We start from the raw sequence: 57671 nt of genomic DNA, 5'->3' as shown, positions 1-57671 counted from the left end.
TGGGCGAACAGCTGGCTGATCAAATCCTCTTTACTGCTAAAAGTCATGCCGGAAATCTGTTGGAAGCGCTCGACCATATTTTCAATCGCTGCCATTAATCGCAGATCTTCCGTTGAGTCATTGCTGTGGTAGCTGTGATTTTTCAGCATGGTAAACATCAGCACCAGAAAATCGTTTTCGCTGGTTTCGGGTGGCAGGGCAAATAACTGATTCAATGATTGATGCAGCAAGGCGGTCGCCTGATGTTCCGGCTTCTGATGCAGCCAGTCGCGCTGTGCGGGGCTGAATGTCGGGTGCCGCCGGCGCTGGTTCTCCCATGCGCAGTAGCGCAGGTAGTGTTGCAGAAACTGACGATCGCGTCGATCAAAGCTGCGGTTGACCAGCGCTTCATACTCGCTGATGCACTGTTCCAGCTGCGGTGTCAGATCGGTGCTTTGCCCCAGAGCTTGCTGTAACCAGCGGGAAAAATGTTGATCGATAAATTCCGGGCTACAGCGCAGGGCTCTGCGCAGCCAGTGGAGCAGGCAGAGGCGTTGGTTGAGTGCGCTGCCCCTGATCCGGTAACCCTCGTCGGGGTTACCGTCGATCTCCAGATGGTGGAAACGCTGGATTTCACTGGCAACCTCGGCTATATCTTGCCGGGTAATCGGGGGGGAAACGCCATTAATTTGGCTGATAGTCTCCAGTTGTACTGCGGGCACCGGCGCATACAACATCAATAACAGATGGCAGCGTCGTTGTTGACCGGAGAGCTCAGGCACGGGGGCAGTGTCCAGGCTCATATCACCTTCGGGCAGGTAACGTTTAAATTATGAATAAGCATAGCAAAAGGTGATGCGCGGCGCGGCAACGGCACCCGGTTTTACTTCGGCTTACAACTTTCGTCACAAATATTGGGCGAGATCGCGGCGGTTGAAGAACGGTTTATGTTACTTTATAACAATAATGAGTATCTTTTGATGATGAAGTTACGCTTTGTTTTGGCCGGTTTTCTAATGCTATTGAGCGCCGGCGCTGTGGCTCACCCGCACAGCTTTATTGATATGAACACCACCTTTGTGGCGAAGGATCAACAGCTGGTTGGCTTGAAAATGGTTTGGGTTATGGATGAAATCACCTCGGCAGATCTGCTGTACGATGCACAAAATGCCAAAAAAGACTCGGAAATATGGAAAAAGCTGGCGGCGGAAGTGATGGCCAATGTTCTGGGGCAACACTATTTTACGGATGTCTATCGCGACGGCAAGCCGGTGAAATACCTGAATCTGCCAACGGAATACCACCTGTCACGCCAGGGGCACCAGGCGGTACTGGAGTTTGTACTGCCGCTGGCCGAACCGCAGCCGCTGGCGGGTAAGCCGTTTGAGATCTCCACCTACGATCCCACCTATTTTGTCGATATGACTTATAAAGATAAAACGGCATTGCATTTGCCGCCGGAGATGGCTTCGCAGTGCAAATTCAAACTGATGACGCCCAAACCGGACTCCTCTTTACAGGCTTACGCATTGTCCCTCGATAAAAACGATTCACCCGGCGAAGATATGGCGCTGGGGCAACAGTTCGCCCAGCGGGTTAGCCTGCAATGTCAATAAATCTCAGCCAGCACCGGGCGCGTAAGCGACACTGGGCTTTCAGCCTGTGGCCGCTGCTGCTGTTTGCCGTGTTGCTGATGCTGGGCGCGCAGTTGGCGTGGCACTATTGGCCGCAATTACTGATGCAAAGCGTGGTGTGGCAGAAAGGGCTGCACCTGCAATTGGCGGGTTTGTTGCAGCAGGTAAAAGCGGCACCGCAACAGGCCGGACTGGCGCTGATGTTGTTCAGCCTGAGTTATGGCGTGCTGCACGCCCTTGGCCCCGGCCACGGTAAAGTGGTGATTGCCACCTACCTGGCTACCCATCCGGCGCGGTTGAAAAGCAGCCTGAAACTGACCTTTGCCGCGTCGTTGGTGCAGGGACTGGTGGCGATCGCGCTGGTGACGTTGATGCTGGTGGTACTGCAACTGTCGTCCCGGCAACTGCACCAGAGCAGTTTCTGGCTCGAGAAAGGCAGTTTTATTCTGGTGATGCTGCTCGGGGTGTTGCTGAGCTGGCGAGCGTTGAAGCGTTTGTATTATGCGGTTAAAGCCATGCGTCCGTCGCCAACGCTGCGAATCAACAGCCTGCAACCGCTGCCGGCGGACCACGTTCACAGTGAGCATTGCGGCTGCGGTCACCGCCATATGCCGAGCGACAGCGAACTGCAGGCGGGTAGCGACTGGCGTACGCAGACCGCCATCGTGTTGGCGATGGGAATGCGGCCGTGCTCGGGCGCAATACTGGTGTTGCTGTTTTCCAAGGTGATTGGCGTGTTTGTCTGGGGCGTTTTCTCGGCGTTGGCCATGGCGCTGGGCACCTCACTGACCATCTCATTATTGGCCTTGTTGGTGCATTACAGTCGCCGATTGGCGGTACGTCTCAGCCAATCGCGTGCACCTGCGGCCTGGAGTGCGGTGGCCTGGGGTTCGCTGGCGCTGGCCGGTGGCCTGATTTTGCTGTTCGCCGGGCTGTTGCTGTATCTCACTGCCCAGTCGGAGTTTATCGGCGGCATCCGGCCTTTCTCCCGCTGACGGGCATAAAAAAAGCGCTGCAATAAATTGCAGCGCTTTTTCTTTATTCATTCACTTCGCGATATTAACGCTTCAGCGCTTCGCTCAGTTCTTCACGCATGGTGGAAAGCATGGCTTTCACTACGCGCGGGTTGCCGGCTACCACGTTGCCGGAGCTGAAGTGGTTGTGGCCGCCAACAAAGTCGGTCACCAGGCCGCCGGATTCACGTACCAGCAGTTCACCTGCGGCGAAATCCCATGGCTTCAGGCCAATTTCGAAGAAACCGTCAACGCGACCGGCGGCCACATAGGCCAGATCCAGCGCGGCAGAACCGGTACGACGGAAGTCGGCACACTGAGTGAACAATTTGCCAACCACATTAATGTATGGAGTTGCGTGCTGCTTAACCTTGAACGGGAAGCCGGTCGCCAGAATGGTGCCATCGAGATCTTTGGCATTGGTGCCGCGCAGACGGTAACCGTTGAGCTGTGCGCCCTGACCGCGGGTGGCGGTGAACAGTTCGTTACGCATTGGATCGTAAACCACAGCCACTTCAGTACGGCCTTTAATGCGTACGGCGATGGAAACTGAGAAGTGTGGGAAACGTTTGATGAAGTTTGATGTGCCATCCAGTGGATCGATCACCCATTGTACGTCTTTATCTTCGCCGACCAATTCGCCGCGTTCTTCGGTAACAATAGTATGTTGCGGATAGGACTTGCGAATGACGTCGATGATCAGATGCTCTGCATCGCGATCGACGTTAGTGACAAAGTCATTGGTCCCTTTCTGGCTCGCTTCTACAGCGTCCGGGGTTTCGTAGTTTTTGGCAATCAGGTTACCGGCCTTGCGCGCAGCGCGCACGGCGATCGTCAGCATCGGATGCATGGGTATCTTCCAACTAGGATGTTAAAGAACAGGAAACGGCGCGAAGTATAGCAGGTGTTCGGCAAAATGCCTACGGCTGTGTTAAGCTGCTGTGATTTTCCGCTACGCTCAGAGTTTGTATGCTGCATAACATCCGCATTGTTCTGGTAGAAACCTCTCATACCGGTAACATGGGCTCGACCGCCAGAGCCATGAAAACCATGGGATTAACCAACCTTTATTTGGTTAATCCGCTGATAAAACCTGATTCTCAGGCGATCGCCCTGGCCGCTGGTGCCAGCGACGTGATCGGCAACGCCACTATTGTTGACACTCTGGATGACGCCATTGCCGGCTGCAGTCTGGTCGTGGGCACCAGTGCGCGTTCGCGCACCTTGCCGTGGCCGATGCTGGAACCGCGCGAATGCGGCATCCGCGCCGTGCACGAAGGTGAACATGCGCCGGTAGCGCTGGTGTTCGGCCGTGAACGTGTCGGCCTGACCAATGATGAGCTGCAAAAATGCCATTATCATGTCGCCATCCCTGCCAACCCGGATTACAGCTCGTTGAATCTGGCGATGGCGGTGCAAATTCTGGCCTATGAAGTGCGTGTGGCTTACCTCGATCGTCAACAGGCAGGCGCGCCACAACTGGAAGAAACGCCGTATCCGTTGGTCGATGACCTGGAACGCTTCTATCAGCATCTGGAACAAACGCTGCAGCATAGTGGCTTTATCCGTCCCTCTCATCCGGGGCAGGTCATGAGCCGTTTGCGTCGTTTATTCACCCGTGCGCGGCCGGAAGCTCAAGAGCTGAATATCCTGCGCGGTATGCTGACGTCGATCGAGAAACAGGACAAACATCAAGGTAATTAATTTGATGTGAAATGACGGCTTGCGGTAATAGTATTAGTTATCTAACGGTTATAATGTGTATTTTATATGCATATTATCTGGCTTAGTCCAAAACGTGCTAATACTTGAGTAAATTACTAGGTTAAATAGTTGACTGATTTACTCAGGAATGTCAGACTTTCGGCCATGTTTGACCAACAGGTAACCACTTAGCTATGAGACTGACATCCAAAGGCCGTTATGCCGTAACCGCTATGCTTGACGTGGCATTGCACTCCCAGGAAGGGCCCGTTCCTCTGGCGGATATTTCTGAGCGCCAGGGTATCTCGCTCTCTTATCTGGAACAATTATTCTCCCGTCTGCGCAAGAATGGCCTGGTGGCCAGCGTACGTGGACCGGGCGGTGGTTATCTGCTGGGCAAAGACGCGAGTGAGATTGCCGTAGGTGCAGTCATCACTGCTGTCGATGAATCGGTAGACGCAACCCGTTGCCAGGGTAAAGAAGGCTGTCAGGGTGGCGATCGCTGCCTGACCCATACCCTGTGGCGTGATCTGAGCGAGCGCATCAGCGGGTTCCTGAACAACATTACGCTGGCTGAACTGGTGAACAACCAGGACGTGCTGGTGGTGGCGGACCGTCAAAACAACGATACCCGTCGCACGGCCAACGGTCGTCCGCAAGAAACTATCAACGTTAATCTGCGCGCATAAGCAGCTGGCGATATTTTTTTAGTTTTTGGAAGTGATGTACGGAGCACAAGAGCAATGAAATTACCGATTTATCTGGATTACTCAGCAACGACGCCGGTTGATCCGCGCGTTGCTGAGAAAATGATGCAATTTTTGACTCTGGACGGGACTTTTGGTAACCCGGCTTCCCGTTCCCACCGTTTCGGTTGGCAGGCGGAAGAGGCGGTAGATATCGCCCGTAACCAAATTGCTGAACTGGTTGGCGCTGACCCGCGCGAAATCGTGTTCACTTCCGGAGCCACCGAGTCCGACAACCTGGCGATCAAAGGCGCTGCCAATTTCTATCAAAAGAAAGGCAAGCACATTATCACCAGCAAAACCGAACACAAAGCCGTGCTGGACACCTGTCGCCAGCTCGAGCGTGAAGGCTTTGAAGTGACCTATCTGGCACCTCAGAGCAACGGTATTATCAGCCTGCAGGCCCTCGAAGCCGCGATGCGTGAGGACACCATTCTGGTTTCTATCATGCACGTGAACAACGAAATCGGCGTGGTGCAGGATATCGAAGCTATCGGCGAAATGTGTCGTGCGCGCGGTATCATTTATCACGTTGATGCTACCCAGAGCGTGGGCAAATTGCCTATCGACCTGAGCAAGCTGAAAGTTGATCTGATGTCTTTCTCCGGCCACAAAATTTATGGCCCGAAAGGCATTGGTGCACTGTACGTGCGTCGTAAGCCACGTATCCGTATCGAAGCCCAGATCCACGGCGGTGGTCATGAGCGCGGTATGCGTTCCGGTACCCTGCCAGTACACCAGATCGCCGGTATGGGCGAAGCCTACCGTATCGCCAAAGAAGAAATGGCGTCGGAAATGGCACGTCTGCGCACGCTGCGCGATCGTCTGTGGAACGGCGTGAAAGATATGGAAGAAGTGTATCTGAACGGCTCTCTGGAGAACGGGGTGCCTAACATCCTGAACGTCAGCTTCAACTATGTTGAAGGCGAGTCGCTGATCATGGCGCTGAAAGACCTGGCCGTATCCTCGGGTTCTGCCTGTACCTCCGCCAGCCTTGAGCCATCCTACGTGCTGCGCGCGTTGGGCATGACTGACGAATTGGCGCATAGCTCGATCCGTTTCTCTCTGGGGCGTTTCACCACAGAAGAAGAGATCGATTACACCATTCAACTGGTGCGTAAATCCATCGGCCGTCTGCGTGACCTGTCTCCACTGTGGGACATGTTCAAACAGGGCGTGGATATCAACAGCATCGAATGGGCACATCATTAATTCTCAGGATTCAGGAGCAAGGTCATGGCTTACAGCGAAAAAGTAATCGATCACTATGAAAACCCGCGTAACGTGGGTTCTTTCGACAACGAAGATCCTAGCGTTGGCAGCGGCATGGTGGGTGCACCGGCCTGTGGCGACGTGATGAAGTTGCAGATCAAAGTCAACAATGAAGGTATCATTGAAGACGCCCGTTTCAAGACTTACGGCTGCGGTTCCGCCATCGCCTCCAGCTCGCTGGTGACCGAATGGATGAAAGGCAAGTCTCTTGATCAGGCCGAAGCGATCAAAAACACGCAGATCGCCGAAGAACTGGAATTACCGCCGGTAAAAATTCACTGCTCAATCCTGGCCGAAGACGCCATTAAAGCAGCGATTGCCGACTACAAGAGCAAACACAGCGCCAAGTAATTATTTCTGAGTCATTTAGCCCGGCCTTGGTTGGGCTTTGAAGTGTGAGGTTGTGATGTCAATTACCATGAGCGACAGCGCTGCACAGCGCGTTCAGGCATTTATGAATAACCGTGGCAAAGGCCTTGGCCTGCGTCTGGGGGTGAGAACCTCTGGCTGCTCCGGGATGGCGTATGTGCTGGAATTTGTTGACGATATGAACGATGACGACATCGTTTTTGAAAACAAAGGCGTTAAGGTGATCATTGACGGCAAGAGCCTGGTCTACCTTGACGGCACCGAGCTTGATTTCGTTAAGGAAGGCCTGAACGAAGGCTTCAAGTTCAACAACCCCAATGTCTCAAGCGAGTGTGGCTGCGGCGAAAGTTTCAACGTCTGACAGTCCATCGTGCTCCCCCGCCAGGTGCGGGGGAACTTCATCCGATAACGCCCAGAGCACGCTATGGATTACTTTACTTTATTCGGGCTGCCAGTTCGCTATCCCGTGGACGGCAGCCTGCTTGCCTCTCGCTATCAGGATCTGCAGCGCCAATTCCATCCCGATCGTTTTGCAAGTCAGCCAGAACGCGAACGCCTGATGGCGTTACAACAGGCAGCGACTATCAATGAAGCCTACCAAACGCTGAAGCACCCATTAAAACGCGCGGAGTATATGCTATCTTTGCACGGCTTTGATTTGGGCAACGAGCAGCACACTATGCGTGATACCGCGTTCCTGATGGAACAGTTGGAACTGCGCGAGGAGCTCGAACGCTATTGAGCGCAAAGCAGATGCACAAACCCAGTTGGCCAGCTTTGGCGCGCGGGTGAACGAGACGGTCAAACAACGCAGCGCTCTGATGATTCAGCAACTCGATAGCCAGCAGTGGATGGATGCCGCTGACACCGTGCGTAAGCTGCGTTTTTTGGACAAACTCCAGCAACAGGTTGAACAACTCGAAGAAAAACTGCTGGGTTTTGAGTAACACATTTTTGCTTGTGGAAGCTTCAATATGGCCTTATTACAAATTAGTGAGCCCGGCCTCAGCGCTGCGCCGCACCAGCGCCGTCTGGCTGCCGGTATTGATTTAGGCACCACCAACTCTCTGGTCGCCACGGTGCGCAGTGGGCAGGCGGAAACGCTGGCCGATGCCGAGGGCCGCGATTTACTGCCCTCGGTAGTGCATTACCAGGCTGACACTCTGCGTGTCGGTTGGGATGCGCGCCAACAGGCAGCGCAGGATCCTGCCAATACCATCAGCTCAGTCAAACGTATGATGGGCCGCTCATTGGCCGACGTACTGGCGCGTTACCCGAACCTGCCGTATCAGTTTCAGGCCAGCGACAACGGCTTGCCGATGATGCTGACCGCTGCCGGTGCGGTTAACCCGGTAGGGGTTTCTGCCGATATCCTCAGAGCCCTTGCCGAGCGTGCAAAAACTGCGCTGGAAGGGGATCTGGACGGCGTGGTGATCACCGTTCCTGCTTATTTTGATGATGCACAGCGCCAGGGCACCAAAGACGCTGCGCGTCTGGCCGGGCTGCACGTGCTGCGTCTGCTGAACGAACCGACGGCGGCGGCGATTGCCTATGGCCTGGATTCCGGGCAGGAAGGCATTATCGCGGTGTACGATCTGGGCGGCGGTACCTTTGATATTTCCATTCTGCGGCTGAGCCGTGGGGTGTTTGAAGTGTTGGCTACCGGCGGGGATTCCGCGCTGGGGGGCGACGACTTTGACCATCTGCTGGCTGACTGGCTGCGTGAACAGGCCGGTGTGGCTGACCGTAGCGATCACGGTGTACAGCGCCAACTGCTGGATGCGGCCATCGCGGCCAAAGTTGCACTGAGCGATGCCGACAGTACTGTCGTTGAGATTGCCGGCTGGCAGGGCGAAGTGACCCGAGCACAGTTTGATGCGCTGATCGCCACTCTGGTGAAACGTACCCTGATGGCCTGCCGCCGTGCGCTGAAAGACGCGGGCGTGAGTGCCGAAGAAGTGCTGGAAGTGGTCATGGTTGGCGGTTCCACCCGCGTGCCTCTGGTGCGTGAGCAGGTGGGCACGTTCTTCGGCCGCACGCCGTTAACTTCGATCGATCCGGATAAAGTCGTCGCTATTGGTGCGGCGATCCAGGCGGACATTTTAGTGGGTAACAAACCTGACAGCGACATGCTGCTGCTGGATGTAATCCCACTTTCGCTAGGCCTGGAAACCATGGGCGGTCTGGTAGAAAAAGTGATCCCGCGTAACACCACCATTCCGGTGGCGCGTGCGCAAGAGTTCACCACTTTTAAAGACGGCCAAAGCGCGATGATGATCCATGTGCTGCAGGGCGAGCGCGAATTGGTGCAGGATTGCCGCTCGCTGGCGCGCTTCTCGCTGCGTGGCTTACCGCCTCTGCCTGCCGGCGGCGCCCATATTCGCGTTACCTTCCAGGTGGATGCTGATGGCCTGTTAAGCGTCACCGCGATGGAGAAATCCACCGGCGTTGAGGCTTCAATTCAGGTTAAACCGTCGTATGGTCTGTCCGACGCCGAAATTGCCGGCATGATCAAAGATTCGATGGCCAATGCGCAGAGCGATGTCGGCGCGCGCATGCTGGCGGAACAGCGGGTTGAGGCGTCACGGGTGCTGGAAAGCCTGCAGGGCGCACTGGCCAGTGACGCCGCATTGCTGAGCGAAGCAGAAAGCACGGCGATCCCCGCGGCGGTAGAAGCTTTGCAACAGGCGACGCAGGGCACCGATCCTGCCGCTATTGAAGCCGCAATAAAAACATTAGATGCACAAACGCAAGACTTTGCCGCGCGCCGCATGGATGCTTCCATTCGCCGTGCGCTGGCTGGCCATTCTGTGGATGAGGTTTAATCATGCCTAAAATTGTTTTCCTGCCCCATCAAGATTTATGCCCGGAGGGGGCAGTACTGGAAGCCGAACAAGGGGAGTCAATCCTCAACGTTGCGCTGCGCAACGGTATCGAGATTGAGCATGCCTGTGAGAAATCCTGTGCCTGCACCACCTGTCATTGCATCGTGCGCGAAGGTTTCGACTCTCTCGAAGAGAGCACTGAACTGGAAGATGACATGCTGGACAAGGCCTGGGGTCTGGAGCCGGAAAGCCGTCTGAGCTGTCAGGCACTGGTGGCCGACGAAGATTTGGTGGTTGAAATGCCGCGTTATACCGTTAACCACGCGCGTGAAGGGTGAGAGGACAGTAGAAATGGGACTGAAGTGGACCGACAGCCGTGAAATCGGCGAAGCCCTGTACGACCAATACCCGGATACCGATCCGAAAACCGTACGTTTTACCGACATGCATCAGTGGATTTGCGATCTGGAAGATTTTGACGACGATCCACAGGCTTCCAACGAAAAAATACTGGAAGCTGTTCTGCTGGTCTGGTTAGATGAAGCGGAGTAAATAGCGTAACGGGCTGCCATAGGCGGCCCGTTTATTTTGTATCCGACATACCCGTCGCCTTTCAAGCTGCAGCGTTGTTGCCTGCACTCACTCCCCCCAGTTACTTACTCAAGTAAGCGCCTGGGGATGAGCGAGCTGGCCGCCTAGCTGCAACTTGAAACTCATAGGGTATACAATAAAAATCCCCAATAGATTTTGCGCGTGGCGTGAAAATGAAGGGGAAATCCGGAGTAAGGCTATGACAACTGAATTTATGCTGGTAACGCTGTCGAACCAATCTGCTGACGCTCGCTGGGGCGAGAAAGCGCTGCTGAGCACCGGTGCAGAAGGGATGACCATCCACCTGACCGGCAAAGATAAACTGGGCAGCATTCAACGTGCGGCCCGTAAGATTGACGGCCAGGGCATCAAGAATGTCAAACTGGCCGGTGACGGCTGGGATCTGGAAAACAGCTGGGCATTCTGGCAGGGCTTCCGTGGGCCGAAAGGCAAACGCAGTGTCGAATGGGCACAATTGCCGGCAGCGGAAAGCAAAGAGCTGGAACAGCGCCTGAAGATTGTTGACTGGGTGCGTGACACCATCAACATGTCGGCGGAAGAGTTGGGGCCGGAGCAGTTGGCTACCCGCGCGGTTGATCTGATGTGTGACATCGGTTGTGAAGCCGTCAGCTATCGTATTACCAAGGGTGAAGATCTGCGTGAGCAAAACTACGCCGGTATTCACACCGTGGGCCGTGGGTCAGATCGTTCACCGGTGCTGTTGGCACTGGATTTCAACCCGACCGGTAACCCGGAAGCGCCGGTGTTTGCCTGCCTGGTGGGCAAAGGCATCACCTTTGACACCGGTGGCTACAGCCTGAAACAAAGCGCCTTTATGGACTCCATGAAGGCGGATATGGGCGGTGCAGCCACCATTACCGGCGCACTGGCGCTGGCAGCGGCTCGCGGTCTGAAACAGCGAGTGAAACTTTACCTGTGCTGTGCCGACAACATGGTCAGCGGCAATGCTTTCAAATTGGGCGACATCATCCGTTACCGCAACGGTAAAACCGTTGAGGTGATGAATACCGATGCGGAAGGGCGTCTGGTGCTGGCCGATGGCCTGATCGATGCGTCCGCGCAGAACCCTCAGTTGATCATCGACTGCGCCACTCTGACCGGTGCGGCGAAAACGGCGGTGGGTAACGACTACCATGCGCTGTTCAGCTTCGATGACGCCCTGGCGCAAGAGCTGCTGGCCAGTGCGGCTGCTGAGCAAGAGCCATTCTGGCGTCTGCCGCTGGCTGAATTCCACCGCAGCCAACTGCCGTCCAACTTTGCCGAACTGAACAACGTAGCCGGTCCGGCCTACACGGCGGGTGCCAGTACCGCGGCTGCCTTCCTGTCGCATTTTGTGACTAACTACCAGCAGGGCTGGCTGCACATTGACTGTTCCGCTACTTACCGTAAAGGTGCAGTAGATCAATGGTCCGCTGGCGCAACCGGTCTGGGGGTACGTGCCCTGGCCAACCTGCTGCTGAGCAAAGCCAGGTAATTGAATGCCCACCCCGGTGGGCGTTATACCCGTCATCTTTCAAGTTGCAGCGTTGTTACCTGCACTCGCTCACCCCAGTTACTTACTAAAGTAAGCGCCTGGGGATGAGCGAGCTGGGCGCCTAGCTGCAAAATGAAAGCTATAGGGTATAGAATGTCGTTTACCCTCGGGGCCCAGCATGCTGGGCCCCGTTATTTGATTGCTGGAGTTTGCCATGAGTTCTCACCATCACGAAGCCGCCACAGGCGAAAACGAACTTGAACGCCTGTTGAAACTGGCGGTGACGGAGCCGGCCCATCGTCCGGCATTCTTTCGTGAACTGCTTGAGGCTACGGTGTTGATCCTCGGTGACAGCGAACAGGTACAACTCGGTGGAGACATCACGCTGAACGCCGATACGCCGGTGAATATTCAGCATTGGGAAAAGCAGGAAGGCGGCAGTATCATCCCGTTTTTCACCTCGGTGGAAGCGCTGCAAAAGGCCGTTGAGGATGAACAGCCCTTCATCGCCATGCCGGCACGGGTCTTATTCGAGATTACGCAGGGTGCGGACCTGTTCCTCAACCCGAAGGCCGAGTATGGTAAGGAATTTTATCCTGAAGAGGTGGCAATGCTGCTGGCCACCGGCGGCGTAAGCAAACCAGCAGAACGCTATATCGACAAGGATACCCAGATCCTGTTGGGCCAGCCGGAAGAATATCCGTCGGCAATGGTCGATGCCTTGACCACATTGTTCAGCCAGCGCAAGCCGGTACGCCGCGCGTTTCTGGCACTGATGCACGATCAGGCGGTCGACGAAAAACCTAATCTGTTGATCGGGCTGGAAGTGGATGGCGAACAAGGTGATATCGAGACGCTGATCAATGAAGCGGGCAGCGTGGCCAGCGAAACCGCACCTAACGACGAACCGGTGGATTTTTGCCTGGTATCGGAAAAGGAACGTGGCGTCAGCCATTACCTGATCACCCATACCCAACCCTTCTACCAGCGCCGCTGGGGCAGTTGGTTACGCAACATCATCCCTTCTACCGACAAAACCCAGTAGCCCTGTTTTTGCTGTTGTAAGTTGTATCAGGGTAAAAGAGAGCGGCCAACCTCGAAAGGCTGGCCGCGTACAACAATGGGCGCCGGAAAACCACTGCGTCGCACCAAAACAGGCGGGGCGAACCCCGCCTTCAGGTTGCCATTTAACGTTTAACGTTACAGGACAACACTGCCGCTACCTCCGTATTTCCCTGTTTAAACGTCAGCTCACAAACTGAGCCACGTATAAGCCAGATGAATACCAGGAATGTTACGCATCCTACTGTAAATACTGGTAAAAACAGTTTTCGCGACATGTCAGCCCTCCGTTGCATTTCTGCGGTTAAGAGGCTACCATGCTGGTGTTGATGCAGTATGGTGAAGCCTCATTCTGATTAAGAGTCAGTTTGGGGCTTTCTTCTTTCTGCTTCCCACCCAGGGCCTGAAGCAGAAAGCTTCAAGCGCCCGTCCGCAGTCTAACAGAAGCTTTAATTTCAAAGCTATACCGCCAGGTCGAGGTAAATTCGTTCAACCATTTCCGCCAGATATCGTTCAACAAAAAGACCCCGTTTGGGGCCTTTCATACGTAGGTGATTGTGGTTCAGGGTTTTAACCGGGCGAGCCCCGCGATGGCCTGTTCAAGATATTGGCGAGGACAGCCGAGATTGATGCGGATAAAGCCTTTTCCTTGCTCGCCAAAGCTGATGCCCATCGAGGCGGCAATTTTCGACTGGTGGATCAACGCCTGCTGTAGGGCGTGATCATCCAGGCCTAAGGCGCGACAATCCAGCCAGGCAAGGTAGGTTCCCTCGGCTGGGGTCATTTTGCACCAGGGTGCGGCACAGGCTAATGCCTGTTCAAACCAACGCCGGTTGTCGGCCAGATAACCTTGTAAATCATCAAGCCAGGCTTCCCCCTGTTGATAAGCTGCCGTTGCGGCAGTCATCGAGAGTGCATTAAAGACATCCAACCCATGGGCATTCAGGCGTTCGATAAACGCATTGCGGGTGCGAACATTGGGGATCAGGAAATTTGAGATCCTCAGCGACGACAAGCCAAAGCTCTTGCTGGCTGAGGTCGCCGAAATCATCTGGTCGTGCCAGGCTTCATCCAGATGCAGCACCGAGGTAAAGGTTTCGCCGGGCAGCGTCAGGTCGGCCCATATTTCATCGGAAATCACCGTCACGCCATGACGACTGCATAGCGTCATCAATTGTGTCAGTTCGCTGCGGGTCCAGCATCGCCCGGTGGGGTTATGCGGATTACACAACAGCAGTAACGGCGGTTTCCGCTGTTCAAAACAGGCTTCCAGATGCTCGAAATCAAATTGATAACCCTGCGCGCTTTCCTTCAGCGGGTTTTCGAGGACTTCTCGGCCGTTCATGGTGATGATCTTGGCGAAAGACCCATAGTATGGTCCCTGGATCACTACCGGATCGCCAGGCTGGCTGAGCAACTGGATCAGGAGCGCCAATCCGGGTACCACCCCCTCAACGGAGGTGAACCATTCGCGCTGCAAAGGCAGGTTGTGCCGGTTTGAGAACCAATTGATCGCCGCCTGGTAATATGCGTCATCGCGCTCACTGTAGCCAAATACGCCGTGATCAACCCGCTGATGCACTGCTTGCCGGACTTCCGCCGGGCACTGGAAGTCAAAATCAGAGACCCACATTGGCAAAAGGTCGGTTTCATCGAGTTGCAGATAGCGGTCGATAAAGTCCCATTTCACCGAGCCGGTGTTGTGGCGGTTAACTATCTGGTTAAAATCGGTCTGTTTCACGTCAGGCTTCCTTACGCTGTAAATCATTTTCTGGCTGTATTCTGGCAATCCCGAACCCGGTAAACCCATAAATCAGGGCGAAGACCACGGCGGCGTAGCATTGGATGGCCCACGGCAGGAGATCCAGCGTGCTGACACCCAGGGTGGTTGCCATATAAATACCTGCGGCGGTCCACGGAATTAAAGGTTCGATGACGGTGCCGGCATCTTCTACGGTCCGCGACAGGTTTTTATTGTCTAACCCCATGCGACGGTAAGCGCCTTTGAACAGCTCGGCCGGAATGAGCAGCGCCAGCTTGCCGTCGCTGGTGGCACCGGTCACCAGAATGGTGGTCGCGACCGTCGCGGCGATCAATTGGCCGGTGGTATGAACCACTTTCAGCAAGCGATTGATGATAACGGTCAGCGCGCCGGTCAGCGTTAAGGCACCGGCAAAGGAAAACGCACAGAACACCAGCAGAATGGTACTCATCATCGAGGACATGCCGCCGCGGTTGAGCAGGCGCGGAACATCTAGGGCGATGCCGGTAATGCTGTGCCCCTGAGCCGTAAACATTGAAAGATTAAAGCCGTCCATCAATGCATTTAAGCCTTGCTGCAGGTTAAACCCCTGGAGCAATACACCAATGAATATGGCCAGGGTACAGGCCGCCAGCATGACGGGGATCACCGGTCGTTTGGTCACGGCACCCCACAGCACCAACACCGGCGGCAGGATCAGCAGCAGGTTAAAGTGATACAGACCCTCCAGCGCGGTCACGATCTCGGTGACTTTTTCCGGCGTGGCTACGCTGCCGACGGCGCTGGTGTGCCCGGCAATCAGATACACCACCGCGGCTAAAACAAAGCTCGGTATTGTGGTGTACATCAGGTGCTGGATATGGCTGTAGAGATCGGTATCCGCGACGATGGCCGCGAAATTGGTGGAGTCGGACAGCGGGGAGATCTTATCGCCAAAGTAGGCGCCGGAAACCACGGCACCGGCGGCGGCGGCCAGGGGCACATCCAGTCCGGCGGCAACGCCCATTAATGCCACGCCCACGGTGCCTGCCGCGCCCCAGGAGGTGCCGGTACAAACGGAGATCACGCTGGTAATAAAGAATGCGGCGATCAGGATATATTGCGGGCTAATCAGTTTTAAGCCCCAGTACACCATGTAAGGAATGGTGCCGCTGAACATCCAGGTGCCGATCAACCCGCCGACGCAGATCAGTATCATGATCACCGGCATGGCCTTGGCCAGTTTGGCGACGATGGACTCGATAATGTCGTTCCAGCGATAACCTTGCCACCAGGCCAGTGCGGCGGCAATGGTGGCCGAAACCAGCAGCAACGGCTCGATCCGCAGCCCAAGCTGGCCGTAGCCGACGATGAGCAGCAATAGCATCGCCACAATGGGCAGCATCGCCAGTCCCAGGTTGAGTTTCTTTTTGTTATTCATTAACAACTCCGGTTAAGGATGAGGGTGTGACGCCAGCCTAATGAATTCGTTTTGATTGAGATGTGAGCCTGGGCAACTGTCCATGTAATCGGTTTCATGAGTAGGCGTTGTGTGCGTTGCCTCTCATTTTTCAGGCTTGTTTTCTTGATTTGAGGTGTTTTTCTCGAGGGGGATGACCGAATCTCGCAGGATCAATTCAGCGGAAAACATATTATTCTGCGGTGCCACAGTGGCAGCAGAGTTCAACTGCAGCGCCAAATTAGCCGCACGTCGCGCCATTTTCTCTATCGGATAATGCATGGTGGTCAATGACGGGTGAAGATATTTTGCCAGGGTCACGTCATCAAAGCCGACAATCGAGATAGCCTCCGGCAGTTTTATCTGCCGCTGGCGAAAGGTTCGCATCATACCGGCGGCCATCACGTCATTGAACGTCAGTGCGGCGGTAAAAGGGTGATCGTTTGCCAGGATCCTTTCTGCCGCTAATTCGCCCCCTTGCTCATTGAAGGGAACGCTGATGATCCAGCTACCCGGCACCGAGATCCCGGCATCATTCATGGCACTGCGATAGCCTTCCAGACGCTGTTTTCTGTCATCGATGGGTAAGTCCGTCGTGATACAGGCGATATTGCGGTGCCCGTGCCGAATCAGCATCTGGGTGGCGGCCTGAGAGGCGCTGACGTTGTCCAGCCAGATGCAGCGGTTGGCGATGGCAGGCAAATAGCGATTGATCACCACCATCGCCGGGGTGTGGGCGGCATAGCGTAAAACGTCGGCATCGCTCATCCGGGTCACGTGGGCCACGATGGCTTCACAGCCCTGATTGATCAGAAAATCGAGACCGTTCTTCTCCAGTTCGGCCTGATGGCCGCCGCTGCAGACCATTAATTTTACGCCGTCTTTGCGCGTGACATCTTCGACTCCCCGTGCCAGACGCGAGAAAAAAGGGTCGTCGAGATTACCGGTCAACAGCCCCAGCATATTGCCGCTTCTTTTCGCCAGGGCCAGCGCGGCAGCATTGCGGTGATAGTTAAACTCGCGCATGGCTTTTTCAACCCGTTCGCGGGTGACCGGCTCCACATAGGCGGTGCTGTTGATCACCCGGCTGACGGTGGCCGTCGACACGCCTGCCCGTCGGGCAACATCTTTCATTGTGGCCATATCATTTCCTGCTTCAGGCTTGGGTGGCCCCTTTCTGTTGAAGGGAAAAAATTGAGCTGGGTCTGATGCTAACAGCGCTGCTATTATTCATCCATATTCGGATCTTGCGCCGACGAGTGTCGTTGCGTAAAGGCTGCCAGGGAGTTAAACGATGAAACCATACCGTTCAGGGGCATTTGCATCAGGCAAGAAGCTTTGTCAGGGGATCGCATTGGCGGGAGGCCTGCTGCTGCTGGCCGCCTGTGATGACGGCGGAAAAAAACCAACCGCAGCGCAGGCTGATGCCCAGGCCAGCAGTGTCACGCAGGCCAAACGGCCGGATGCCGCCGCGTTGGCGGCATTGGCGAAACGCGACGCCGGAAAACCGCTGACATTGCTTGATGCCTCCGAACTGCAACTCGACGGCGCCAGTGCCATGGTGCTGACGTTTTCTTTGCCGCTGGATCCGAGTCAGGATTTCGCCGCGCGAGCGCATCTGGTCGACAGCGTTAGCGGTAAAATCGACGGTGCCTGGGAGCTGTCAGATAACCTGATGGAACTGCGGCTGCGCCATCTGCAGCCCAACCGCAAGCTGGTGCTGACCCTCGAGAGCGCTCTGAAAGCAGTCAACGGTGCCGAACTGGGCAAACAGCAAGAACAGACTATTACCACCCGCGACATCAAACCGAGCGTCGGCTTTGCCGGCAAAGGCTCGCTGTTGCCGACCAAGCTGGCGCAGGGGCTGCCGGTGATGGCGTTAAACGTCGATAACGTTGACGTTAACTTCTTCCGGGTGAAGGCCGATGCCTTACCTGCGTTCCTGGCAAACTGGGAATATCGCAATTCGCTCTCCAGTTGGGAGTCGGAAGAACTGCTGAAAATGGCCGATCTGGTCTACAGCGGCCGCTTCGATCTCAACCCGCAGCGCAACACCCGCGAACGCCTGCTATTGCCGTTGAGTGGCATCGAGGCCTTACAGCAGCCGGGTGTCTACCTGGCGGTGATGCAGCAGGCCGGGCATTACGGTTATACCAACCCGGCGACCCTGTTCACTCTCAGTGATATCGGCGTTTCGCTGCACAGTTATCATGACCGTCTGGACGTGTTTACCCAGGCTCTGGATGGCGGCGCGGCATTGGGCGCGGTTGAACTGCGCCTGCTGGATGAAAAAGGTCAAACGCTGACCCAGGGCACCACCGATAAGCAAGGGCACGCCCAGTTGGTGAAAAGCGCCAAGGCGCGGCTGTTGCTGGCGACCCAACAGGGCCAGACCAGCATGATCGATCTGTCGACGCCGGCGCTGGATTTGGCTGAGTTCGATATTGCCGGGCCGGAAGGCTACAGCAAGCAATTCTTCGCCTTCGGCCCGCGTGATCTTTACCGCCCCGGCGAAACGCTGATCGTTAACGGGCTGCTGCGTGACGCCGACGGTAAATCGCTGCCGGCCCAGCCGGTGAAGGTGGATATCGTCAAACCGGACGATCAGGTGGCGCGCAGCTTTGTCTGGCAGCCGCAGGATGGCTTGTATCAATATCAGTACCCAATCCCTGAAGGCGGGCCGACCGGAAACTGGTCGCTGCGTTTCAATCTGGGCGATAACCAGCCGCGGCTTTACAGCTTCAAGGTCGAGGATTTCCTGCCGGAACGCATGGCGCTAGACATTACCGCCGAGAAAACCCCGCTGCGCCCTGACGCACAGTTAGTGTTCGACGTCACCGGCCGCTATCTCTATGGTGCACCGGCCTCGGGTAACCGCCTGCAGGGGCAGGTGTTCCTGCGGCCGCAGCGTGAGGCGGTCAGCAGCCTGCCGGGCTATGAGTTTGGTTCGGTGACGGAAGAAAGCCTGTCGCGCAATATGGATGAATTCGACCAGGCGCTGGATAACGCCGGCAAGGCGCAGGTGGCGGTGGACAGCAGTTGGGCAGAGGTAAAATCGCCGTTGAAAGCCATCTTGCAGGCTAGCCTGCTGGAGTCTGGTGGTCGCCCGGTAACGCGCCGCGCCGAACAGGCGATCTGGCCTGCCGATGCGCTGCCCGGTATTCGACCTTTGTTCAACAAACAACAGATTTATGATTATCGTAGCAACAGCTACCAGGCCCAGCCGGTGGTGGATGAAAACACCCAGGCCGGGTTTGATATTGTCTACGCCAATGCCGCTGGTGAAAAACTGGCCGTCAGCGGGCTGAAGGCTCGCCTGGTGCGTGAGCGTCGCGACTACTACTGGCAGTGGTCAGAAGGCGAAGGCTGGCAGTCGTTGTACGATAAGAAGGATCTGCCGCTGGCGGAACAGTCTATCGATATCGCCGCCAACGGCAGCACCAAGGTAAGTTTCCCGGTGGAGTGGGGCGCATATCGTATTGAGGTCGTGGATCCGCAGAGTAATCTGATCAGCAGCCTGCGTTTCTGGGCCGGTTACAGCTGGCAGGACAACACTAATGGCAGTGGGGCTGTACGTCCGGACCAGGTGAAGCTGAAGCTGGACAAACCGGCCTACCAACCGGGCGAGAAAGTGAAGCTGCATATCGAAGCGCCGGCCGCCGGCAAGGGCTACCTGCTGGTGGAATCCAGCGATGGTCCGCTCTGGTGGCAGGAACTGGATGTGCCGGCCAAGGGCGTTGATGTTGAAGTGCCTATCAATAAGGAGTGGAAACGCCACGATCTGTACCTCAGCGCATTGGTGATCCGCCCGGGTGACAAGCAACAGCAGTCGACGCCGAAACGGGCGGTGGGGCTGTTGCATCTGCCGCTGGTGGATGAAGGACGCAAACTGGCACTGCAGCTGGACGCGCCGCAGCGTATGCGGCCGAACCAAATGCTGACGGTGAAGGTGAAGGCTGCCCACAGCAGCGGTAAACCGCCACAGCAAATCAACGTGCTGCTTTCCGCGGTGGACAGCGGCATCCTCAACATTACCAATTACGCGACGCCGGATCCGTATCAGGCCTTCTTTGGCCGCAAACGCTACAGCGCCGATCAGTACGATGTTTATGGTCAACTGATTGAAGGCAAAGGGCGTTTGGCAAACCTGCGCTACGGCGGCGACGGTGATGACGAAGATGCGTTGTCGCGCGGCGGTAAAAAACCGATCACCGCGGTTACCATTGTTGCCCAGCAGGCGCAGCCGGTTAAGCTGGATGCCAACGGCGAAGGCGAAATTCAGATTGCCATTCCTGACTTCAACGGTGAATTACGACTGATGGCGCAGGCGTGGAGCGATGAAGACTTCGGCAAGGCGGAAGGCAAGACCGTGGTTGCCGCACCGGTGGTGGCAGAGCTGGCGACGCCACGCTTCCTGGCCGGGGGCGACAGCACCCAATTGGCGCTGGATGTCAGCAACCTGTCCGGCCAGCCGCAGACATTAACCGTGAAACTGGCTTCCAGCGGGTTGGTGGCGCTGCAGGGGGCTGCCGAACAACAAGTCAGCCTGGCCAACGGCGAACGCACCACGCTGCAGATACCGGTGCAGGCGCTGGCGGGCTTTGGTCAGGGCGAGGTCGCGCTGACCCTCAGCGGTCTGGTGCTGCCGGGGGAAACGTTCAAGGACTATCAGCACAGTTGGAAGATTGGCGTAAGGCCTGCTTATCCAGCGCAAACCCGCCAGTTCGCCAGCGTGATCCACGCCGGTGAAAGCTGGAGTCTGCCGGCAGATGCCGCCGCCGGGCTGGTTCAGGCGACGACCGAAGGGCAACTGCTGTTGACCAGCCGTCCGCCAATCAACCTGGCGCGTTACATCAGCGAGCTGTACGCCTATCCCTACGGCTGCCTGGAGCAGACGACCAGTGAGCTTTATCCGTCGCTGTATACCAACCGGGCGCAGCTCAGTGCGCTCGGGATTAAATCCGGCAGCGATGAAAGCCGCCGCAACAGTATCGACGTTGGCATCGAGCATCTGCTCAGCATGCAGCGCTATAACGGCGGTTTTGGTCTGTGGAGTCGCGACAGCCAGGAAGAGTTCTGGCTGACGGCCTACGCTACCGACTTCCTGTTCCGTGCCAGTGAACAGAACTACAGCGTCCCGACCGATGCGCTGACGGCGGCCAACAACCGGCTGCAGCGCTATTTGCAGGACCGTAGTCAGATTGACGTTGCTTCCACCCAGTACCCGGACCACACCCGTTTTGCGGTGCAGGCTTATGCCGGCTTGGTATTGGCGCGTCAGCAACAGGCACCGCTCGGGGCATTGCGACAGCTGTTTGAGCGCCGTGCCGATGCTCGTTCGGGCCTGCCGCTGGTGCAACTTGGCGTAGCGCTGAAGCTGATGGGCGATATGCCGCGTGCCAATCAGGCGATCGAACAAGGGCTGGCAACGCAACGTAATGCCAAGGATTACTGGTTGGAAGATTACGGCAGTCCACTGCGTGATGACGCGATGATCCTGGCGCTGCTGACCGAAAATAACCTGCTGCCGGCCGAGCGCGACCAGCGCTTGCTGACTCTCTCTGAGCGTCTCAACGGCGAACGTTATCTGTCTACGCAGGAGAGCAATGCCCTGTTCCTGGCGGCGCGCAATCTGATTGGCAGTGCTGAAACGCCATGGCAGGCACAAACGGCGCAGGGCAAAACCCTGTCCGGCAGCCAGGCGCTGACGCAAAATCTGTCCGCTGAGCAGTTGGCGAGCGGGTTGCAGCTCACCAATACCGGCAGCGGTACGCTGTACAGCCGGGTCGATTTGGTCGGTTATCCGCAACAGGCGCCGCAGCCGCAGAGCAACGTGTTGAATATCCGCCGCGAATTCCTGGGGCTGGACGGCAAATCCGTGGATCTGACCCAACTGAAAAGCGGTCAGCTGATCCTGGTGCACCTGGACGTCTGGGCCGATAATCAGGTGCCGGACGCGCTGGTGGTGGATCTGCTGCCGGCCGGGCTGGAGCTGGAGAACCAAAATCTGGGGGACAGCAGCGCCAGCCTGGGCGAAAGCGCCAGTAGCGTGACCGAACTGCTGCAGGACATGCAGCAGGCCGATATCAAACATCAGGAGTTCCGTGACGATCGCTATGTGGCGGCGGTGAATATCGACGGCTACCGTCATACCACGCTGCTGTATCTGGCTCGGGCCGTGACGCCGGGCACATATCTGGTTCCGGCACCGCAGGTTGAGTCGATGTATGTGCCTGCCTGGCGTGCGCTGGGCGCGACACCACAGCGGCTTGAAATTGCCAAATGATCCTCTTTGCCCCGCCCCGGTGATTTAGCCGGTGGCGGGGCAAAGGGGTGATACCTTCCTGATGAATCGACTTCTTACTCATTTACGTCGCCGGGCAGCCATCTGGCTGCTGGCTATTTTGCTGCCGCCCGTTTTGCTGTGGTTGGCGGACCGGCTGTGGCCGTTGCCGCTGAAAGATGCCGAGATGGCACGAGTGGTGGTGGCGGAAGACGGTACCCCGCTGTGGCGCTATGCGGACAGTGACGGCGTATGGCGCTATCCGGTCAGTCTGCAGCAGGTCTCGCCCTATTATTTGCAGGCGCTGCTGACCTATGAAGACCGTTGGTTTTATCGGCACCCCGGCATCAATCCATTGTCGCTGGCCCGTGCCGCCTGGCAGGACCTGCGCAACGGGCAGATCGTTTCCGGCGGCAGCACGCTGTCGATGCAGGTAGCGCGCCTGATTGATCCCCATCCACGCACTCTGGCCGGCAAGTTACGCCAGGTGTGGCGTACCGCCCAGTTGGAATGGCATCTGTCGAAGGATCAAATCCTTGAAATCTACCTTAACCGGGCACCTTACGGCGGCACGCTACAGGGGATTGGCGCGGCCAGCTGGACTTATTTGGGCAAACCGCCTTCGGCGCTGACGCGTGGGGAGGCGGCGTTGCTGGCAGTGTTGCCGCAGGCTCCCAGCCGTTTGCGGCCGGACCGCTACCCGGAACGGGCGCAGGCTGCGCGTGACAAGGTGCTGGAACGCCTGGCGTATTATCAGGTTTGGCCGGCACCGCAGGTGGCCGAAATCCGGCAGGAAGCGTTGTGGCTGGCCCCGCGCCAGGTACCGCAGTTGGCCCCGTTACTGGCAAGGCGCATGACACAGGGCAATCGTAGCCAGGTGGTGACCACCACGCTGGACGCTACCTTGCAGCGGCGGCTGGAAGAACTGGCTCGTGGCTGGAAGAGTCAACTGCCGGAAAAAACCTCGGTTGGCGTATTGGTGGTTGATCACACCAATATGAAAGTACGTGCCTACCTGGGCTCGCTGGATTTGAACGATAACAGCCGTTTTGGCCATGTCGACATGGTGGCTGCCTGGCGTTCGCCGGGCTCGACGTTAAAACCCTTTTTGTATGGTTTGGCGCTGGACGACGGCCTGATCCACGCCGAATCGCTGTTGCAGGACGTACCGCGCCGTTTTGGGGATTATCGGCCCGGTAATTTCGATACCGGTTTCCACGGCCCGGTCAGCGCCAGTGAAGCGTTGTCGCGTTCACTCAACCTGCCGGCGGTCCAGTTGCTTGAAGCCTACGGGCCGAAGCGTTTTGCCGCCAATCTCCGTAACGTGGGGGTTGAACTGCGGCTGCCGGCACACGCCGAACCCAGCCTGGCGCTGATCCTGGGCGGGGCCGGTGCCCGTTTGGATCAGTTGGTGGCCGGATTCAGCGCGCTGGCTCGTCAGGGCAGGGTGGCACCGCTGCGTTTTACGCCTCAGCAAGGGATTTACGATCGCCAGTTCATGTCGCCGGGCGCCGCCTGGATTGTACGGCGAATATTGGCGGGAGAGGCACGTCCATTGCCGGATGATGCATTGCCTGCCAGTGTGCCACTGGCGTGGAAGACCGGCACCAGTTACGGCTACCGCGACGCCTGGGCCATCGGCGTTAATGCGCGCTATACGATAGGCATTTGGGTGGGGCGACCGGACGGTACTCCGGTGGCCGGGCAGTTCGGCTTCGCTACCGCGGTGCCGCTGCTTAATCAGGTCAATAACCTGTTGCTGACCTCTTTACGCCAGCGTGGGGAAGGCATTCCGGCCGATCCGCGCCCCGCCAGCGTCAGCCGTGCGGTGATCTGCTGGCCGGGCGGCCAGCCACTGCCCGCGGGTGACAGCAATTGCCGCCAACGACGTCTGAGCTGGATTCTCGACGGGACTATTCCGCCCACGCTGCCCGCGCCGGGGCAGGAAAGCCTGCTGGGCAGCCAGCCACTGATGTGGTTGAACGCGCGTGGATTGCGGGTGGCGGCGGATTGCCCGGGGGCGACACCGCGTCGGCTGGCCCTGTGGCCTACGCCGCTGGAGCCCTGGTTGCCTCCGGCGGAGCGTCGTGCGCAGCGCTTGCCGGCTATTGATCCGCAGTGTCCGCCGTTGCAGCAGCAAGAAGCACCGCCATTGTTAATGCTGGGCGTGCGTGACGGCGCGATACTGCGTCGCCTGCCGGGCAATAATACGCTGGACTTGCGGGTCAGCGCCCAGGGCGGCGGCGGACAGCGCTGGTGGTTCCTCAACGGCCAGTTGGTGGGGGAAGGGGAGTCGCTGCTACAGACGCTGACCCAACCTGGTCGCTATCAGCTCAGCGTGCTGGATGAGAGCGGTCAGGTGGCATTGCGCGAATTTAACCTCGATTAAGGTAAGTTTTCATAACCTGTGCTCTGGGCCGCAAAGTGAAGAATAAAGATAATGATTTTTTAATGAAATGTTGATTTTCCCGTAGGCAAGCGTTGGCAGCACACATATAATCTGCGCCACTTGAGAAGGCCGGCACCCTGTTTGCAGACCGGCCTGTTTTGGAAGTTATACAGAGGCCATCATGACCGTAGAACGTACCTTTTCCATCATTAAACCAAACGCTGTAGCTAACAACGACATCGGCGCAATCTATGCTCGCTTTGAGCGTGCCGGTTTCAAAATCATCGCATCCAAAATGCTGCGTCTGACTCGCGAACAAGCCGAAGGCTTCTACGCTGAGCACAAAGGCCGCCCATTCTTCGATGGCCTGGTTGAGTTCATGACCTCTGGCCCGATCGTGGTTCAGGTTCTGGAAGCAGAAAACGCAGTACAGCGTAACCGTGACATCATGGGCGCAACCAACCCGGACAACGCACTGGCCGGCACCCTGCGTGCTGACTACGCGGACAGCTTCACTGCCAACGCCGTACACGGTTCTGACGCAGTAGAATCTGCACAGCGCGAAATCGCGTATTTCTTTAATGAGAGCGAAATCTGCTCACGTTAATTTGCTCGTCGCCTTTCAAGCTGTAGGGGGCGATATATTCGCCCCGATTGGCTCAGGCGCAGCATGCAGCGCCGCTACTCGAATTTTTCATTCATCGGCTGAAACAATAAAAATGCCCTGAATGTCTTTCAGACGTGGAAAGCTGCTACTAAAATTTGTACAATGCCGCGCCCCTGATGAGGCTTCTTGTCAGGGGCGCGCTTTTAGCGCCGTCACCGCAATTTATGCGGGTTGAACGACGCACTTACTTTCCACTCTTTCGCGCCGTAACGTGTAACAACGAGGCCAGAGATCAATTATGTTAGAACCCATCACGTCCGAGCACATCGTGTCTGAAAATAATTCGCTGACTACTCAATCCGTTAACGCGGAACAACCGGCTGTGGCCAAAATTAACCTGCTGGATTTGAACCGTCAGCAACTGCGTGAGTTTTTCGCCAAAATGGGCGAGAAACCCTTCCGTGCCGATCAGGTCATGAAGTGGATGTACCACTATTGCTGCGATGACTTTGAGCAGATGACCGACATTAACAAGGTCCTGCGCAATAAATTGCAGAGCGTCGCCGAGATCCGTGCGCCAGAAGTGGCGGAAGAACAACGCTCAGCCGATGGCACCATCAAATGGGCGATCAAAGTGGGCGATCAGCAGGTCGAAACCGTGTATATCCCGGACGGCGACCGTGCGACCCTGTGTGTCTCTTCCCAGGTGGGTTGTGCACTGGAATGCAAATTCTGTTCGACCGCGCAGCAAGGCTTTAACCGCAACCTGCGCGTGTCGGAAATCATTGGTCAGGTTTGGCGTGCGGCGAAAATTATCGGTGCGCTGAAAGTGACCGGCGAACGTCCGATCACCAACGTGGTGATGATGGGCATGGGTGAACCGTTGCTCAACCTGAACAACGTGGTACCGGCGATGGAAATCATGCTGGACGACTTCGGTTTTGGCCTGTCCAAGCGTCGTGTGACCCTGTCTACTTCCGGTGTCGTGCCGGCACTGGACAAGTTGGGCGATATGATCGACGTTGCACTGGCAATCTCGCTGCATGCGCCGAACGACAAGATCCGCGACGACATCGTGCCGATCAACCGTAAATACAATATCGAGACCTTCCTGGCGGCGGTACGTCGCTACCTGGCAAAATCCAATGCCAACCAGGGGCGGGTAACGGTTGAATACGTGATGCTGGACCACATCAACGACAGCACCGACGACGCGCACCAGCTGGCAGAAGTCCTGAAGGACACGCCATGCAAGATCAACCTGATCCCATGGAACCCGTTCCCGGGGGCACCTTACGGCCGCAGCTCCAACAGCCGGGTGGATCGTTTTTCCAAAGTGTTGATGGAATACGGCTTTACGACTATTGTTCGTAAAACCCGTGGTGATGATATCGATGCCGCCTGCGGGCAACTGGCGGGTGAAGTGATCGACCGTACCAAGCGTACCCTGAAAAAGAAAATGGCCGGGGAACCTATCTCTGTACGTGCGGTCTGAATCCTATAGCATGATTTTTTTGTTATCTTACAGTCTGTTATGTGAATGGACGTCAAGGTAACATCAGACAAGGAAATGAATGCAGGCATGAAGCTGACTCTGTGGGGAACGTTGCTGGCGGCTGGTTTACTGGCCGGCTGTTCCGGTTCAACGCCGGAAGAAAAAGACGCGCAGTCACAAGCGGGCCAGACGCGTTTGCAACTGGGTCTGGAATATCTCAAGCAGGGCGATTTACCCGCCGCGCGACAGAATCTGGAGAAAGCGGCAGACGCTGCCCCACAGGATTACCGTACCCAATTGGGCATGGCGCTTTATGAGCAGCGGATGGGCGAAAATAGCGCGGCCGAACAGCGTTATCAGCAAGCGCTCAAACTTGCGCCGAACAATGGCACCGTGCTGAATAATTACGGTGCGTTTCTTTGCAGTTTAGGGCAGTATGTACCGGCACAACAGCAGTTTAGCGCTGCGGCAGTAGCACCGGATTACGGTCAGGTTGCCGACAGCCTGGAAAACGCAGGTTACTGTTTTCTCAAGGCCGGACAGAACGATGAAGCACGTACCTTGTTAACGCGTGCCATGAAGATCGATCCGGACAAAGGTACTCCACTGTTGGTGGAGGCAGAAAAGCAATTTGGAGAAGGGAAGCGCGCACAGTCGCAACTTTTACTCGATAGTTATCAGCATGTTCTGCCGGCTAGTGCCGACAGCTTATGGTTACAGATTCGTTTCGCCGCGTTAGCCGGGCGCCAGGATAGCGTGCAACGCTATGGCAAGCAGTTATCGCGAAGTTTTCCACAATCCAAACAGTACCAGCAGTTCTTAGCTAATGAATACTGAAGCCTCCCAAGATAAAACTGTATCAATGACGACAGGCGAACGTCTGCGTCAGGCCCGTGAACAACTCGGGTTGAGTCAACAGGCCGTTGCAGAACGCCTGTGCCTCAAAATGTCTACCGTGCGCGATATCGAAGAAGACAATCTGTCCGCAGATTTGGCTTCAACCTTCGTGCGGGGTTATATCCGTTCCTACGCCAAGCTGGTGCGTTTGCCAGAGGATGAACTGCTGCCGATGCTGGCCAAGCAGGCTCCGTTGAAGGTTGCGAAAGTTGCACCAATGCAGAGTTTTTCATTGGGCAAGCGCCGCAAAAAACGCGATGGCTGGCTGATGAGCTTCACCTGGCTGATCGTTTTCGTGGTGGTTGGCCTGACCGGCGCCTGGTGGTGGCAAAACCACAAGGCCCAGCAGGAAGAGATCGTCACCATGGCCGATCAATCCTCTGCGCAGCTTTCACAAAACAATGAAGGCCAGTCAGTGCCGTTGACCGACAGCAATGCCGACAACAGCGCGCCTCTGGCTGACAATGGTTCCACGCCGGTAGATACCGGCGTTGCTCCACAGCAGTCTCAGACTCCGGCCGTTAGCGGCAGTGCAACTGCGCAGCAGCCTGCGGTGGTTTCACCAAGCCAGACAACGCTGCCTGAGACCACGCCTGCGGCTCCAACTGCGCCGTTACCAACTGCCGACGCGGGCGTGACTGCCCCGGCTGTTGATCCTAACGCGCTGGTTATGGAGTTCTCCGCCGATTGTTGGTTGCAGGTGAGTGATGCCAGCGGTAAAACGTTGTACAGCGGCAGCCAGAAAAGCGGCGGCAAGCTGAGCCTGGCGGGTACCGCGCCGTACAAACTGACCATTGGCGCCCCGGCTGCAGTACAGATTCAATATCAAGGTAAGCCGGTTGATTTAAGCCGGTTTGTTAAGTCAAACCGTGTTGCTCGTCTGACCGTTGCCGCGCAGTAATTGCGCGGCCATTGTCGTTAAGTCAGGGCAACAATGGAGAGTAAGTAATGCATAACCAATCGCCCATCATCCGTCGAAAATCAACGCGAATTTACGTCGGCAATGTGCCTATTGGTGATGGTGCGCCGATTGCCGTGCAGTCGATGACTAACACCCGTACCACTGATGTTGAAGCAACGGTTAATCAGATCAAAGCGCTGGAGCGCGTGGGCGTTGATATCGTCCGCGTTTCAGTCCCCACCATGGATGCCGCCGAGGCGTTCAAACTGATCAAGCAGCAGGTTAACGTGCCGCTGGTCGCCGATATCCACTTCGATTACCGTATCGCGCTTCAGGTTGCCGAGTATGGCGTAGACTGCCTGCGTATCAATCCGGGCAATATCGGTAACGAGTCGCGTATCCGTTCAGTCGTAGACTGCGCGCGCGATAAAAACATCCCAATCCGTATCGGGGTGAATGGTGGTTCGCTGGAAAAAGACATCCAGGAAAAATACGGCGAGCCTACGCCGGAAGCGTTGCTCGAATCCGCCATGCGCCACGTTGATATCCTTGACCGTCTCAACTTCGACCAGTTCAAAGTGAGCGTTAAAGCCTCCGATGTGTTCCTGGCGGTGCAATCCTATCGTCTGTTGGCTGCGCGTATCGATCAGCCGTTGCATCTGGGTATCACCGAAGCCGGTGGCGCACGCAGTGGCTCAGTGAAGTCGGCGATTGGTTTGGGGCTGCTGCTGTCGGAAGGCATTGGCGATACTCTGCGTATCTCATTGGCAGCCGATCCGGTGGAAGAAGTTAAGGTCGGTTTCGACATTCTGAAATCGCTGCGCATCCGCGCCCGCGGCATTAACTTTATCGCGTGCCCGACCTGTTCACGTCAGGAATTTGACGTTATCGGAACGGTCAACGCATTGGAACAGCGTCTGGAAGACATCATCACGCCGATGGACATTTCGATTATCGGCTGTGTGGTCAATGGCCCGGGCGAAGCGTTGGTTTCCACGCTGGGCGTTACCGGTGGCCATAAAAAGAGCGGTTTCTACGAAGACGGTGTGCGCCAGAAAGAACGTTTCGACAACGAGCAGATGATTGACCAGCTGGAAGCCAAAATTCGCGCCAAGGCGTCGATGATGGATGAAAGCAATCGCATCGCGGTCAACCTGCTGGAAAAATAAGCATTACACCGATACGGCGGGCTTTTTAGCCCGCTTGTTTATGAACCCGGGAGCAGAACTCGGTATTCGCGTTGAATACGGGGCGGCAAAGTCCCTATAATCGGGTTCATTTTTTTAGACAACGGACAGAGAACTCACGTGGCAAAGAACATTCAAGCCATTCGCGGCATGAACGACTACCTGCCGGAAGAAACGGCATTATGGCAGCGTATTGAAGGCATCCTCAAGCAGGTGCTTAGCGGCTACGGTTACAGCGAAATCCGCTTGCCGATTGTAGAGCAGACCCCGTTATTCAAACGCGCGATCGGCGAAGTGACCGACGTCGTGGAAAAAGAGATGTATACCTTCGACGACCGCAACGGCGAAAGCCTGACGCTGCGTCCGGAAGGCACGGCTGGTTGCGTTCGCGCCGGCATCGAACATGGTCTGCTGTACAATCAGGAGCAGCGTCTGTGGTACGTCGGTCCGATGTTCCGCTACGAGCGTCCGCAAAAAGGCCGCTATCGCCAGTTCCATCAACTGGGGGCCGAAGTGTTTGGCCTGCAGGGCCCGGATATTGACGCAGAGCTGATCCTGCTGAGCGCCCGCTGGTGGAAAGCGCTGGGGATCGCCGAGCACGTCAAGCTGGAGCTGAACTCCATCGGTTCACTGGAGGCGCGCGCCAACTACCGCGATGCTCTGGTGGCCTTCCTGGAACAGCATCAAGAGAAGCTGGACGAAGATTGCAAACGCCGTATGTACAGCAACCCGCTGCGCGTACTGGACTCGAAAAACCCGGAAGTGCAGGCGCTGTTGAACGACGCGCCACGCCTGTCCGAGTATCTGGATGCAGATTCCAAAGCCCACTTCGAAGGTCTGTGTGAACTTTTGGCGCAGGCAGGCATCCCATATACCATCAATGAACGCCTGGTGCGCGGTCTGGACTACTACAACCGCACGGTATTCGAATGGGTGACCACCAGTCTGGGCGCTCAGGGCACGGTATGTGCCGGTGGTCGTTATGACGGCCTGGTAGAGCAACTGGGCGGGCGTGCAACGCCGGCGGTCGGTTTCGCCATGGGCCTGGAGCGCCTGGTGTTGCTGGTTCAGGCGGTTAACCCAGAGTTCAAGGCCGCGGCGACCATTGACGTGTATGTGATCTCCTCCGGTGCCGGTACTCAGAGTGCAGCAATGCAGCTGGCGGAGCGCGTGCGTGATGCGGCGCCACAGCTCAAACTGATGACCAACTACGGCGGTGGTAACTTTAAGAAGCAGATCACCCGTGCGGATAAGTGGGGCGCGCGCGTCGCCTTGATCCTGGGTGAGAACGAAGTCGCAGCCCAGCAGGTGGTGGTTAAGGACCTGCGCAGTGGTGAACAAGAAACGCTGGCGCAAAGCGAAGTCGCAGTGCGCCTGGCTCTGATGTTAGGTTAAGGAGAAGGACACCGTGGAAGTCTATACCACTGAAAACGAACAAGTCGACGCCGTGCGTCGGTTCTTTGCCGAAAATGGCAAAGCGCTGGCAGTGGGCGTGGTGCTCGGAATTGGTGCCCTGGTCGGCTGGCGTTACTGGCAGAGCCACGAAAACTCCAACATGATGGTTGCGTCCCAGTCCTATCAGGAAGCCAGCGATCGTCTGGCTAGCGGTAAGCCGGACGATGTAGCCGCCGCGGAGAAGTTTGCCCAGGCCAACAGCAACAGCTATGGCGTGCTGGCCTCCCTGGAGCTGGCGAAGCATTTTGTTGAGCAAAATGAGTTTGCCAAAGCGAGCCAACAACTGGTGTTGGCTCAGGGCCAGACCAAAGACGAAAACATGCTTTCGATGATTAACCTGCGTCTGGCACGTGTCCAGCTGCAGGAGAAAAAGCTGGATGACGCGCTGAAAACGCTGGATGGCGTGAAAGGCGAAGGCTGGGCGGCGATGGCGCAAGATACGCGCGGCGACGTGTTGTTGGCTAAGGGTGACACCAAAGGTGCACGTGAAGCTTACAGTAAAGGCATTGAGTCTAACGCTTCTCAGGCGCTGCAGGTTCTGCTGCGCATGAAATTGAATAACTTGTCCAGCTAAGGGGAATTCCCATGCAATTGCGTAAAACACTCTTGGTCGGACTGGTTTCCGTTGCCTTGCTGAGTGGTTGCTCACTGTTCAACAGTGAAGAAGACGTGGTTACCATGTCGCCGCTGCCGAAAGTTGAAAATCAGTTCACGCCGAACAAGGCGTGGAGTACCTCGGTCGGTGACGGTGTTGGTGAGTTCTATTCTCACCTGCGTCCTGCTTTCCAGGACAACACTATTTACGCAGCCGATCGTCATGGCATCGTGAAAGCACTGGATGCCGATAACGGTAACGAAAAGTGGAAGGTTGATCTCTCTGAGAAAACCGGCTTCCTGTCCAGCAACCTGCCGGCACTGCTGTCGGGCGGTATGGCGGTCGCGGGCGACAAGGCTTATGTCGGCAGTGAGAAAGCCGTGGTTTACGCGCTCAATACCTCAGACGGTACCCTGGCCTGGCAGACCAAGGTGGCCGGCGAAGCGATTTCACGTCCGGTGATCAGCGACGGCATGGTGTTGATCCATACCACTAACGGCCTGCTGCAGGCGCTGAACGAATCTGACGGCGCGGTGAAGTGGACGGTTAACCTGGACATGCCTTCACTGTCGTTGCGCGGTGAGTCCGCACCGGCCGTTGCCTTTGGCGCAGCCATTGTTGGCGGTGATAATGGTCGCGTCAATGCCGTGCTGATGCAGCAAGGTCAGTTGATTTGGCAACAACGTATTTCCCAGCCTAGCGGCGCGACCGAAATCGATCGTTTGAACGATGTCGACACTACGCCGGTGATTGTTGAGGGCGTTGTCTACGCATTAGGTTACAATGGCAACCTGACGGCGCTGGATCTGCGTTCCGGCCAGATCATGTGGAAGCGTGAACTGGGCTCGGTGAACGACTTTATCGTTGATGCAGGTCGCATCTACCTTATCGATCAGAACGATCGCGTGGTGGCGTTGAGCACCGAAGGTGGCGTGACCGTATGGACGCAGAGCGATTTGCTGCACCGCAATCTGACTCCGCCGGTGATGTACAATGGTTTCCTGGTGACCGGTGACTCTGAAGGTTACCTGCACTGGATCAACACCACGGACGGCCGTTTTGTTGCTCAGCAGGAAGTGGATAGCTCCGGCTTCCTGTCTGCGCCGATGGTAGCTGGCGATAAGCTGGTCATCCAGGCGAAGGGCGGAAAAGTTTACGCTTTCACCCGCTAACGCCGATCGTCGCACGGATTGCCAACGGCTCCTGAATGTTCAGGGGCCGTTTCGTATTTTTATAAGCTGCACTCCTGGTGTCTATCCATAGTGTAGTAACGCTTTGATTATTAAGTAATGAGGCTTCACAATGATACCTGTCGTCGCGCTAGTAGGGCGCCCGAATGTGGGTAAATCCACCTTGTTTAACCGTTTAACCCATACGCGCGATGCGCTGGTGGCGGATTTCCCCGGGCTAACGCGAGACCGCAAGTATGGTCGTGCTGAGGTTGAGGGTAATGAATTTATTATCGTCGATACCGGGGGCATTGACGGCACCGAAGATGGCGTTGAAACACGCATGGCCGGTCAGTCGCTGCTGGCGATCGAAGAAGCAGACATCGTGCTGTTTATGGTCGATGCTCGCGCCGGCCTGATGCCGGCCGATCTGGGCATTGCCCAGCATCTGCGCAACCGTCAGAAAGCTACCTTCCTGGTCGCCAACAAAACCGACGGTATGGATCCAGACATGGCCGCCGCCGATTTCTATTCGCTGGGCCTGGGCGACGTGCATCCGATCGCGGCTTCCCACGGTCGTGGCGTAGCGCAGTTGATCGAGCACGTACTGGTGCCGTTTGTCGGTGAAAAGCCGGAAGAAGTCGAGCTGACCGAAGAAGAGGCTAACGCCGCTTATTGGGCCGAGCAAGAAGGTGAAACCCTCGAAGGCGCAGACGAAGAGCCGGAAGACGACTTCAACCCGCAGGATCTGCCAATCAAGCTGGCTATCGTGGGTCGTCCTAACGTAGGTAAGTCCACACTGACTAACCGCATTCTCGGCGAAGATCGTGTCGTGGTCTACGACATGCCGGGCACGACCCGTGACAGCATCTATATCCCGATGGTCCGCGACGAGCGCGAATACGTGCTGATCGATACCGCCGGGGTACGTAAGCGCGGCAAGGTTACGGAAACCGTAGAGAAGTTCTCGGTAATCAAAACCCTGCAGGCGATTGAAGACGCCAACGTGGTGTTGCTGGTCGTGGATGCACGCGAAGGCATTTCCGATCAGGATCTCTCACTGCTCGGCTTTATCCTCAATAGTGGGCGCTCACTGGTGATTGTCGTCAACAAGTGGGACGGCATGAGCGAGGAAGATCGCGATCACGTGAAAGAGATGCTCGATCTGCGTCTGGGCTTTGTCGATTTTGCCCGCATTCACTTTATCTCTGCCCTGCATGGTAGCGGCGTTGGCAACTTGTTCGTGTCGGTACTGGAAGCTTACGAGTGTGCGACCCGCCGCGTGAACACCTCAATGCTGACCAAAATCATGCAGATGGCTGCCGACGATCACCAACCGCCGTTGGTACGTGGCCGCCGCGTGAAGCTGAAATATGCGCACGCCGGTGGGTATAACCCGCCGATTGTGGTGATCCACGGCAACCAGGTGACCGATCTGTCCGATTCGTACAAACGCTACCTGATGAACTACTTCCGTCGTTCTCTGAAGGTTATGGGTACGCCGATCCGCATCCAGTTCAAAGAGGGTGAGAACCCGTTCGCCGGTAAGCGCAACCTGCTGACGCCGAACCAGATGCGCAAGCGTAAACGTCTGATGAGCCACCTGAAGAAAGGCTAATCATAAGAATGAGGGGCGCGGTATCACTACCGCGCCCCTTTTTTATTGGATCGAAATCGTTTTATTATCTGACTATTACCGCCGTTAGCCTGAAGGAACATCATGTCCTGGGAAACCTGGAGTTTTGCATTCAACGTCACCGTCCCCAATCTGTTAATGATGTTGCTGGGCATATTGCTGCGCCACTGGCGCTTGATGGACGACCGTTTTATCGATGGTGCCACCAAGTTGGTGTTTAACCTGGCGCTGCCCTGTTTGTTGTTCTTCAGCATCGCCACCAACCACCCGCAGTTGCTGGGCAACCTGCCGCTGGTAATCTTTGGCGCTATTGGCACCGTGGTCACCTTCCTGCTGCTGGAAGTGGCGGCTATCTGGCTGGTTAAAGAGCCACGTGAGCGCGGTGTCTTTGTGCAGGGGGGCTTCCGTGCCAATACCGCTATTGTCGGCCTGGCCTATGCCATGACCGCTTACGGCAGTGAGGGCGTGGCGTTAGGGTCGCTGTACCTGACGGTGACGGTGATCCTGTTTAACATACTGTCAGTTATTACCCTCACGCGCAGCCTGCAGGGCGGGCAGGGCAAGAGGATCAGCCGTTTGTCGCTGTTGCGCAGTATTGTCACCAATCCGCTGATTATCGGCCTGGTGTGCGGACTGGCTTATGCCCAGACCGGTCTGGGAATACCTCAGGTGATCCGGCAGACCGGCAGCTATATCTCCGCACTGTCGTTGCCACTGGCCTTGCTGTGCACCGGCGCCAGTTTAGACCTGCGCGCCATGTTTCGTTCGTCCAACGTGGCGGCGCTGTCTTCTTCGGCCAAGCTGTTTGTCGTGCCAGTGATAATGACGCTGAGTGGCTGGCTGTGCGGTTTTCACGGCGCGGCGTTGGGGATTATTTTCCTGTTCTCGGCCACGCCAACGGCTTCTGGCAGCTATGTGATGACGCGTGCGATGGGGGGGAACGCCACGCTGGCGGCGAATATTATCGCCATCACCACCGTCGGCTCGTTTTTCACTACCGCGTTGGGCATCTATTTCTTACGCTCATGGGGCGTGATTTAACCAGGGAGTGACTATGGAAGCGCAGTGTCCGCAATGCGATCAAACGATGGAGTGGGTGAATGGTCACTACCATTGCACCGCCTGTAACAGCGATTATCAGCAGTTGGCCCACTGCCCGGATTGCGGGCAGCAGTTACAAGAACTCAAGGCCTGCGGAGCGGTGGACTACCTGTGCCAGAACGGCCATGGGTTGATATCCAAAAAGCGGGTGTTATTCAGTTATCAGCCGTTGTAAGCGTTCACTCATCCACCTGACCGGTTTTCCACAGGTCGACCAACGCCTGCGGGGCGCTGGTTTCCGGGATCAGCAGTACGATTTCGCTGCGTAAAGTTTGGCTGTAATAGCTGATCTGCACGCGAAAATAACGTTGGTCACCGCAGCCGGGAGAGTCCGGTTGCCCCTCTTCCTGCGCGTAGGGCAGCGTCTGGTTCAACAGTTGATTCAGGCGCTGCCGTTGCTCTGGCGTAATGTCGGCCAGCGCAATGCGCCGCTGGCCCGCCAGTTTGGGAATAAAGGCGAAGCCGCCTTCACGCGCCAGCTCAATGACCGTGTCCTGATTGAGTGCCGGCAAGGGTTTCATTACTCTACCCCTACCTGATGCCAGGCCTGCTGTACCTTATCCGCCACTTTACTGTCGAAGCGCTGTTTGGCATGTTTCACCGTGGTACGGGCAAAGGTGGCGAAGTCAGCGTCCTGCGGCAGTGTCTTGTCGCAAAGCGTGTCGTACCAGATGTAACCGGCTTTCTCCCAGGCAAAGCCGCCCAGAGCCGTGGCCGCCAGATAGAAGGCGCGGTTGGGAATGCCGGAGTTGAGGTGGACGCCGCCGTTATCCTCTTTGGTCTGAATGTAGTCTTTCATGTCGGCCGGCTGCGGATCTTTCCCCAGCAGCGGATCATCGTAGGCGGTACCGGGTGCCGACATCGAACGCAGGCCCTTGCCGTTGATGCCTTTCGCCAACAGACCTTCGCCAATCAGCCAGTCGGCCTTATCCGCGGTTTGCTTGAGGTGGAACTGTTTGACCAGAGAACCGAACACGTCAGACAGCGACTCATTCAGCGCACCGGCCTGTTGGAAGTAAATTAGTCCGGCCTCGCTTTCGGTGACGCCGTGTGCCAGTTCGTGGCCGACTACGTCGATGGCGATGGTAAAACGGTTAAAGATTTCGCCGTCACCATCGCCGAAGACCATTTGCTGGCCGTTCCAAAAGGCGTTCTGGTATTCCTTGCCGTAATGCACGCTGCCGGTCAGCGGCAGGCCCCGGTTGTCCAGCGAGTTGCGTTTGAACGCCTGCCAGAAGAAATCATAGGTGACGCCGAGGTAGTCATAGGCTTCATCCACCGCCACGTCATGATTACTGGACTGGCCCTCATTACGTACCTGTTTGCCGGGCAGTTGGGTGCCGTTTTCGGCATCAAAAATATCGCGGATGACTTCACCACCGGTCGAGGTTTTCGCCCCGGGGGCGCGTAACGGCTTGTTGCCGAGCAGGCTTTGAACGTGGTTAAGGGTGTGTAATGCGCAGTCGCGCTGCAGCAGGCTGCCGTGCTCAATGATCCGACGCAGCATATAAGGGGGAATGACCGAACGCGCTGTCAGGGTCGGCATAGTGGCTCTCCTTGAGTAAAGATTCCGCCACTAAGTGTAGTTCAGACATCGTAAAGACGGTGATCGTGAGTGCTTACCGCCGGGCTGGTTTTATGGGGGCTGACGCGTTTGACCGAGGCGCGGACCGCCAGCTTGCCGTGCAGCAGCAGGTTGCACGGGGGCGCATCGGCGCGCAGCATGCGGCGTTGCAGTAGCTGAATGGCCTCATAGCCCAACTCGTCGCGCGGCACGTGTACCGAGGTGAGCGGCACGTCATGAATTTCCGCCAGATTAAAACCGTCGGTGCTCATCACCGAAATATCACCTGGCACGCTCAACTGCAATTTGTTGAGTGCCTTGACCGCGCCGACCGCCATATAGTCGCCACCGGCAAGAATGGCCGTCGGCAATTGTGAGCGCTGACTGACCCGGTTGATAAAGGTGGTGAGTGCCTGTTCGGCCTCTTCGCTACCGAAACCGGAGGTGGTGACCAGATGGCGACCCTCGTCAAAGGCGATGTTGTGCCGCGCATAGGCTTGCTTGATGCCCGCCAGCCGCAGCTCCATAGTGTGCCGACGCAAGCACTGCAGGTTCAGAATATGGCTGTGCCCCTGCTGGAACAGATAGTTGGCGGAGAATTCGCCAATCAGTTGATGATCGGGCGACACGCTATCGAGCCGCATCTGCCGGTCGCTGCAGTTAATCAGCACGCAGGGTTTATTCAGATCGGCGGCTAACTGGTGAATATGTTCGTCGTCGATACCGATAATCAGCGCCGCCTGGGTCTGCGGATCGCTCATCTTTTCCAGGAACAGCGCGCCGTCGCTGTGCAGTTCCTCAAGCCCGCAATAGCGAATACGCACCTCATGTTCCGCCAGCGCAGCGGTGATGCCCTGGATCACCTTGTAGTAAAAAATATCGGTACGTACGTCAAAGGCGCGTTGTGGCGCGAAGACCATCACGCTGTTCAACATCAGTCGACCGCTGGAAATCCCTTGCAGAATGCCGTTCTGTTGGGCGCAGGCCAGCACTTTTTGGCGTGCTTCGACGCTGGTATTGGATTTGCCGGCTAAAACGCGTGAAACGGTGCTGATCGACAACCCGGTTTGGTGGGCGATCTGCTGTATTTTCAGCTTTCCGTTCATTCTGTGATCTCCTTCAAATTTGGCAATGAAAATATTTTCACTGCATTTTTTCAGCGTACTGTCAGGCTTAGGTGGCCATTATGGCGAGCTTTTATCCTTCGTATGAAAATTTTTGCAAAAAACCACGTTTCGCTCACGCTTCCGGCTGGCTAGTCTGAATTGGTATACCAACTTTATAGATTTATCAGTCCAATTAATGGACTGAATTATAAATAAAATGAAAATAAATCATGTGGTTGTGAAGGACGTGCGCCTGCTTCTGGGAAGCATAATGCAATTTAACACCACCCATACCTTCGCTAACCAAACGTACCCTACCAAAAAGCGCGCTGTGTCACCGGGCAGCCGTCGTGGAGAGAAGACAGATGAGTGTGGAAATTAATCAAAGGGTCGTCGACAGCGGCCGGCGTAAATTTAAATCACTGCGCTGGTGGATGCTGGCGCTGTTTCTGCTGGGTGTCACGGTTAACTACATCACTCGTAACTCGCTGGGCATCCTGGCGCCGGAGCTGAAAACCAGCCTGAATATGACCACCGAGCAGTATTCCTGGGTGGTGGCATCGTTCCAACTGGCCTATACGGTGTTTCAGCCGATCTGCGGTTGGCTGATCGATGTGATTGGTCTGAAGATGGGGTTCCTGATCTGCGCCAGCATCTGGGCGGTGGTTTGCATGATGCATGCCGGGGCCGGCACCTGGGTGCAGTTGGCGATCCTGCGCTTCTTTATGGGCGGGGCAGAAGCGGCGGCAACGCCGGCCAACGCCAAGGCGATTTCCGACTGGTTCCCGAAGAAGGAACGGCCCATCGCCGCCGGTTGGGCGGGCGTCGGGTTTTCTATTGGCGCCATGCTGGCACCGCCGATCATCGTTATTGCCCACGTCTCCTTTGGTTGGCAGGGCGCTTTCCTGTTTTCCGGCGCGCTGGCGTTGCTTTGGGTGGTGCTGTGGTGGCGGTTCTACCACTCGCCGCAGCAGCACCCCAATCTGAGCCAGCAGGAGCTGGATCTGATCCGCGAAGACAACGAGCCGGAGTTACCCCGACTGCCTTTCCTCAAGTCATTGGCCATTCTCTGCCGCAACAAAAAGTTCTACGGCATTGCCATTCCGGCCTTTCTCGCCGAGCCGGCCTGGGCGGTATTCAGTTTCTGGGTGCCGCTGTATTTGGCCACCGAACGCGGCATGGATTTAAAACACATCGCCATGTTTGCCTGGCTGCCGTTTTTGGCGGCGGACATCGGCAGCGTCGCCAGCGGCTATCTCACCACTTTGTACCGTAAATGGTTCGGCTGCAGCCGCGTCAACTCGGTGGTTGCCAGCTCGGTCACCGGCGCATTCATGATGGTCTCGCTGGCGTTCGTCGCGATCACCAAAGATCCCTATGTGGCGATCGCCCTGATCTCGATCGGCGGTTTCGGCCATCAGGTGATCTCCTGCATGCTCAGCGCGCTGGTGGTGGAATCATTCGATAAAAATCAGGTAGCGACGGTCAACGGTATGCGCGGCTCCAGCGCCTGGATCGCCAGCTTCCTGTTCACGCTGCTGATCGGCGCGGTCTCCGATACCGTCGGTTTCAACCCGCTGTTTATCGCCATGGGCTTCTTCGACCTGATCGGCGCCGTATTTCTGATTGCCTTGATCGCCGAACGTGGCGGTAAAAAAACACTTAATAGTTAAGTTGGATGCCTATGAAAACCTTAAAAAATTGGACGTTGGCCGGTCAGTATGCCGATCGCATTGAGCTGTTGGTCGACGAACGTCACCTGTTCTGTCTTTACGTGCTGGAAAACAGCCTGTTCCGCGTGTTGATTAAACGCAATGGCGAGTTGGCGCTGGATCGCACCTGGAGCATTGCGCCGCAGACTGATGTGCCCTGGGAAGGGCGTGATCGTTTGAGCGTGGCCGGCTTCGGCCTGCCGGGTTATCAGTTGCAGCAACATGAGGATCGGCTGGTGGTGACGACGTCTGCACTGCGCGTTACCGTGCATCAGCCGCTGTGGCTGGAGTGGGAGCACTGCAACGCCGCCGGTGAATGGCTTCCGCTGGCCGCCGATCGGCCAACCAGCGCTTACCTGCTGAACCCGCACGGTGACGGCGTGGCCCACTACCAGCGCCGTCAGGCCGCCGAGCGGTACTATGGCCTGGGTGAGAAGGCCGGTGATTTGGAACGCAGCGGTCGCCGCTTTGAAATGCGCAACCTGGACGCGATGGGTTACAACGCCGCCAGCACCGATCCGCTGTACAAGCACATTCCTTTCACCATCACCCGTGGGGAAGAGGCCAGTTTCGGGCTGTTTTACGACAACCTGAGCAGTTGCTGGCTGGATCTGGGCAATGAGATCGATAACTACCATCTGGCCTATCGCCGCTATCAGGCCGAAGCGGGAGATCTGGATTATTACCTGTTCCTCGGCCCCAAAGTGCTGGACGTGACCAAGGCGTTTGTACGCCTGACCGGCAAGACTCACTTCGGCCCGAAATGGAGCCTGGGCTACAGCGGTTCCACCATGCATTACACCGATGCGCCGGACGCCCAGCAGCAGCTACAGCAGTTTATTCAGCTCTGTCGCCAGCATGATATTCCCTGCGACTCGTTCCAACTGTCGTCGGGTTATACCTCGATCGGCAACAAGCGCTATGTATTCAACTGGAACTACGACAAGGTGCCGCAGCCCAAACAGTTGAGCCAGGCATTTCACGACGCCGGGTTAAAGCTGGCGGCCAACATCAAGCCGTGCCTGTTGCAGGATCATCCGCAGTATCAGCAGGCGGCGGAGCAGGGGTTGTTTATCCGGGATTCCGAAAGCGACCGGCCGGAGCGCTCCAGCTTTTGGGATGACGAAGGCTCGCACCTCGACTTCACCAATCCTGCGGCGGTGCAATGGTGGCAGCAGGGCGTGACGCAGCAGCTGCTGGAGATGGGCATTGATTCCACCTGGAATGACAATAACGAATACGAAGTGTGGGACGGAGAGGCGCGTTGCCACGGTTTTGGCACGCCTATCGCCATCAAGCACATTCGCCCGGTGATGCCGTTACTGATGATGCGCGCTTCAATGGAGGCTCAGCAACGCTTTGCTCCCGAGCTGCGGCCTTACCTGATCTCGCGTTCCGGTTGCGCCGGTATGCAGCGTTATGTGCAGACCTGGAGCGGCGACAACCGCACCAACTGGCAGACTTTGCGTTACAACATCCGTATGGGGTTGGGCATGAGCCTGTCTGGCCTGTATAACCTGGGGCACGACGTCGGCGGTTTCTCCGGTGACAAGCCGGACGCCGAACTCCTGGTGCGCTGGGTACAAAACGGCGTGATGCATCCGCGTTTCACCATTCACTCTTGGAACGATGACGCCACGGTGAATGAACCCTGGATGTATCCGGCCGCTACCCCGGCGGTACGCGAGGCGATTAACCTGCGTTACCGGCTGATGCCGTATTTTTACACCCTGCTGTGGCAGGCCAGTGCCGACGACGAGCCGATGCTGCGCCCGACCTTCCTCGACCATGAGCATGACGAACAGACCCTGAAAGAAACCGATGATTTTATGATTGGTCGCGATCTGCTGGTGGCCAGCGTAGTGGAGCAGGGGCAACGCCAGCGGCCGGTGTATCTGCCGGATAACGGCGATGGTTGGTATTGCTTCTACAGCGGCCAGTGGTTCAGTGGCGGCCAGACGGTGGTGCTGGAAGCCCCACTGGAGCGCTTGCCGCTGCTGGTGCGTGCCGGTGCGGCATTGCCGCTGTCATCCCGCCTGGCGCATGTTGACGTAACGGCGGACGATCGACGTGAGCTTAAGTTGTACCCGCTAAAAGGCTGTGGCAGCGCTTCTGGGCTGTTATTCGAAGATGACGGCGAGAGTTATGGCTGGCAGCAGGGCGACGCGCTGTGGCTGCGCTGGGAGATGCTCAGTGACAATCAGCGCATCACGCTGAACCTCACCACCGAGGGTCGCTTTAAACCGGCATGGCAAACCCTGACTTTCAGCTTGCCTGCCGGAGAAGCGCGCGAGTTGTGGATCAACGGCGCGCCCGGCAACAGTTTTACGCTGGAATAAGCGGAATTATTCAGCCGCGCGCTTTTTGCGCGGCTTTTTGGCCAGGGTGATGGTTTTCACCTCGCTTTCCACCCAGCCATCCTGCAGACGGGTTTTCAGCAATTCACCCACCTGTGCCTGTTTGGTGGTTTTCAGCAGTTCGCCGCGTGGCGTTTGCGTCACGCTGTAGCCACGCGCCAGCGTTGCCAGCGGGCTGACCGCCTCAAGCTGGCTGCAGGCCACGCCAAAGCGCTGACGCCAGGCGTTGAGCCGCCGCTCCAGCGCCTGCTGTAAACGGTATTCCTGCTGCTGCACGCGTTGCTGATAGCGATGAATGCGCGCCTGCGGCTGCATCTGCGCCAAACGCTGTTGTGCCCGTTCGCTGCGGCGTGAAGAGACCCGCAGTTGGTTCTGCATGCCATCTTCCAACCGGCGTTGCAGTTTGAACAATAGCGTCTGCTGGCGCGCCAGGCGCAGGTGCGGATGCTGTTGCTGCAAACGGTGGTTGATGCGGGTGAACTGTTGCTGGCGCTGTGCCAGGTAGTAATCCATCGCCATTTCCATCCGCTGCTGCTGGGACTGCAACTGGCGCAGCAGCTCCAGCTGATTGCGGCTGACCAGTTCGGCAGCGGCGGAAGGGGTTGGCGCACGCAAATCAGCGACAAAATCGGCAATGGTGACGTCGGTTTCATGGCCGACGGCGCTGACGATCGGAATGCGGCTGGCGAAAATTGCCCGCGCCACGCGTTCGTCATTAAAACTCCACAGATCTTCCAGCGAACCGCCACCACGGCCGACGATCAGCACGTCACACTCGTCGCGGCGGTTAGCCGTTTCGATGGCACGCACAATCTGCAATGGCGCTTCTGCGCCCTGCACCGAAGTAGGGTAAATAATGATAGGCAGTGAAGGATCACGCCGTTGCAGCACCTGCAACACATCGTGCAGCGCCGCACCGCTGGCGGAGGTAATGACCCCGACGCGTTTGGCCGGGCTGGGCAAGGGTTGCTTGAATTGTTGGTCGAACAGGCCTTCGGCGCTCAGGCGCTGTTTCAACTGGTCGAACTGCTGTTGCAACAGACCGTCACCGGCAGGCTGCATGCTTTCGGCAATCAGTTGGTAGTCGCCGCGCGGTTCATACAGCGTAATGCTGGCGCGAACCAGGACCTGTTGGCCATTCTGCGGACGGAAAGTGGTGCGGCGGTTAGTGTTGCGGAACATCGCGCAACGCACCTGTGCCCGATCGTCTTTCAGCGTGAAATACCAGTGGCCGGAAGAGGGTTGGGAGAAGTTGGAAATCTCGGCGGAGAGCCAAATCTGGCCCATTTCCATTTCCAGCAGCTGTCGAACCGTCTGATTCAGGCGGCTTACGGTAAAAATAGACGGCGAAACAGGTAGCGACATGTGACCCAGATCAAATTTCAAAACAAGCACTTAATTGGTCGATACTACATGGCTGAAAAAGGTAATCAAGAGTTTTTGTGCGAAAGTACTGGAGGCAACCGATTACGCTCTGTATAATGCCGCGGCAATATTTTATCTTTTTCACAGCCCACTCTGGTGAGATATTGCCCATGCTACGCATCGCAAAAGAAGCACTGACATTCGACGACGTTCTCCTGGTTCCAGCTCACTCTACGGTTCTGCCTAATACCGCTGAGCTCGGCACCCAATTGACCAAAACCATCCACCTGAATATCCCTATGCTGTCCGCAGCCATGGACACCGTTACCGAAGCCAATCTGGCTATCGCGCTGGCGCAGGAAGGCGGTTTAGGTTTCATCCACAAAAACATGTCCATCGAGCGTCAGGCTGAAGAAGTCCGCCGCGTGAAAAAACATGAAAGCGGCGTGGTCACCGATCCACAGGCCGTGACTCCGACTACCACCCTGAAAGAAGTGAAAGAACTGACCGCGCGTAACGGCTTTGCCGGCTACCCGGTCGTGACCGAAGAAAACGAACTGGTCGGCATCATCACCGGCCGTGACGTTCGCTTCGTCACTGATCTGAACCAGCCTGTTACCGCCGTGATGACGCCGAAAGAGCGTCTGGTTACGGTGAAAGAAGGTGAAGCGCGTGAAGTCGTGCTGCAGAAGATGCACGAAAAACGCGTTGAGAAAGCGCTGGTGGTAGACGACCAGTTCCATCTGCTGGGCATGATCACCGTCAAAGACTTCCAAAAAGCGGAACGCAAGCCAAACGCCTGTAAAGACGAGCATGGCCGTTTGCGCGTTGGCGCTGCGGTTGGCGCCGGTGCAGGCAACGAAGAGCGCGTTGATGCGCTGGTCGCTGCCGGCGTTGACGTCCTGCTGATTGACTCCTCCCACGGCCATTCCGAAGGCGTATTGCAGCGCATTCGTGAAACCCGCGCCAAATACCCGGACCTGCAGATCGTTGGCGGCAACGTCGCGACCGCTTCAGGCGCCAAAGCGCTGGCTGATGCCGGTGTTAGTGCGGTGAAAGTGGGTATCGGCCCTGGTTCCATCTGTACCACTCGTATCGTTACCGGCGTTGGCGTACCGCAGATCACCGCTATCGCCGACGCGGTTGAAGCGCTGGAAGGCACCGGTATTCCGGTTATCGCCGACGGCGGCATCCGTTTCTCCGGTGATATCGCCAAAGCCATCGCGGCTGGCGCATCCTGCGTGATGGTTGGCTCTATGCTGGCGGGTACCGAAGAATCTCCGGGCGAAATCGAGCTGTATCAGGGCCGTTCGTTCAAATCCTATCGCGGTATGGGTTCACTGGGCGCGATGTCCAAAGGCTCTTCCGACCGTTACTTCCAGACCGATAACGCCGCCGACAAACTGGTGCCGGAAGGTATCGAAGGCCGCGTGGCTTACAAAGGCATGCTGAAAGCCATTGTTCACCAGCAAATGGGCGGTCTGCGCTCTTGCATGGGCCTGACCGGTTGCGGCACCATCGACGAGCTGCGCACCAAGGCTGAATTTGTGCGCATCAGCGGCGCCGGCATTCAGGAAAGCCACGTGCACGATGTGACCATCACCAAAGAGTCACCGAACTACCGCATGGGTTAATGCTTTAACTTCTCCTGCGGGAGAAGCCGGGGTGGGGCGTAACGCTTCACCCCGAAAACACTATTTTCGCTCTTTTTCTCTGTTGCTGGAATTCGCCTCACATGACAAAAAATATCCATAAGCATCGCATCCTGATTCTGGACTTTGGTTCGCAATACACTCAACTGGTAGCACGCCGCGTGCGCGAAATCGGCGTTTACTGTGAGCTGTGGGCCTGGGACGTTAGCGAAGAGCAAATCCGCGAATTCAATCCAAGCGGCATCATCCTGTCCGGCGGCCCGGAAAGCACCACCGAAGCCAACAGCCCGCGCGCGCCAGAATACGTGTTCACCGCCGGTGTCCCGGTGCTGGGCGTATGCTACGGCATGCAGACCATGGCGATGCAGTTGGGTGGACAGGTAGAAGGTTCCAACGAGCGTGAGTTCGGTTATGCCCAGGTGGAAATCACCACCGAAAGCGCATTGGTGCGCGACATCGAAGACGCACTGAGCCCGGCCGGCAAACCGCTGCTGGACGTGTGGATGAGCCACGGCGACAAAGTGACCGCTATCCCGGCTGACTTCGTGACCGTTGCCAGCACCGATACCTGCCCGTTTGCCATTATGGCCAACGAAGAAAAACGCTTCTACGGCGTGCAGTTCCACCCGGAAGTAACCCACACCCGTCAGGGCCAGCGTATGCTGGAGCGTTTCGTGCTGGATATCTGCCAGTGTGAAGCCCTGTGGACCCCGGCGACCATCATTGAAGATGCGGTAGAACGTATTCGTCAGCAGGTAGGTGAAGATCACGTGATCCTCGGCCTGTCCGGCGGCGTGGATTCTTCCGTTACCGCGATGCTGCTGCACCGTGCCATCGGCAAACGCCTGACCTGCGTGTTTGTCGACAACGGCCTGCTGCGCCTGAACGAAGCCGAACAGGTTCTGGAAATGTTTGGTGACCACTTCGGCCTGAACATCGTTCACGTGGCGGCGGAAGATCGCTTCCTGAGCGCCCTGGCCGGTGTTGACGAGCCGGAAGCCAAGCGCAAAATCATTGGTCGCGTGTTCGTTGAGCTGTTCGACGAAGAAGCCTGCAAGCAATCTGAAGTTAAATGGCTGGCGCAAGGCACCATCTACCCGGACGTGATCGAATCCGCCGCTTCTGCCACCGGCAAAGCGCACGTGATCAAGTCGCACCACAACGTGGGCGGCTTGCCGAAAGAGATGAAGCTGGGCCTGGTCGAACCGCTGAAAGAGCTGTTCAAAGACGAAGTGCGTAAAATTGGCCTGGAACTGGGCCTGCCGTACGACATGCTGTTCCGCCACCCGTTCCCGGGGCCAGGTCTGGGCGTGCGCGTGCTGGGCGAAGTGAAGAAAGAGTATTGCGACCTGCTGCGCCGCGCCGATGCCATCTTCATTGAAGAACTGCACAAGGCCGATCTGTACAACAAGGTCAGCCAGGCATTCACCGTGTTCCTGCCGGTACGTTCCGTTGGCGTGATGGGCGATGGCCGTAAATACGACTGGGTTGTTTCACTGCGCGCAGTGGAAACCATCGACTTTATGACCGCGCATTGGGCGCACCTGCCGTATGATTTCCTCGGCCGCGTATCCAACCGCATCATCAACGAAGTGAACGGCATTTCCCGTGTAGTTTATGACATCAGCGGCAAGCCACCGGCTACCATTGAGTGGGAATGATTTGGTTGCCGGTCTAGGCTGGCGCTAAATAACAACCATCACATCAAATCCCGCGTAACTGCGGGATTTTTTATGAAGTAAAAGAATTTTATGGGATTACCTGGCGTAGGTTCACAACGCATCTAAACCACAGTACTTTATATCTTTGCATCAGTGACTGGTTTGACGGAGGTGCTATGACGACATTGCCAACACGAATACCGTTACCTGACGAGCTTTACGCGTCATTAAGGCCGCTGAGATTAGACGATGTTGATGCGTGGTCGGCGTATTTGAGTAAACCTGGCGTGATTGAACATACCAGTTGGGGGGATGTCAGCCCGACCAACCTCGAAACGCTGATTGCTGACTATGCCGAAGGCAAAGACTCTCTTCGTTGGGCCATTGTGGATCAGAGTGACGGTTTGCTCGGTACGGTTGGGTTGAACGAAATATCCCGCGATCATGGCCGGGCTGAAATTGCCTATGATCTTGACCCGAGCCACTGTGGCCGGGGCTTGGCGACTGAGGCGGCGAGTGCCGTTATTCATTGGGCGCACACCGTTCTGTGCCTTCAGCGTGTTCAGGCTACGGTTCTTGATAGCAATATATTGTCGATTGCCGTCCTGGAGCGAGTGGGCATGCAGCGCGAAGGTTTAATCAGGCAATACCGCCGCGTGCGCGGGCAGGCCAGAGATTATTGGATGTACGCGGCCATTAATCGCGCAGGGAATTGAGGTTGCCAACCTCAATTTTCATCCTGTTGGCTTTGCTCATCATATTTTCTCTGGCAGTCCTGAATCGTCTCCATATTCCCCAGCGTCCAATTAAACAGAATTGCAAACGGCTCCTGTAACGATTGGCCGAGTGGGGTCAGTGAATACTCGACGCCCAGTACCCGCCCATCCAGAACCCGGCGTTTCACCATGCCGTTGCGTTCCAGCTTACGCAGTGTCTGGGTCAGTACGCGCTGAGTGACGCCGTCAAGGCGGCGCTTAATCGCGTTGAAACGCCGTGGCTCGCGAAGCACTTCCAGCACCATCATCGACCATTTATCCGCGATCTGGTCGAGAATGATTCGGCTTGGGTAGTCGGCCCGGTAGATAGGATCTGTCTCGTTCATAGGTATCCTCCAGCATCCCTGGGATGTTTAAAGTGCGTAATTGACCCTAGGTATGCAAAGTATACCATGCGGTGAACAGCACCCAAACCCGGTGCCACTTTCTTCCCCACCACCCAGGAAATTGACATGACAGATACAGATTTCGGCAGGCTGAGTATTTCCCGTGACCATGGCGTATCGACGATCACGATCGACAATCCTCCGGTCAACGTGCTTGATGTGTCTTTGATGTCGGAGATCAGCCGCTTTCTTGTTGCTGTTCGTGACGATCCGGACACGCGAGTGTTGGTATTCCAGAGCGCAAATCCCGAGTTTTTTATTGCTCATGTCGACATGACCTTAATCGATGAGCCGCACGCTTTCGATGAGCTTGCACGCCATGCTCCAGAAGGCCTTAATCCGTTCCAGGCATTCGGTGAGCTTCTGCGGGAGCAGCCGCAGGTCACGATCGTCAAGCTTGCCGGGCTGGCACGCGGCGGTGGCGCTACCCAGTATCTGACCAGCCGGATGACGCGCGGTCGTGCGCTTGAAGCGATCCTGGGTGCCGAACTGATCGACGCCGCTACGGCGGAACGTTATGGATGGATCAATCGCGCATTACCTGCTGCCGAACTCGATGATTTCGTCGATCGGTTGGCTCGCAACATTGCGGCATTGCCCGAGGGCGTTATTGCGGCTGCCAAACAAGCGATGCCTGCACCAGATCTGCGGGAAGGCTTTTATCGTGAGCACGATGCCTGGGCTGGGCTGTTCGCACGGCCCGCAGCAGAAAAACTCATTCGGGGCGGATTGAAGGCAGGTGCTCAGACCCGGGCTGGCGAGCGCAACCTTGAGGGCCTGCTGCGCGGCCTCGAGATCTAAAGGATGCCGCTCCTGAAATCGGACCCATGCGGAAACGGAATTCCGGCATGGGTTCACCGGTATAAAGCCTACCGGCTAACTGGAGGCTGCCCATTGCGACAGCAATGCATAGAGTTTCGCGGGTTCCAGCGGTTTTCGCAGTACCAGATAACCTTCCTGTTCGGCCTCTTGCAAAGTGGGTGAGTTAAATTCCCCGCTGACCATGGCACCGCTGGTATTCGGCAGGCGTTCAAACAGCGCTTTCAATATATCGAACCCGCTTTCGCCAGAGCGGAGCCGTTGATCGCACAGCATGGCAAAGGGGCTGAAGCCTTCATCGATAATCGCAAATGCCTCCTCTGCACAGGCCGCACAGCGTACTGTGAGGCCCCAGGTGCTCATCAAACTCGACCAGGCGGAAGTCACCAGTGGGTCATCGTCCACCACCAGACAGGAACCGTACAGCGGCGCATAGCGGATGGGAGTGAGGCTATTTGAGTAACTGTTTGCGCTTTCTGGTAGCTCGCATTCGCCGTTGTAAAGGGCAAAGCGCATCCAGAAACGGGAACCCTTGCCTTCAACGGATTGCATGCCGTATTTCACCTTCATCAGTTTGGCGCAGCGTGCCACTACCGCCAGCCCTAATCCATGGCCAGCACTATCGATTTTCCACGCCAGCTCAGGGCGATAATAGGGGGAAAAAACTTTGCCTTTCTCTTCGTCGGCGATGCCAACGCCGGTGTCCCAAACTTCAATTAAGCATTCCGCTCCCTGAGGGCGAATGGCTATCAGCACGCCCCCTTTTTGCGTATAACGCAGTGCATTTTGTATCAGGTTAATCAGTGATTGCCTGATGAGTAGCTGATCGCCCATCACATAGATTCGGCGCTTGGGCCGCCATGCCCGTAATGATAATGCCCGGCTGTTCGCCTCTTCGCGAAACAGGGTCATCACCGAGTCGAGCAGCATTCCAATGTCCACATGGGTCGTTGCCGTGCTGACGTTGCCGGATTCAATCTTGCTGAGATCGAGTAAGGAATTAAACATAAGATGCACGGATCTTACGCTTTGCTGCAGATCCAATAGCTGGGGGATGAGCGTGACATCGCGGTTTTTATGGATAATGGCTTCGATCAAAAAACCCATGGCGTGCACCGGTTGACGCAAATCATGACTGGCGGTAGTAAGAAATTGGTTTTTATCCAATAACGCCTGCTCTGCTTCCTCTTTGGCCTGCCTGAATTGCTCCGCAAGACGGGAGCTTTCCTCTTCGAGGCGGGCTTGCTGGATAAAGAATTTATGGGAGCTCAATGCGTGGCGGTAGATGGCGAACCCATAAAGCAGGTTAAGCATCAGCACAATAAGCATGACATCGTTTAATCGCCAGATGATGCCAATATTCAGTATGCTCCAGCAGGAAAAGAAAAACAGAGTAAAGGTGCTAATGACTGGCGTTAAATGTGTTGCGTTGGCCGCAACGATAGCCGCGATACTGATGTTCAATAATAAGAAAAAGTCAAAATTGTTTATCTGTGGCGTGATTATATATAACGAAGAAATACCCAGCCCATGAACGAAGGCAACTTTATTGATATGGGGTAGCCAGCGGCGAAGAATAACGTCCGAATCTTTTTTTATTGTTTCTTTCTTATAGCTGCGATGCCACAACCTGATGGCGACGGCGCAGAACAAATATAAGACTATCCAGAGGCTAATCGGCCATAGGTTTTCACCCAGTAAATAAATCCAAATAGCGAAAGGAATACCAACAAAGGGCACTGCGCTGAAGCTAAATACCAGGCGTATAAATGTATTGTCCAGCAGACGGATTTGCGCACGGGGAGAAATACCATCATCTTGTAAAGATTGAAGTAACTTCATTGTAATGGCCCCGATCTGCCGTGGAGCAGGGTGATCGCCTCCACCCGACTATTCACACCTATCTTTTTCAGAATATTACTGATGTGTTCTTTAACTGTGGGTTCTGAAATTGAAAGTTGCGAGGCTATTCTTTTATTAGGAAAACCACGCAACATCATGGAAAGCACTTCAACCTGTCGCGGCGTTAGATTTAAATGTTGCAAATGGTTTTGGACTGGCGTTACACCCGTCGCATTATCCTGAGGAAACCATAGTCGATTGTCTGTGAGAGTGGCTACGGCTTTGGCGAATAATTCAGGAGATTCATTTTTAAGCACGAAACCATGGCCGCCGGCCTCTCGAACCTTTTGCCATATTTCATTGTTGTCGTCGCCACTCACCACCAATAAGCGAATTTGTGAATAACGTTCATTCATCTCTTTGAGGAATTTAAGCGCCGTGCCATTGGATAGCCAAAAATCTATAACCATTAAACGAGGAGGGCCATTTAGCATAATGTGGCGATAGCAATGATCTTCGTTGGTCGCCATGTGGACATGTTTAAATCGACAATGCGTATTAAGAAAATTGGCGATGCCACTTGCCACCAATGGATGGTCATCAACGACCAGTGCATACTCCTGTCCCAAAGCTAGCTCCTTCGTATAAACGTATCGGATGGTTCCGGTAATCTCTTATTATCCACCCTCCCTACTTTAGGAGGGTTTTTTCGTTTAGGAAAGAGAAATATATTATGCGGGGATTTGGATAAGATAAAACATAGAGCCATTCAGCGTTTGGATCTGTTTGGTTGAAAAGGATAATTTATGAAGAAACCATTTATCGCTCTGGCCGTTACTTTACTGGTCGCCGGTTGTTCAACGTTGAAAACCGATCAGGCAATACCTTTGCTGCAGGCGGAAACGGCTAAAATGCTGGGTCTGGGCTCATCAGACGAAATTACCGTGACCAATGTTAACGGCGCCCAGCCCGACGCACTGGGTGGACAAAAACTCACTTACCGCGCCACCACTGAAAAAGGGCGGATTTTCGACTGCTCTTCGATGATGATGCCAGGGTTTTTAGGATCTGCGCCATCGCTGACCGCCCCGAGTTGTACCCCGGTTGTCACGCATAAATAATCTCCTGTGGGCGTGAGCCGAGGGGAAAATCAGTATTGACCCGCAAGCCCAATAAGTTTGGCATCGAGGCGTTAGTGCTGGGGGGCAATAAGCTTGCGTCTCGATGGCAATCAGTTTGTGTTTGCGGCATTACGCACTCTACACCCTCTAATACATTGAATTTTTCATATAAATAATAATTTTGATGGCTCTAAGTTAATTAGGCCGGAGAGAAAACATGAAAGATAAAATATCGCATCATTTAGCGGTAAGAAAACCGCTTTCCAAAATTTACCTCGCACTTTTCTCCGCGCCATTGCTATTGATGGGGTCTGCCGATATGGCTCGGGCCGACGATGTTATATTCGATGGTGAATCCAAAGTGACAGAACCCTTAGCCTACAGCGGGAATGTTTACGTCGGTCGCAATCAAAGTGGAAACCTGTTGATAGATAATGGCCAGGTCGGCGGCTATAACATCAATATCGGCACTCGCTCAGACGGCAAAATTTATGAAAGCCTGGTCACGGTCAGAGGACCTAATGCGGTATTGAGTGCCGTAAACGATCAAAATGTTCTGCGTGGCAGTTTAAACCTCGGCCAGGGGACATTGCGGGTTGAAGATGGCGGGCTGGCCAGTGCGAAAGAAATTATCGTCGGCACTACCGGGGGTTACGACAGCCATTTGAATGTTAAAGGTGCCGGTTCCAAAGTTACCAGCGACAGGCTTGGTATCGGCTTTGGACAGGGCGCGCGTTCCACCCTGCTGATTGAAGATGGCGGGGTGGTGACAACCACGGCCGCCGCCAGAATAGACAGCGGATTCAAGCCTGATGAGGCCGACAAGCTGAACCCCAAAGCCACGGTGACGGGTAAAAACTCGCAGTGGAACATCAGCCAAACGCTCACGGCCAACGGCGATGTTGACGTGCTCAATGGCGGCGTGGTTAACGTCGGCAGCGCGGAAATTGCCGGCGTTTCTGGCTCGCGCAAAACTGCCGAGCTTTATATCGCTGGTGAAGGCTCGCGCTTTACCAGTGCCGGCAGCGTCAACGTGGGAGATTATGGCAACGGTGTGCTGTCGGTGGTGGACGGCGGAACATTTTCCGCCGGGGCTAACGAGCTGCGGTTGGGCGATACCGGCTCCGGTTCGAACAGGGGCGCGCTAATCATCGGCAGCCGCGGCAATATGGATACCGGCACCGGCCTGACCGAACCCACGCTCGGTGCGGCGGGCGGCGCGGGTACGCTCGATGCCCAAACGGTGGTCAATCTGCGCGGTGGGTTATTCGGTAGCTATGTGTACTTTAACCATACCTCCGACAACTATGATTTCCGCAATAAGATGGTTGGCGAAGGTGAGGTGATCAACACCGCCGGGCAGACGACGCTGAGCGGGGATCTTACCCAGCTTAAGGCGAACGTAACCGCCCGTGGCGGTAAAATCATCATTAACAGCGATATCAATACGCAGCCAGAAGACAGTCCTTTCGACGTGCAGACCCTGAGTGCCGAGAATGGCGGTACGTTGATTCTTAATGCGACAGCCGGCTCCGACGTCAGCAATGGTCTGGGTTACAGCAGTGCTGCGTCAATCAAATCCGGCGGCACGCTGGGCGGCAATGGCACTTTAGGTCAGACAGAAATTCAGTCCGGTGGTCACATTTCCCCTGGCGACGGGAATATTGGCACTCTGACGCTGAAACGCTATCTGAACTTCATTGGTGAATCTTTCTACGACGTTGATATCGCCGGTGATGGCAGTAGTGACAAACTGCTGGTTACGGGTAAAACCACTATCAGCGATCAAGCGAAGGTGCAGGTGACTGCGCTGGACTTGCAAACCAGCTATCAGACCGGCCGAAGCTATCGTATTTTAACCTCGGAAGGGGGAATTGACGGGCAGTTCGCCGAAGCGGTCTCAAAATCTGCGTTCCTGGACGTTGCGCTCAAACACGAGGCTAACGCCGTGGATTTGACGATTGCGCAGAAAGGCGGCGGTGAAAATCCGGGTGGTGAGAACCCAGGCGGCGAGAACCCAGGCGGCGAGAACCCAGGCGGTGAAAATCCGGGCGGCGAGAATCCGGGGGGTGAAAACCCAGGCGGTGAGGGTCCGGGAGAAGGCAGCGGCAAGCCAGGTATTTTCCAGACGGTGGCACAAACCGACAACCAATGGAATACCGCGGGTGCTCTCTCGACTCTGGCGCAAGGCGGCCCTTCATTGGCCCTGTACAACTCACTGTTGTTATTGAGTGCGCCTGAAGCTCGTGAGGCATTCAATCAACTTTCTGGTGAGGTCTATCCCTCCATGCAATCTAACCTGATTGCCGGCAGCACCATGCTGTTCAATGTGCTCAATCAGCGCATGTTGCGCGCTTTTGATAACGATACGTTGCCCGTTCCGCCATTGGCGATGACGCTGGTTCAACCGGCGCAGGCCGAAAACAGTGGCGTGTGGGGGCAGACGTTTGGCTCATGGGCAAGAAACAGCGGTAATGACAACGTTGGAAAACTCGATGGCAACACCAGCGGCTTCCTGCTGGGGGCAGACCATAAATTATCGGATAGCAGTGTTCGCGTTGGTGGATATTTTGGTTATAGCCGCGGTGATTATGATATCGATAGCCGCAGCTCCAAGTCCGACAGCGATAATTATCACCTCGGTCTGTATGCCGCAGGGCAGCAAGGCGCCTTCTCGTTACGTGGCGCGTTGGGTTACACCTGGCACCGGCTGGAAAATGAGCGCAACGTTAACTTCGGTAATTACTCGGATCGGCTTAAGGCAGACTATGATGCCGACTCGCTGCTGGCGTTCACCGAAGCGGGCTACCGTTTTGGGCAGTCGGACGCGAACCTTGAGCCCTTCGTCAATCTGAGCTACATCCGTCTGCATACTGATAACTTCGAGGAAAGTGGCGGTGCCGCAGCGCTTAGCGTGCGTAATGAAACGATGAATACCTTCTATTCCACGTTGGGCGTGCGCGGTACGGTTGAACTGCCGCAGAACGTCAGTCTTTACGGCTCACTGGGTTGGCAGCATGCCTACGGCGATAAAACCACCTCTTCGCGTATGGCCTTTGCCGGCAGCGATGCGTTTACCACGCAGGGCACCGCAGTTGATGACAACCTGATGGTGGCGGACGTCGGGGTGAGCGTGAAGCTGTCGCGATCCACTAGCCTGGATCTCGGCTATCAGGGGCAATACGGTTCCGATACCCAGGTTAATGCCGTTAATGCCAACATCCGATGGTCATTCTGATTTCTTGATAAATTCGGTTTTGTTATAACGGGGTATCGTTGGGTAACAGATTATTGTTTCCTGGCGGTATCTCGTCTCTCTGTGGCAGGTCTGGGTCCTCGGACGAAGAGTGCTCAAGCAGCTTAAATAACTCGGTTCGTTCATCCTCGCTCAAGTCCCGCCATTCGCCCAGCGCTAACCCTTCCAGACTGATGTTCATAATGCGCACGCGCTCAAGTTTGGTGACTTGATAGCCAAAGTATTTGCACATACGGCGGATTTGGCGGTTAAGCCCCTGCACCAGCGTAATGCGAAACACCTGCGCAGTTTCCTGCGCCACCTGGCATTTATGGGTCACTTTGCCCAATATCGGCACGCCCGCGCCCATGCCCTGAATAAACTCATCGGTCAGCGGTTTGTCGACGGTGACCAGGTACTCTTTTTGGTGATTGTTGCCGGCGCGCAGGATTTTATTGACCAGTTCCCCGCGGTTGGTCAGAAAAATCAGCCCCTGAGAGTCTTTATCCAGGCGGCCGACGGGGAAGGTGCGCTGGCTGTGGTTAACGAAATCACCGATGTTGTTCGGCACGTGTTTACCCATGCTGGTGATGATGCCCACGGGTTTATTCAGCGCGATCAGCACCAAATCTGCATCATTACGCGGCTCTATCCGTTGCCCGTTAACACTCACAACATCCCCAATAAATACCGGCGCACCCACCTCGGCCAGGTTATCGTTGATAAAAACCTTACCCAGTTTGATGTAGCGATCGGCCTGACGGCGGGAACAGATACCGCTGTCGCTAATGTATTTATTCAGGCGAATGGATGATTGTGTTGGCATGGTGTCCCCGTAAAACGCGGACTATACATTACCCGGGGGGCATTGCGAAGATTGCTTAAAATTGCACATCGTCAAAGGCCTGTTTTTCATGGCAGTATAGTGCTCCAAATAACGGGCGCTCTGCCATTAAACGAGGCTGACTCATTGAATAAAATAGCACTTTCGTTCTCACTGACCCTGCTGCTTGCCGCATCCGTGATGCCTGCACAGGCGAAGCAAAACTCATCCCTCAAGTCACCGGCATCAGGCGTGTTGTGCGACCGTTATGTCTGTGCGAATGGTACCGATGGCATTTCCCGCCCATTGACCGAAAAGTATCTCGGCAAGAAAGTCGCCAGCAAACTGTCTTCGCAAGGTGAGTTCGACCCGACCGAATTCACCTTTGCCAATGGCATTTTCTGCGATGTCAAAGAGCGACTGTGCCGCGAGGATCGCTACTACGGCGAAGGCGGTAAACGCACCGGCGCCGTTTCCAGGAAATACACCGAGCTGCTTTTCGGCCACTAATAGCCCTGCATGCACCCGTCCAAGGATCCGTCAGGCCCCGTCGACCTTCACCACCAAAGTATTCAGCGGCGTAAGAACCTGCCCGGTGCTGCCGGTCGGCGTCATGCGCGGGATCGGTTGGCGGGTGTCGCTTTCTACCAGCGTTGATCTTGCCTCTTGCGCGTCAAACAGATAATCCTCCCCCCACTGGCGCAGGCCGACGATAACCGGGAACAGGGCGCGCCCCTTGTCGGTGAGAATATATTCCTGATAGGCACTGCCGTCCGAAGCGGGGGCAATCTCCAAAATGCCGTGCGCCACCAGGGTGCGTAGCCGGGTGGAGAGGATATTCTTCGCCATCCCCAGTCCCTTTTGAAACTCACTGAAGCGGCGCACGCCGTCGAAGGCATCGCGCACAATCAGCAGCGACCACCAGTCACCAATCACATCCAGCGTACGTGCCACCGGGCACTGTGCATCTTCCAGACTTTTACGTTTCATGGCATTTCGTTCCTGTAGCGATATCTGGTTGCATTATAAAACCTCCGTGCGTAAAGTTCATTGGGTTTAATAATGAAACCACTTTGGAGCGAACGATGAGTGATAAAACGCTGGATCCGATTTGTGCCGCGCAGGGCGGAGCGCTGAGTCGCCTGCCTGCGTCGCTGGTGTTATTGCTGGCGGGAGCCAGTGCCTTTAGCGTGGCGAATGTGTATTACGCACAACCTTTACTGGACGCCATTGCTCAGGATTTTCATATCAGCCTGGCGTCGGTGGGCATGGTGATCACCGTCACTCAGTTAGGCTGCGCATTGGCATTGTTGCTGGTGGTGCCGTTGGGCGATCGGGTTAATCGTCACCGGCTGCTGGCGGTTCAGCAACTGCTGCTGATTACCGCACTTTGTGTGGTCGGTTGGGCGAACAGCAGCCTGTTATTACTGGTCGGCATGCTGCTGGTGGGGTTACTGGGTACCGCCATGACCCAGGGATTGGTCGCCTTCGCCGCTACATTGGCAGCGCCGCATGAGCGGGGACGGGTAGTGGGCGCCGCGCAAGGCGGTGTGGTTCTCGGGTTGTTATTGGCGCGCACGCTTTCCGGCGCAATGGCGGATATCGGTGGCTGGCGCGCGGTTTACTTTTTCTCTGCGGCGGTAACTC

General features: G+C 56.1%; 50 protein-coding genes and 1 pseudogene (2 of these 51 cut by a window edge). 36 read left to right on the top strand and 15 right to left on the bottom strand.

From position 1 onward, the window contains the following. Nucleotides 1-782, bottom strand: partial view of a stationary phase inducible protein CsiE gene (gene csiE, locus ACNT1W_RS20590; protein WP_419246087.1) — the 5' portion only. The gene continues 484 nt to the left of window position 1, outside the view; the window shows 782 of its 1266 coding nt (coding positions 1-782); its start codon is at nucleotides 780-782; its stop codon lies beyond the left edge, outside the window. A 177-nt stretch (nucleotides 783-959) separates the two neighbouring features. On the opposite strand from csiE, the gene ACNT1W_RS20585 reads away from it, so the two are divergent. Beyond that, entirely contained in the window at nucleotides 960-1595 is a 636-nt protein-coding gene (locus tag ACNT1W_RS20585; RefSeq protein ID WP_232020733.1) for a DUF1007 family protein, read from the top strand. After that, a complete protein-coding gene (locus ACNT1W_RS20580; RefSeq protein ID WP_259191070.1) occupies nucleotides 1586-2608 on the top strand; it encodes a nickel/cobalt transporter in 1023 nt (340 codons plus the stop codon). The genes ACNT1W_RS20585 and ACNT1W_RS20580 overlap by 10 nt, the downstream gene beginning before the upstream one ends. Before the next feature lie 64 nt (nucleotides 2609-2672). On the opposite strand, the gene suhB is transcribed toward ACNT1W_RS20580, so the two are convergent. After that, nucleotides 2673-3476, bottom strand: a complete 804-nt coding sequence (gene suhB, locus ACNT1W_RS20575) for an inositol-1-monophosphatase (RefSeq protein WP_012146337.1) — start codon at nucleotides 3474-3476, stop codon at nucleotides 2673-2675. Between the two features lie 119 nt (nucleotides 3477-3595). On the opposite strand from suhB, the gene trmJ reads away from it, so the two are divergent. From trmJ to sseB, 11 genes and pseudogenes are all read left to right on the top strand, one after another. Then, a complete protein-coding gene (trmJ, locus tag ACNT1W_RS20570; protein ID WP_012146336.1) occupies nucleotides 3596-4330 on the top strand; it encodes a tRNA (cytosine(32)/uridine(32)-2'-O)-methyltransferase TrmJ in 735 nt (244 codons plus the stop codon). Between the two features lie 194 nt (nucleotides 4331-4524). Beyond that, nucleotides 4525-5019, top strand: coding sequence for a Fe-S cluster assembly transcriptional regulator IscR (iscR, locus tag ACNT1W_RS20565; protein WP_012146335.1), 495 nt, complete (start codon nucleotides 4525-4527; stop codon nucleotides 5017-5019). 54 nt (nucleotides 5020-5073) lie between these two features. Further along, nucleotides 5074-6288, top strand: a complete 1215-nt coding sequence (locus tag ACNT1W_RS20560; RefSeq protein ID WP_012146334.1) for an IscS subfamily cysteine desulfurase — start codon at nucleotides 5074-5076, stop codon at nucleotides 6286-6288. 24 nt (nucleotides 6289-6312) lie between these two features. Continuing rightward, nucleotides 6313-6699, top strand: coding sequence for a Fe-S cluster assembly scaffold IscU (gene iscU, locus ACNT1W_RS20555; RefSeq protein ID WP_012146333.1), 387 nt, complete (start codon nucleotides 6313-6315; stop codon nucleotides 6697-6699). Nucleotides 6700-6754: 55 nt separating this feature from the next. After that, nucleotides 6755-7078, top strand: coding sequence for an iron-sulfur cluster assembly protein IscA (gene iscA / locus ACNT1W_RS20550; protein ID WP_012146332.1), 324 nt, complete (start codon nucleotides 6755-6757; stop codon nucleotides 7076-7078). 63 nt (nucleotides 7079-7141) lie between these two features. Then, a pseudogene (gene hscB / locus ACNT1W_RS20545) lies at nucleotides 7142-7664 on the top strand (co-chaperone HscB). A gap of 27 nt (nucleotides 7665-7691) precedes the next feature. Further along, nucleotides 7692-9542, top strand: coding sequence for a Fe-S protein assembly chaperone HscA (gene hscA, locus ACNT1W_RS20540; RefSeq protein WP_012146330.1), 1851 nt, complete (start codon nucleotides 7692-7694; stop codon nucleotides 9540-9542). 2 nt (nucleotides 9543-9544) lie between these two features. Further along, the gene (gene fdx, locus ACNT1W_RS20535; RefSeq protein ID WP_017893695.1) at nucleotides 9545-9880 is read left to right on the top strand and encodes an ISC system 2Fe-2S type ferredoxin; all 336 of its coding nucleotides are present in this window, start codon (nucleotides 9545-9547) and stop codon (nucleotides 9878-9880) included. A 13-nt stretch (nucleotides 9881-9893) separates the two neighbouring features. Beyond that, nucleotides 9894-10094, top strand: a complete 201-nt coding sequence (gene iscX, locus ACNT1W_RS20530; protein WP_012146329.1) for a Fe-S cluster assembly protein IscX — start codon at nucleotides 9894-9896, stop codon at nucleotides 10092-10094. 238 nt (nucleotides 10095-10332) lie between these two features. After that, a complete protein-coding gene (gene pepB, locus ACNT1W_RS20525; RefSeq protein WP_261278082.1) occupies nucleotides 10333-11628 on the top strand; it encodes an aminopeptidase PepB in 1296 nt (431 codons plus the stop codon). A gap of 214 nt (nucleotides 11629-11842) precedes the next feature. Then, entirely contained in the window at nucleotides 11843-12673 is an 831-nt protein-coding gene (gene sseB, locus ACNT1W_RS20520; RefSeq protein WP_115184020.1) for an enhanced serine sensitivity protein SseB, read from the top strand. A 142-nt stretch (nucleotides 12674-12815) separates the two neighbouring features. Here sseB and ACNT1W_RS20515 read toward each other — a convergent pair whose 3' ends face one another. The 4 genes from ACNT1W_RS20515 to ACNT1W_RS20500 form a co-directional block, all read right to left on the bottom strand. Then, nucleotides 12816-12968: a Hok/Gef family protein gene (locus ACNT1W_RS20515; RefSeq protein WP_419246086.1), complete on the bottom strand. Its 153-nt coding sequence runs from the start codon at nucleotides 12966-12968 to the stop codon at nucleotides 12816-12818. A gap of 284 nt (nucleotides 12969-13252) precedes the next feature. Continuing rightward, nucleotides 13253-14431: a MalY/PatB family protein gene (locus tag ACNT1W_RS20510; RefSeq protein WP_419246085.1), complete on the bottom strand. Its 1179-nt coding sequence runs from the start codon at nucleotides 14429-14431 to the stop codon at nucleotides 13253-13255. Nucleotide 14432: 1 nt separating this feature from the next. After that, nucleotides 14433-15872 (bottom strand): Na+/H+ antiporter NhaC, encoded by a 1440-nt coding sequence (gene nhaC, locus ACNT1W_RS20505; protein WP_112363248.1) that lies wholly within the window; start codon nucleotides 15870-15872, stop codon nucleotides 14433-14435. Nucleotides 15873-15995: 123 nt separating this feature from the next. Next, nucleotides 15996-17033: a LacI family DNA-binding transcriptional regulator gene (locus ACNT1W_RS20500; RefSeq protein ID WP_115184022.1), complete on the bottom strand. Its 1038-nt coding sequence runs from the start codon at nucleotides 17031-17033 to the stop codon at nucleotides 15996-15998. Nucleotides 17034-17184: 151 nt separating this feature from the next. On the opposite strand from ACNT1W_RS20500, the gene ACNT1W_RS20495 reads away from it, so the two are divergent. The 13 genes from ACNT1W_RS20495 to ACNT1W_RS20435 all read left to right on the top strand — a co-directional run bounded on the left by ACNT1W_RS20495 (nucleotide 17185) and on the right by ACNT1W_RS20435 (nucleotide 35780). Then, complete coding sequence (locus ACNT1W_RS20495) at nucleotides 17185-22176, top strand: alpha-2-macroglobulin family protein (protein ID WP_419246084.1); 4992 nt, start codon at nucleotides 17185-17187, stop codon at nucleotides 22174-22176. Between the two features lie 61 nt (nucleotides 22177-22237). Continuing rightward, nucleotides 22238-24562, top strand: coding sequence for a peptidoglycan glycosyltransferase PbpC (pbpC, locus tag ACNT1W_RS20490; protein WP_419246083.1), 2325 nt, complete (start codon nucleotides 22238-22240; stop codon nucleotides 24560-24562). 181 nt (nucleotides 24563-24743) lie between these two features. Continuing rightward, a complete protein-coding gene (ndk, locus tag ACNT1W_RS20485; protein ID WP_012146321.1) occupies nucleotides 24744-25169 on the top strand; it encodes a nucleoside-diphosphate kinase in 426 nt (141 codons plus the stop codon). Between the two features lie 298 nt (nucleotides 25170-25467). Beyond that, the gene (locus tag ACNT1W_RS20480) at nucleotides 25468-26664 is read left to right on the top strand and encodes a bifunctional tRNA (adenosine(37)-C2)-methyltransferase TrmG/ribosomal RNA large subunit methyltransferase RlmN (RefSeq protein ID WP_012146320.1); all 1197 of its coding nucleotides are present in this window, start codon (nucleotides 25468-25470) and stop codon (nucleotides 26662-26664) included. 87 nt (nucleotides 26665-26751) lie between these two features. Further along, on the top strand, nucleotides 26752-27501 hold the full coding sequence (gene pilW, locus ACNT1W_RS20475; protein WP_017893687.1) for a type IV pilus biogenesis/stability protein PilW: 750 nt from the start codon (nucleotides 26752-26754) through the stop codon (nucleotides 27499-27501). Then, the gene (rodZ, locus tag ACNT1W_RS20470) at nucleotides 27491-28462 is read left to right on the top strand and encodes a cytoskeleton protein RodZ (protein WP_419246082.1); all 972 of its coding nucleotides are present in this window, start codon (nucleotides 27491-27493) and stop codon (nucleotides 28460-28462) included. Before pilW ends, rodZ begins: the two co-directional genes overlap by 11 nt. A gap of 47 nt (nucleotides 28463-28509) precedes the next feature. Further along, nucleotides 28510-29631, top strand: a complete 1122-nt coding sequence (gene ispG / locus ACNT1W_RS20465; RefSeq protein ID WP_012146317.1) for a flavodoxin-dependent (E)-4-hydroxy-3-methylbut-2-enyl-diphosphate synthase — start codon at nucleotides 28510-28512, stop codon at nucleotides 29629-29631. Nucleotides 29632-29769: 138 nt separating this feature from the next. Then, nucleotides 29770-31044, top strand: coding sequence for a histidine--tRNA ligase (gene hisS / locus ACNT1W_RS20460; protein ID WP_017893685.1), 1275 nt, complete (start codon nucleotides 29770-29772; stop codon nucleotides 31042-31044). A 13-nt stretch (nucleotides 31045-31057) separates the two neighbouring features. Continuing rightward, on the top strand, nucleotides 31058-31678 hold the full coding sequence (locus ACNT1W_RS20455; RefSeq protein ID WP_012146315.1) for a YfgM family protein: 621 nt from the start codon (nucleotides 31058-31060) through the stop codon (nucleotides 31676-31678). An 11-nt stretch (nucleotides 31679-31689) separates the two neighbouring features. Beyond that, on the top strand, nucleotides 31690-32871 hold the full coding sequence (gene bamB / locus ACNT1W_RS20450; RefSeq protein ID WP_112363244.1) for an outer membrane protein assembly factor BamB: 1182 nt from the start codon (nucleotides 31690-31692) through the stop codon (nucleotides 32869-32871). A 130-nt stretch (nucleotides 32872-33001) separates the two neighbouring features. Beyond that, on the top strand, nucleotides 33002-34486 hold the full coding sequence (der, locus tag ACNT1W_RS20445) for a ribosome biogenesis GTPase Der (RefSeq protein ID WP_112363243.1): 1485 nt from the start codon (nucleotides 33002-33004) through the stop codon (nucleotides 34484-34486). 102 nt (nucleotides 34487-34588) lie between these two features. After that, entirely contained in the window at nucleotides 34589-35545 is a 957-nt protein-coding gene (locus tag ACNT1W_RS20440) for an AEC family transporter (RefSeq protein ID WP_012146312.1), read from the top strand. A 13-nt stretch (nucleotides 35546-35558) separates the two neighbouring features. Next, nucleotides 35559-35780 carry a zinc ribbon domain-containing protein gene (locus ACNT1W_RS20435; protein ID WP_218217416.1) on the top strand — a complete coding sequence of 74 codons (222 nt, stop codon included), beginning with the start codon at nucleotides 35559-35561 and terminating at the stop codon, nucleotides 35778-35780. A 4-nt stretch (nucleotides 35781-35784) separates the two neighbouring features. On the opposite strand, the gene ACNT1W_RS20430 is transcribed toward ACNT1W_RS20435, so the two are convergent. The 3 genes from ACNT1W_RS20430 to ACNT1W_RS20420 are packed head-to-tail and all read right to left on the bottom strand — an operon-like array spanning nucleotide 35785 to nucleotide 38275. Further along, nucleotides 35785-36126 carry a protealysin inhibitor emfourin gene (locus ACNT1W_RS20430; RefSeq protein ID WP_012146310.1) on the bottom strand — a complete coding sequence of 114 codons (342 nt, stop codon included), beginning with the start codon at nucleotides 36124-36126 and terminating at the stop codon, nucleotides 35785-35787. Beyond that, nucleotides 36126-37151 carry a M4 family metallopeptidase gene (locus ACNT1W_RS20425; protein WP_419246081.1) on the bottom strand — a complete coding sequence of 342 codons (1026 nt, stop codon included), beginning with the start codon at nucleotides 37149-37151 and terminating at the stop codon, nucleotides 36126-36128. The genes ACNT1W_RS20430 and ACNT1W_RS20425 overlap by 1 nt, the downstream gene beginning before the upstream one ends. A 41-nt stretch (nucleotides 37152-37192) precedes the next feature. Further along, the gene (locus tag ACNT1W_RS20420) at nucleotides 37193-38275 is read right to left on the bottom strand and encodes a LacI family DNA-binding transcriptional regulator (protein ID WP_419246080.1); all 1083 of its coding nucleotides are present in this window, start codon (nucleotides 38273-38275) and stop codon (nucleotides 37193-37195) included. A gap of 365 nt (nucleotides 38276-38640) precedes the next feature. On the opposite strand from ACNT1W_RS20420, the gene ACNT1W_RS20415 reads away from it, so the two are divergent. After that, nucleotides 38641-39948, top strand: a complete 1308-nt coding sequence (locus ACNT1W_RS20415) for an MFS transporter (RefSeq protein WP_012146307.1) — start codon at nucleotides 38641-38643, stop codon at nucleotides 39946-39948. An 11-nt stretch (nucleotides 39949-39959) separates the two neighbouring features. Further along, a complete protein-coding gene (locus ACNT1W_RS20410; RefSeq protein ID WP_419246079.1) occupies nucleotides 39960-42326 on the top strand; it encodes a TIM-barrel domain-containing protein in 2367 nt (788 codons plus the stop codon). Between the two features lie 6 nt (nucleotides 42327-42332). Here the strand turns inward: ACNT1W_RS20410 and xseA are convergent, their stop codons facing one another. Beyond that, nucleotides 42333-43709, bottom strand: a complete 1377-nt coding sequence (gene xseA, locus ACNT1W_RS20405; protein ID WP_375189235.1) for an exodeoxyribonuclease VII large subunit — start codon at nucleotides 43707-43709, stop codon at nucleotides 42333-42335. Nucleotides 43710-43879: 170 nt separating this feature from the next. Here xseA and guaB point away from each other — a divergent pair, with 170 nt between their 5' ends. The 3 genes from guaB (at nucleotide 43880) to ACNT1W_RS20390 (ending at nucleotide 47738) form a co-directional block, all read left to right on the top strand. Continuing rightward, complete coding sequence (gene guaB / locus ACNT1W_RS20400; RefSeq protein WP_012146304.1) at nucleotides 43880-45343, top strand: IMP dehydrogenase; 1464 nt, start codon at nucleotides 43880-43882, stop codon at nucleotides 45341-45343. A gap of 101 nt (nucleotides 45344-45444) precedes the next feature. After that, complete coding sequence (gene guaA, locus ACNT1W_RS20395) at nucleotides 45445-47022, top strand: glutamine-hydrolyzing GMP synthase (protein ID WP_012146303.1); 1578 nt, start codon at nucleotides 45445-45447, stop codon at nucleotides 47020-47022. Between the two features lie 176 nt (nucleotides 47023-47198). Then, nucleotides 47199-47738 carry a GNAT family N-acetyltransferase gene (locus ACNT1W_RS20390; protein WP_419246078.1) on the top strand — a complete coding sequence of 180 codons (540 nt, stop codon included), beginning with the start codon at nucleotides 47199-47201 and terminating at the stop codon, nucleotides 47736-47738. 11 nt (nucleotides 47739-47749) lie between these two features. Here ACNT1W_RS20390 and ACNT1W_RS20385 read toward each other — a convergent pair whose 3' ends face one another. Continuing rightward, complete coding sequence (locus ACNT1W_RS20385; RefSeq protein ID WP_419246077.1) at nucleotides 47750-48124, bottom strand: winged helix-turn-helix transcriptional regulator; 375 nt, start codon at nucleotides 48122-48124, stop codon at nucleotides 47750-47752. Nucleotides 48125-48250: 126 nt separating this feature from the next. Here ACNT1W_RS20385 and ACNT1W_RS20380 point away from each other — a divergent pair, with 126 nt between their 5' ends. After that, nucleotides 48251-48985 carry an enoyl-CoA hydratase/isomerase family protein gene (locus ACNT1W_RS20380; RefSeq protein WP_419246076.1) on the top strand — a complete coding sequence of 245 codons (735 nt, stop codon included), beginning with the start codon at nucleotides 48251-48253 and terminating at the stop codon, nucleotides 48983-48985. A gap of 75 nt (nucleotides 48986-49060) precedes the next feature. Here ACNT1W_RS20380 and ACNT1W_RS20375 read toward each other — a convergent pair whose 3' ends face one another. Continuing rightward, complete coding sequence (locus ACNT1W_RS20375) at nucleotides 49061-50845, bottom strand: ATP-binding protein (RefSeq protein ID WP_419246075.1); 1785 nt, start codon at nucleotides 50843-50845, stop codon at nucleotides 49061-49063. Beyond that, a complete protein-coding gene (locus tag ACNT1W_RS20370; protein ID WP_419246074.1) occupies nucleotides 50842-51474 on the bottom strand; it encodes a response regulator transcription factor in 633 nt (210 codons plus the stop codon). Before ACNT1W_RS20370 ends, ACNT1W_RS20375 begins: the two co-directional genes overlap by 4 nt. 177 nt (nucleotides 51475-51651) lie before the next feature. Here ACNT1W_RS20370 and ACNT1W_RS20365 point away from each other — a divergent pair, with 177 nt between their 5' ends. Together ACNT1W_RS20365 and ACNT1W_RS20360 are read left to right on the top strand one after the other, a co-directional pair. Then, nucleotides 51652-51966 carry a hypothetical protein gene (locus ACNT1W_RS20365; protein ID WP_012146296.1) on the top strand — a complete coding sequence of 105 codons (315 nt, stop codon included), beginning with the start codon at nucleotides 51652-51654 and terminating at the stop codon, nucleotides 51964-51966. 217 nt (nucleotides 51967-52183) lie between these two features. Further along, the gene (locus tag ACNT1W_RS20360; RefSeq protein ID WP_419246073.1) at nucleotides 52184-55204 is read left to right on the top strand and encodes an autotransporter outer membrane beta-barrel domain-containing protein; all 3021 of its coding nucleotides are present in this window, start codon (nucleotides 52184-52186) and stop codon (nucleotides 55202-55204) included. 22 nt (nucleotides 55205-55226) lie between these two features. Here ACNT1W_RS20360 and rluF read toward each other — a convergent pair whose 3' ends face one another. Next, the gene (gene rluF, locus ACNT1W_RS20355; RefSeq protein WP_419246072.1) at nucleotides 55227-56027 is read right to left on the bottom strand and encodes a 23S rRNA pseudouridine(2604) synthase RluF; all 801 of its coding nucleotides are present in this window, start codon (nucleotides 56025-56027) and stop codon (nucleotides 55227-55229) included. 198 nt (nucleotides 56028-56225) lie between these two features. Here rluF and ACNT1W_RS20350 point away from each other — a divergent pair, with 198 nt between their 5' ends. Further along, on the top strand, nucleotides 56226-56534 hold the full coding sequence (locus ACNT1W_RS20350) for a YcgJ family protein (protein ID WP_012146293.1): 309 nt from the start codon (nucleotides 56226-56228) through the stop codon (nucleotides 56532-56534). Nucleotides 56535-56564: 30 nt separating this feature from the next. Here the strand turns inward: ACNT1W_RS20350 and ACNT1W_RS20345 are convergent, their stop codons facing one another. Continuing rightward, nucleotides 56565-57014, bottom strand: a complete 450-nt coding sequence (locus ACNT1W_RS20345) for a winged helix-turn-helix transcriptional regulator (RefSeq protein ID WP_261097718.1) — start codon at nucleotides 57012-57014, stop codon at nucleotides 56565-56567. A gap of 95 nt (nucleotides 57015-57109) precedes the next feature. On the opposite strand from ACNT1W_RS20345, the gene ACNT1W_RS20340 reads away from it, so the two are divergent. Continuing rightward, nucleotides 57110-57671 carry the beginning of an MFS transporter gene (locus tag ACNT1W_RS20340; protein WP_126501805.1) on the top strand. The gene runs 674 nt beyond the window's last position, so the window shows 562 of its 1236 coding nt (coding positions 1-562); the start codon lies at nucleotides 57110-57112; its stop codon lies beyond the right edge, outside the window.

It is taken from the genome of Serratia sp. NFX21 (assembly GCF_048517035.1).
Taxonomy (GTDB): domain Bacteria; phylum Pseudomonadota; class Gammaproteobacteria; order Enterobacterales; family Enterobacteriaceae; genus Serratia; species Serratia quinivorans.
The sequence above is the reverse complement of the archived record's forward strand: the minus strand, read 5'-3'. Positions and strand labels throughout refer to the sequence as shown.

Excerpts from the sequence above, each read along its gene's own strand:
- ACNT1W_RS20585 (WP_232020733.1), top strand. The coding sequence starts at position 960 with ATGATGAAGTTACGCTTTGTTTTGGCCGGTTTTCTAATGCTATTGAGC.
- ACNT1W_RS20345 (WP_261097718.1), bottom strand. The coding sequence starts at position 57,014 with ATGAAACGTAAAAGTCTGGAAGATGCACAGTGCCCGGTGGCACGTACG.
- der (WP_112363243.1), top strand. The coding sequence starts at position 33,002 with ATGATACCTGTCGTCGCGCTAGTAGGGCGCCCGAATGTGGGTAAATCC.
- iscU (WP_012146333.1), top strand. The coding sequence starts at position 6,313 with ATGGCTTACAGCGAAAAAGTAATCGATCACTATGAAAACCCGCGTAAC.
- trmJ (WP_012146336.1), top strand. The coding sequence starts at position 3,596 with ATGCTGCATAACATCCGCATTGTTCTGGTAGAAACCTCTCATACCGGT.
- ispG (WP_012146317.1), top strand. The coding sequence starts at position 28,510 with ATGCATAACCAATCGCCCATCATCCGTCGAAAATCAACGCGAATTTAC.
- rluF (WP_419246072.1), bottom strand. The coding sequence starts at position 56,027 with ATGCCAACACAATCATCCATTCGCCTGAATAAATACATTAGCGACAGC.
- sseB (WP_115184020.1), top strand. The coding sequence starts at position 11,843 with ATGAGTTCTCACCATCACGAAGCCGCCACAGGCGAAAACGAACTTGAA.
- ACNT1W_RS20515 (WP_419246086.1), bottom strand. The coding sequence starts at position 12,968 with ATGTCGCGAAAACTGTTTTTACCAGTATTTACAGTAGGATGCGTAACA.
- ACNT1W_RS20360 (WP_419246073.1), top strand. The coding sequence starts at position 52,184 with ATGAAAGATAAAATATCGCATCATTTAGCGGTAAGAAAACCGCTTTCC.
- ACNT1W_RS20560 (WP_012146334.1), top strand. The coding sequence starts at position 5,074 with ATGAAATTACCGATTTATCTGGATTACTCAGCAACGACGCCGGTTGAT.
- ACNT1W_RS20420 (WP_419246080.1), bottom strand. The coding sequence starts at position 38,275 with ATGAACGGAAAGCTGAAAATACAGCAGATCGCCCACCAAACCGGGTTG.
- rodZ (WP_419246082.1), top strand. The coding sequence starts at position 27,491 with ATGAATACTGAAGCCTCCCAAGATAAAACTGTATCAATGACGACAGGC.
- iscA (WP_012146332.1), top strand. The coding sequence starts at position 6,755 with ATGTCAATTACCATGAGCGACAGCGCTGCACAGCGCGTTCAGGCATTT.
- bamB (WP_112363244.1), top strand. The coding sequence starts at position 31,690 with ATGCAATTGCGTAAAACACTCTTGGTCGGACTGGTTTCCGTTGCCTTG.
- ACNT1W_RS20385 (WP_419246077.1), bottom strand. The coding sequence starts at position 48,124 with ATGAACGAGACAGATCCTATCTACCGGGCCGACTACCCAAGCCGAATC.
- pepB (WP_261278082.1), top strand. The coding sequence starts at position 10,333 with ATGACAACTGAATTTATGCTGGTAACGCTGTCGAACCAATCTGCTGAC.
- suhB (WP_012146337.1), bottom strand. The coding sequence starts at position 3,476 with ATGCATCCGATGCTGACGATCGCCGTGCGCGCTGCGCGCAAGGCCGGT.
- ACNT1W_RS20435 (WP_218217416.1), top strand. The coding sequence starts at position 35,559 with ATGGAAGCGCAGTGTCCGCAATGCGATCAAACGATGGAGTGGGTGAAT.
- iscR (WP_012146335.1), top strand. The coding sequence starts at position 4,525 with ATGAGACTGACATCCAAAGGCCGTTATGCCGTAACCGCTATGCTTGAC.
- iscX (WP_012146329.1), top strand. The coding sequence starts at position 9,894 with ATGGGACTGAAGTGGACCGACAGCCGTGAAATCGGCGAAGCCCTGTAC.
- ACNT1W_RS20365 (WP_012146296.1), top strand. The coding sequence starts at position 51,652 with ATGAAGAAACCATTTATCGCTCTGGCCGTTACTTTACTGGTCGCCGGT.
- ACNT1W_RS20495 (WP_419246084.1), top strand. The coding sequence starts at position 17,185 with ATGAAACCATACCGTTCAGGGGCATTTGCATCAGGCAAGAAGCTTTGT.
- hscA (WP_012146330.1), top strand. The coding sequence starts at position 7,692 with ATGGCCTTATTACAAATTAGTGAGCCCGGCCTCAGCGCTGCGCCGCAC.
- pbpC (WP_419246083.1), top strand. The coding sequence starts at position 22,238 with ATGAATCGACTTCTTACTCATTTACGTCGCCGGGCAGCCATCTGGCTG.
- xseA (WP_375189235.1), bottom strand. The coding sequence starts at position 43,709 with ATGTCGCTACCTGTTTCGCCGTCTATTTTTACCGTAAGCCGCCTGAAT.
- ACNT1W_RS20440 (WP_012146312.1), top strand. The coding sequence starts at position 34,589 with ATGTCCTGGGAAACCTGGAGTTTTGCATTCAACGTCACCGTCCCCAAT.
- ACNT1W_RS20580 (WP_259191070.1), top strand. The coding sequence starts at position 1,586 with ATGTCAATAAATCTCAGCCAGCACCGGGCGCGTAAGCGACACTGGGCT.
- ACNT1W_RS20425 (WP_419246081.1), bottom strand. The coding sequence starts at position 37,151 with ATGCCGACCCTGACAGCGCGTTCGGTCATTCCCCCTTATATGCTGCGT.
- nhaC (WP_112363248.1), bottom strand. The coding sequence starts at position 15,872 with ATGAATAACAAAAAGAAACTCAACCTGGGACTGGCGATGCTGCCCATT.
- ACNT1W_RS20415 (WP_012146307.1), top strand. The coding sequence starts at position 38,641 with ATGAGTGTGGAAATTAATCAAAGGGTCGTCGACAGCGGCCGGCGTAAA.
- ACNT1W_RS20480 (WP_012146320.1), top strand. The coding sequence starts at position 25,468 with ATGTTAGAACCCATCACGTCCGAGCACATCGTGTCTGAAAATAATTCG.
- ACNT1W_RS20410 (WP_419246079.1), top strand. The coding sequence starts at position 39,960 with ATGAAAACCTTAAAAAATTGGACGTTGGCCGGTCAGTATGCCGATCGC.
- fdx (WP_017893695.1), top strand. The coding sequence starts at position 9,545 with ATGCCTAAAATTGTTTTCCTGCCCCATCAAGATTTATGCCCGGAGGGG.
- ACNT1W_RS20430 (WP_012146310.1), bottom strand. The coding sequence starts at position 36,126 with ATGAAACCCTTGCCGGCACTCAATCAGGACACGGTCATTGAGCTGGCG.
- ACNT1W_RS20350 (WP_012146293.1), top strand. The coding sequence starts at position 56,226 with ATGCCTGCACAGGCGAAGCAAAACTCATCCCTCAAGTCACCGGCATCA.
- ACNT1W_RS20380 (WP_419246076.1), top strand. The coding sequence starts at position 48,251 with ATGACAGATACAGATTTCGGCAGGCTGAGTATTTCCCGTGACCATGGC.
- guaB (WP_012146304.1), top strand. The coding sequence starts at position 43,880 with ATGCTACGCATCGCAAAAGAAGCACTGACATTCGACGACGTTCTCCTG.
- pilW (WP_017893687.1), top strand. The coding sequence starts at position 26,752 with ATGAAGCTGACTCTGTGGGGAACGTTGCTGGCGGCTGGTTTACTGGCC.
- ACNT1W_RS20375 (WP_419246075.1), bottom strand. The coding sequence starts at position 50,845 with ATGAAGTTACTTCAATCTTTACAAGATGATGGTATTTCTCCCCGTGCG.
- guaA (WP_012146303.1), top strand. The coding sequence starts at position 45,445 with ATGACAAAAAATATCCATAAGCATCGCATCCTGATTCTGGACTTTGGT.
- ACNT1W_RS20500 (WP_115184022.1), bottom strand. The coding sequence starts at position 17,033 with ATGGCCACAATGAAAGATGTTGCCCGACGGGCAGGCGTGTCGACGGCC.
- ndk (WP_012146321.1), top strand. The coding sequence starts at position 24,744 with ATGACCGTAGAACGTACCTTTTCCATCATTAAACCAAACGCTGTAGCT.
- ACNT1W_RS20390 (WP_419246078.1), top strand. The coding sequence starts at position 47,199 with ATGACGACATTGCCAACACGAATACCGTTACCTGACGAGCTTTACGCG.